Genomic DNA, 55,087 nt, shown 5'->3' with positions numbered 1-55,087 from the left:
TTCAATCACCACCGCGGTCACACAGCACTCGGAGGACAACCACCAGCCAGCCGCGTACCCAACCTCTCGGGTCAGTACAGCTAGGTACGTCCGATGTGATGCAGTTCACATATCAGACGAAGCTGAGCGGAATGTACTCAACTTTGTTGGTGTTGCACCCTCCGTATGGCTCATACTTGAGCCTGTTGGACTAAAGAGAAAGGTGCACGCGAGTGGACAGCTTCACCCCCACCACGAAGACACAGCAGGCATTGAGCGCTGCTGTGCAGGCGGCGGCCAGTGCTGGCAACCCCGATGTGCGACCGGCCCACATCCTGGTGGCGTTGCTCGATCAGTCCGACGGCATCGCGTCGCCACTGCTCAAAGCAGTGGGCGTGGACCCGTCGAGCGTTCGTGCGCAGGCCCAAGGACTGGTCGATCGCATGCCGACGGTGGCCCAGGCCAGTGCGACGCCCCAGCTTTCCCGCGAATCGATCGCGGCCATCAGCGCAGCTCAGCAGCTCGCTGGTGAACTCGACGACGAGTACGTCTCGACCGAGCACGTCGTCGTCGGTCTGGCGACCGGTGACTCCGACGTAGCCAAGTTGCTGCACAACGCCGGCGCGACCCCGCAGGAGTTGCGGGACGCGTTCGTCGCCGTACGCGGCAGCGCCCGGGTCACCTCCGAGGACCCGGAGTCGACCTACCAGGCACTCGAGAAGTACTCGACCGACCTGACCGCGGCGGCCCGCGAGGGCAACCTCGACCCGGTCATCGGGCGCGACACCGAGATCCGTCGTGTCGTGCAGGTGCTCAGCCGCCGGACCAAGAACAACCCGGTCCTCATCGGTGAGCCCGGCGTCGGCAAGACGGCGATCGTCGAGGGTCTGGCCCAGCGCATCGTCGCCGGCGACGTGCCGGAATCGCTGCGCGGCAAGACCGTCATCTCCCTCGACATGGGTTCGATGGTCGCCGGTGCCAAGTACCGCGGCGAATTCGAGGAGCGGCTGAAGGCCGTGCTCGACGAGATCAAGGGATCGGCCGGACAGGTCATCACCTTCATCGACGAGCTGCACACCATCGTCGGTGCCGGCGCGACCGGCGATTCCGCGATGGACGCGGGCAACATGATCAAGCCGATGCTCGCCCGTGGCGAGCTGCGGCTGGTCGGTGCCACGACCCTCGAGGAGTACCGCAAGTACATCGAGAAGGACGCCGCACTCGAGCGTCGCTTCCAGCAGGTGTACGTCGGCGAACCGTCGGTCGAGGACGCCATCGGCATCCTCCGCGGCCTCAAGGACCGGTACGAGGTGCACCACGGCGTGCGCATCACCGACTCCGCATTGGTCGCTGCGGCAACACTTTCCGACCGCTACATCACCTCGCGATTCCTCCCCGACAAGGCCATCGACCTCGTCGACGAGGCGGCGTCGCGGCTGCGGATGGAGATCGACTCGCGCCCCGTCGAGATCGACGAGGTCGAGCGCATCGTCCGTCGGCTGGAGGTTGAAGAGGTTGCGCTGCAGAAGGAAACCGACGCGGCGTCGAAGGAGCGGCTCGAGAAGCTACGCGCCGAACTGGCCGACCAGAAGGAGAAGCTCAACGAGCTCTCCGCGCGGTGGCAGTCGGAGAAGACCGCGATCGACGCGGTACGCGACCTCAAGGAGGAGCTGGACCGTCTTCGCGGCGAGGCCGATCGCGCCGAGCGCGACGGTGACCTCGGGCGCGCGGCCGAGCTGCGGTACGGCCGAATCCCGGGCCTGGAGAAGGAACTCGAGGCCGCACTGGAGAAGACCGGCACCGATCCCGGCCAGGACGTGATGCTGCAGGAGGAGGTCGGACCCGACGACGTGGCGCAGGTCGTGTCGTCGTGGACCGGAATCCCGGCCGGACGCATGCTCGAAGGTGAGACCGCCAAGCTGCTGCGCATGGAAGACGAACTGGGGCATCGAGTCATCGGTCAGAAGGCCGCTGTCGAGGCCGTTTCCGACGCGGTGCGTCGTGCACGCGCCGGTGTCGCCGACCCGAACCGGCCGCTCGGCTCGTTCATGTTCCTCGGCCCCACCGGTGTCGGCAAGACCGAGCTGGCCAAGGCGCTCGCGGAGTTCCTGTTCGACGACGAGCGCGCGATGGTCCGCATCGACATGAGCGAGTACGGCGAGAAGCACAGCGTCGCAAGGCTCGTCGGTGCTCCTCCCGGCTATGTCGGGTACGAGGCCGGTGGTCAGCTGACCGAGGCCGTGCGTCGTCGCCCGTACACGGTGGTCCTGTTCGACGAGATCGAGAAGGCCCACCCGGACGTGTTCGACGTGCTGCTGCAGGTGCTCGACGAAGGCCGACTCACCGACGGCCAGGGACGGACGGTGGACTTCCGCAACACCATCCTGATCCTGACCTCGAACCTCGGCGCCGGTGGCGACAAGGACCAGGTCATGGCGGCGGTGCGCTCGGCGTTCAAGCCCGAGTTCATCAACCGGCTCGACGACGTGGTGATCTTCGATGCGCTCAGCCCCGAGGAGCTGGTGGCGATCGTCGACATCCAGCTCGGACAGCTCAAGAAGCGGCTGGCCCAGCGTCGCCTCGACCTCGAGGTGTCGCCGAAGGCCAAGGAATGGCTGGGCGCACGTGGATTCGATCCGCTGTACGGTGCTCGTCCGCTGCGCCGGCTGGTGCAGCAGGCCATCGGTGACCAGCTCGCCAAGCAGTTGCTGAAGGGAGACATCCGCGACGGCGACATCGTTCCGGTGAACGTCAGTGCCGACGGGGAGTCGTTGGTGCTCGGCTGAGAGGCCTGACAGCAAGTGACAGGGGCCCATCCCTCCGGGGTGGGCCCTTGTCGTCGTTCCGGGCGAGGGGCGGGCTTCGACGCGGCGCCTCCCTGCGCTCGGTGCCGGCTCAGCCGGCGGTGGGGGGCTTTGACGCGGCGCCTCGCTGCGCTCGGTGCCGGCTCAGCCGGCGGTGGGGCGCACGACCTCTCGATGCCCGGCGTCGAGGCGGCGGGTCCAACCGCGGGCGTCGAGGTGCTCGAGCAGTGGGATCGCCACGCGTCTCGTCGTGGCGAGCGCCTGGCGGGCCTCGCTGGTCGTGAACGGCTGGTCGAGCGCGGCGAGGGTCCGCATGGCCAGCGCCGGCGCGGTCGGCAACAACACCACGCCGTCGCGCAATCGCAGGATGCGGCCGGTGCGCTCGGCAGCCGCGAGCTCCCTGGTCCCCAAGCCGAGCGCGGAGAGATCGTCCGCCTCGGGAGCGCGGAACGGTTGCTCGGCCAGACGGCGCTCCAGAGCGCTCATCGCTTCGTCGGCGTCACCGAGATCCGGGACATGGCCCGGGATCGAGAGATGGCCGTCGGACGACGTGAGTCCGGCGTCGGCGATCACCGTCGGTAACAGTGCTCCGTCAGGGAGATTCAGCAACGAAGGAACCCCTGACGTCGACAGGCCGGCGGACATGGGCTCACGCTCATGAACTCCGAGGACCGCGTCATGCAGGCGCCGGGCCCATGCCGCGCAGGTGGATTCGTCGACCCACCACTCGTCGATGACACGAACCCCCGGCGGTGGCATCTCACCGTCGTGGACGAGGCCGAGCCGATGCAGATCCGGAACGCGCACTGCGCCACGTCGGGCGACCTCTTCCGCGGCGCCGCCGTCTTCGCTCATCCCGGCCAGGACGGCCGTCCGGCGTGCTGAGTCGCCGCGGCGACGGAGCCGGGGCGGATCGGGGTGCAGGACGATCCCGCCACCGACGATGCGCTGACCGGGATTTCGCAACACGAGACGATCACCCCGGGACAGTGGCACGGCACGTGCGAATGTCAGGCGTGCGTGGTCGGAGTCGAAGCGGCGCAGGCGGGCTGTCAGTGCAGCGGTTCCGATGTGGACGACGAGGTGCTCGGGAGCATCGTCGAACGGGACGCCACCGACGCGGCGGATGTCTGCCTCGACCGACGAATGCCAGACTCCCGGAGTGACGAGAGCGTCTCCGCGCGCGAGGGTGTCGACGCCGACACCACGGAGATTGACGGCGACCCGGCTGACCGGCGCCGCGGTCGTGAGAGATGTTCCCTCGCTCTGCAATCCGCGGATGTCGACCGGCCGGTGCCCGTCGGGGCCCATCAGCTCCATGATGTCACCGACCCCGATCGTGCCCGAGGGCAGCGTGCCGGTGACCACCGTGCCTGCTCCGGTGCGGGTGAAAACCCGGTCGATCCAGAGGCGGACGCGCCCCGACGTCGAAGGGGATGGCGTCTGCGCGAGGACCGTGTCGAGGGTGCGGCGCAGTTCATCGAGGCCACGGCCGGTGGGAGCGGAGGTCACGACCGCCGGTGCCTCCGCCAGTCCGGTCCGGGCCAATTCGACACGAGCGGTGGCGATCACGTCATCGATGTGATTCTCCGCCGCGCGATCCGCACGCGAGATCACCAACAGCCCGTGCTCGACACCAAGCGCGGCGAGCGCGTCCCGGTGATCGTCGGACTGGGCACTCCAGCCCTCGTCGGCGGCGACGACGAACAGTACGACCGGCGCGGGACCGAGTCCGGCCAGCATGTTGGGGATGAACCGCTCGTGGCCGGGGACATCGACGAAGGCGACATCTGCGCCCGATGGCAGTGTCGTCCAGGCGAATCCGAGGTCGATCGTCAGACCGCGGCGTCGTTCCTCCTCCCAGCGGTCCGGCTCGATACCGGTGAGTGCACGCACCAGCGTCGACTTGCCGTGGTCGACGTGCCCCGCGGTGGCCACCACGTACTTCGCGCGAGACCTCACTGATCGGCGAGCGCCTGCTTGATCGCGGCGAGGACCCTCGCGTCGTCGGCCTCGGGGATGCAACGCAGGTCGACGAGGCAGGCGGAGTCGTGTACGCGCGGCAGGACGGCGGGGTCGCCGAGCCGCAGCCGCTGCGCGGCGCCCACCGGAAGACGCACCGCCCACCCGCGTAGGGGTACACCTGGCGCGCCCCCGCCGCCGACCCGTCCGTCGTGTTCGACGACAGGGAAACCGGTTGCGGCGCCCAGACTCTCAGCACGCGCGCGGAGGCGGTCGGCGTCGGCATGGAGATACTCGTGGACCGGCGGCCGCGGACCGCCGACCGTCGCCTCCATCGCCGCAAGTGCCAGCTTGTCGGCGCGCACAGCGCGAGCCAGCGGATGTCTGGCCAACCGCTGCACGAGTGCGGCGTCGCCGAGCAGGAGACCGGCCTGCGGTCCGCCGAGGAGCTTGTCGCCGCTGGCGATGACCAGGTCGGCGCCGGCGGTGAGCGCGGTGGTGGCATCCGGCTCGTCGGGGAGGAGGGGATCGGGCTGCAGGAGTCCGCTACCGATGTCGGCGATCACCGGCACGCCGTGAGTCCGGCCCAGGTCGCGCAGTTCGGTCAGCGAGGTCTCGCTGGTGAAACCCTCGACGCGGAAGTTGCTCGGATGCACCTTGAGGATGGCGCCGACGTCGTCCCCGGCAACCGCCTCGGCATAGTCGCGGACATGGGTGCGGTTGGTGGTGCCGACCTCGTGCAGGCGCGCGCCGGTGGATGCGATGAGCTCCGTGAGCCGGAATCCCGCGCCGATCTCGATCATCTCGCCACGGCTGATCACGACCGCCCGACCGGCGGCGAGTGCGGTGGTAGCGAGGACCAGGGCCGCCGCCCCGTTGTTCACCATCAGGGCATCGCCCGCCGCGGGACAGGCCTGCAGCAGCGCGGCTCGGGTGGTCGCACCGCGTTTGGATCGCTGACCGGTCTGCAGGTCGAGTTCCACGTCGACGTAGCCCGATGCGGCGACGACCGCTTCGAGTGCCGCCGCCGACAACGGGGCACGGCCGAGGTTGGTGTGAACCACCACGCCGGTGGCGTTGAGGACCGGCCGAGCCGACGAGACAGGTCGGGCGGTCAATTCTCCGACGACTCGTGGTTCGACGTCTTCCGGTGGGATCTCGCCACGACGAGCCGACTCCTGGGCATCGCGGATGATCGCCCGAACAGCCATGTCACCCAGTCGATCTCGCGCATCCGCCACCGCCGGTAGGGCCAGCAGGCCATCCGTGCGCGGAATGTGTCGGCGCGGGTCGGCGGGGACGGCGGCTTCGGGGGGCTTCGACACGGCTCCTCGCTTTCGCTCGTCACCGGCTCAGCCGGCGGTGGGTGGCTCTCGCTACGCTCGGTGCCGGCTCAGCCGGCGTTTTCCTGGCGGAGGCGGACGGGAATCGAACCCGCCAGGCCGAGATACTCGACCTCCTCGGTTTTGAAGACCGGGGAGCCCACCAGGACCCGTACGCCTCCGTGTGTCCTACAACCTATCGTGTCGCCTCTCGGACGCGACCCGGCTCATCCGCGCCAGGCACACCGGCGATCAGTCGGCGCTAGGGTCGGCAGGGTGACTGTCAGCAACGATGCCCCTGTCCGACTGACCGGTTACGCCCACGGTGGCGGTTGTGCGTGCAAGATCCCGCCGGGTGAACTCGAGGAGGCGGTCGCCGGGCTGACCGGCCAGGTCGGTGACGACATCATCGTCGGGCTCGACGACGGTGACGACGCCGCGGCGGTCCGCATCCGCGACGACCTCGCCGTGCTGTCCACCGCCGACTTCTTCACCCCGGTCGTCGACGACCCGTTCGAATGGGGCCGTATCGCCGCGGCCAACGCCCTCTCGGACATCTACGCGATGGGCGGGACGCCGGTGGTCGCGATCAACCTCGTCGGCTGGCCACGCGGTGTGCTGCCGATGGACCTGATGACCGAGGTGCTGAGGGGTGGTCTCGCCGTCGGCGCCGAGGCCGGGTGCCCGGTCATCGGCGGGCACACCATCGACGACCCCGAACCCAAGTACGGCATGGCCGTCACCGGCGTCGCGGCACCCGAGAAGCTGCTGCGCAACGACGCCGCCGAAGCCGGGCTGCCCATCACGCTCACCAAACCGATCGGCGTCGGGCTCCTCAACAACCGGCACAAGCAGACCGGAGAGGTGTTCGACGAGGCGATTGCGCTCATGACCACGCTGAACCGGAAGGCATCGGCAGCTGCCGTCGACGCCGGGGCCCGCGCGGCCACCGACGTCACCGGCTTCGGTTTGCTCGGTCATCTGCACAAGATGTGCCGTGCGTCGGGTGTCGGCGCGGTGCTCGACCGCAGCGCGGTCCCGGCGGTGAGCGGTGCCCGTGAGGCGCTCCGCGACGGCTACGTCTCGGGCGGCACCCGCCGGAACCTCGACTGGGTGCAGCCGCATCTGAGCGCCGACGACGGCATCTCCGAGGACGACCTGCTGTTCCTCGCCGACGCGCAGACCTCCGGTGGGCTGCTGGTCGTCGGGGAGGTGCCGGGATATCCCGTGATCGGGGAGACCGTCGCCGGGTCGGGGATCAGGATTCGGTGACGGGTGGACCGGTGGTGATCGAGTCGCCGGTGATGCCGGCCGCGCGTCGTGCGGCAAGCCGACGCTTCTGGGGTTCGATGGTGTAGCGCGGGTTCTTCGCGGACTCGATGCCCGCGTCGAAGATGCCGAACCGCGTACACGCCGATGCGGCGAGCAACGCGAGGCCCGATGCGACGGCGACCGGTCGGGAACGTCCGCCGGCCAGGGCGCCGATGCCGCCCGCGAGGGCGAGACGTTCACTCCACCGCAGGAGCTTGCCCGCTGTCCCGTCGTGCAGGGGTTCGGCGGTCACCGGGTCCATGCGGCGCTCCATCAGGCGCATCGCGGTGAGATCCCCGGCGACGCCGAGCGTGGCGAGCGTGCGCGCCGGGCCGGCCTGGGCGGTCGGGGTGGTGACGAGTGCCAGACCGCTCGCCGCCAGGCTCGCGGAGCTGACGAAGACGAACGGCAGGTCGCGGTGCATGGCGTTCCACGTGGGTACTGCGGTGTCGGACAGCAGCACCGCGGTGTACACGGCGAGTGGGGGGCCGGCGACGGCGGCGGCGAGACCGGCCGGTGCCTCCACGGCCCGCAGAACCGGCCGCAGCACGCCGAGCGGCAGCCGCGAACCGGTCATCCGGTCGATCTCACCGACCGCGGCCACGCCGAGTGCGCCGCTGAACGCCGAGAGAATCCACGATCCCACGCTCATCGGCGAGGTCACCTTGAAGGTGCGCAGCATGTTGTAGAAGCGGTCGGGACGACCGAGATCGGCCACGAGAGCGATCGCACCCAGCCCCACGGCTCCGAGTCCGCCGAGCCGGGCGTTTCGGCGCAGGGCGTCGCGACCGGTCAACTGGGCGCCTGCTGCGAGCACCCCCGACCCGCCGGCGACGCCGCCGAGAAACAGGTAGGCGGCGACCTTCTCGTCCCACGGCGGTGGTTTGACCACCGGATGCCCGTAGTAGGAGGAGAATTCGGCGTCGGGCACCATCGACATCTCGCGGTTGCCGTCGCCCTGACCGAAGTCCCGGCGCTGCTTGCGTTTACCGCCGCGCCCCAGCCCACGTCCGTGACGACGTGGCGGCTCCGGCGGGCGAAAGGAATCGAATTCCGACGACGTCATCGGCCACCCCGCACGAACGACAGCGCGGCCGCCACGAGCATCCCGGCAGCGGCGACACCGGCCCGCTTGTACATCGACGGGAGATCGGCGGTGCACACGCGCGGGTCCGGTGGAAGGCCGTAGACCTCGGGTTCGTCCAGCAGCAGGAACACCGAACCGGTCCCGCCGACGCCGTCGTCGGGGTTGGCGCCGTAGAGACGCGCTTCGGTCATGCCCTGCTCATGGAGTTGAGCGACGCGGCGGTGAGCGTCGGCGACGAGGTCGTCGTGGTCGCCGTATCTGATCGAGGTGGTCGGGCAGGTCTGCGCGCAGGCGGGTGTCTCGTCGTCGAGGAGCCGGTCGTAACAGAGCGTGCACTTCTGCGCGACACCACGTTTCGGCACCTCGGGTTGCTCACCCTTGCGTTCGCCGGAACGGGTCGTCGGCGCGGCGGTGCCGTCGGCGCGACGCTCGACGACCCCGAAAGGGCAACCGGCGACACATGTTCCGCACCCGTTGCAGACGTCGTCCTGGATGACCACGGTCCCGAACTCGGTGCGGAACAGTGCCCCGGTGGGGCACACGTCGAGGCAGCCGGCGTGGGTGCAGTGTTTGCAGACGTCCGAGGACATGAGCCAGCGGAACTCGGGGGTGTCCGGTGGCGTGGCTTCGACGCGGCGCCTCGCTGCGCTCGGTGCCGGCTCAGCCGGCAGAGGTGGCGGTGGGGTGGCTTCGACGCGGCGCCTCGCTGCGCTCGGTGCCGGCTCAGCCAGCGGTGGTGGCGGCATGGACGGCATGCCGAGTCCGACCAGAGCACGCCCAGACTCACGGGCTTCGGCGATGCGATCGGCGCTCTGTTCGATGAACGCGACGTGGCGCCATGTGCTGGCACCCAGTGCGACGGTGTTGTCATACGACATGCCGGTCAGTTCGAGGTCGCCGTCGCGGGGATTGGAATTCCATTCCTTGCACGCGACCTCACAGGCCTTGCAGCCGATGCAGATCGAGGTGTCGGTGAAGAACCCTTTGCGGGTCTCGTGCGTGTGCCACCCCACGTCGGAGGTTGGATCGGTCGGTCCGGACAGCTGCCCCATCTACTCCTCCGCCTTCCCGGTGATGTGCTGGTTGTCGGTCTCGGTGGTCACCCCGGCACGCTCCTGGTACGCACGTACCAGGTCGATCAGGGCGGCACCCTGGGGCCGGCGGCCGGCGATCACGTCGCACGAACCGACCTTCGACTCCTGGATCTGCACGTTGGGATCCAGTGTGACCCCGATGAGGTCGTTGGCGGCGTCGCCGCTGACCACGGCGTCGGAGCCGACGCCCCAGTGGTACGGAAGGCCCACCTGGTGCACCTGGCGGCCGTTGATGGTCAACGGCCTCATCCGGTCGGTCACCAGGACCCGGGCCTCGATGGCACCGCGCGGTGAGATGATCGTGGCCCATCCCTCGTTGCTCAGTCCGCGCTCGGCGGCGAGTTGCGGCGAGATCTCGCAGAACATCTCCGGCTGCAGCTCCGACAGATACGGCGTCCAGCGACTCATGCCGCCGGCGGTGTGGTGTTCGGTCAGCCGGTAGGTGGTGAACACGAACGGGTACACGTCGGCGCCGGGCATCTCTCCACTCGGGGCGTCGAGGTTGTCCTCACGCGGGAAGAGCACGCGCGCCGGCGACTGCTGCTGCGGATACAGCGCATTGACGACCGGGGATTCCTGCGGTTCGTAGTGGGTCGGCAGCGGGCCGTCGACGAGTCCGCGCGGCGCGAAGAGCCAGCCCTTGCCGTCGGCCTGCATGATGAACGGGTCGTCGCCGCACAGCGCGTCGACACCCCCGAGTGACGGGTCGGGATGTGCGTCGGGCGGGAGATCGACCGGGAAGTCCGGCACGTCGGGGCCCACCCAGCGGCCGGCGTCGGCGTCCCATTCCATGTACCGCTTGCGCTCGCTCCACGGTCTGCCGTCGGGATCGGCGGACGCGCGGTTGTAGAGGATTCGACGATCCGCCGGCCACACCCAGCCCCACTCGTGCTGGGTGATGCCGCCGCCGCCCTGAGGTACGCGTCGTGCCGCCATGTTGTGGGCATCCGCGTACACGCCGGTGTAGATCCAGCAGCCGCCGGCGGTCGAGCCGTCACGCGCCATCTCGGTGTACGACGTCAGGTTCTTGCCGACATCGGGTCCGGACACGTGGTACCCGTTGATCTCCGACAGGACCGCCTCGGGTTCGGGGTTGCCGTGTTCATCGAGCGGATAGTCCCAGGTGAGGTCGAGCAGTGGACGGTCGCGTTCGTCGGTCGAGCCGGCGAGGCGTTCCCGGATGCGTCTTCCGAGCTCGAAGAAGAAGTCCATCTCGCTCTGGCACTGACCGGGCGGCTCGACGGCCTGATGGCGCCACTGCACCATCCGCTGGGTCTGGGTGAACGAGCCGGCCTTCTCCACGTGGGTGGCAGCGGGCATGAAGAACACCTCGGTGGCGATGTCCTCGGTGCGCAACTCACCCGAGTCGATCTCCGGCCCCTCTTTCCACCACGTCGCCGACTCGATCATGTTGAGGTCGCGGACGACGAGCCACTTCAGGTGGGACATCGCCATCCGTGCCTGGCGGCCGTTGGCCGAGCCGACGGCTGGGTTCTGGCCCAGGACGAAGTAGCCGTCGACCTTGTCGGCGAGCATGTCGACCGTCGTCTGGTAGGTGCCGGCGGGACCCGTCAGGCGAGGCAGATGGTCGTAGCACCAGTCGTTCTCCGGGGTCGCGGCGTCGCCGAACCACGCTTTGAGGAGACTCACCATGTAGTCCTCGGCGTTGGCCCAGTAGCCCTTCTCGTTCTTCGACGTGATCGCCGCGATGTAGTCGTCGAAGGTGTCGTGTTTGCCCGCCGACGGCATCGGGAGATAGCCGGGCAGCAGGTTGAACAAGGTGGGGATGTCGGTCGAGCCCTGGATGCTGGCGTGACCGCGCAGTGCCATGATGCCGCCACCCGGACGCCCGACGTTGCCGAGCAGGAGCTGTAACACCGAGGCGGCGCGGATGAACTGGGCGCCGAAGGTGTGCTGGGTCCAGCCGGTCGCGTAGCCGAAGCACGTCGTGCGGTCGCGCCCGGAGTTGTCGGTGACCGACCGCGCGAGGTACTCGAAGTCGGCGAGGGAGATGCCGCACATGTCGCGCACCATCTCCGGGGTGTAGCGCGAGTAGTGCCGTTTGACGATCTGGAACACGCTACGCGGATGTTCCAGCGACTGGTCGCGAACAGTGGCGCCGTGTTCGAGGGGCGGCCCGCCGGAGCCGTGTTCGTGGCCGACCGCGCGGTCCTTGGTGCGCGGACCCTCGTCCGCTCCACCGGGCGAGTCCACCGTGCTGTCCTCGGAGCTCGGCTGCGGTTCCTCGTACGCCCACGAACTGGCGTCGTATTGCCCTGTCTCCGAGTCGAACCCGGAGAACAGGCCGGCGAGGTCCTCGGTGTCGCGGAAGTCCGCCGAGACCAGCGTCGCGGCGTTGGTGTAGGCGACGACGTACTCGCGGAAGTACTTCTCGTGGGTGATCGCGTAGTTGATCAGCGCACCGAGCAGGACGACGTCGGAGCCGGCGCGAATGGAGATGTGCCGGTCGGCCACCGCCGAGGTCCGCGTGAACCGGGGGTCGACATGGATGACCCGCGCACCCCTGGCCCTGGCCTCAGAGACCCACTGGAAACCCACCGGGTGTGCCTCGGCCATGTTGCCACCCATGAGGATGATGCAATCGGCGTTGGCCATGTCCTGCAGTGATTGCGTTGCGCCGCCGCGTCCGAACGAGGCCCCCAGACCGGGAACCGTTGCGGAGTGTCATATGCGTGCCTGGTTCTCGATCTGTATCGCACCCGCCGCGGTGAAGAGCTTCTTGATCAGGTAGTTCTCTTCGTTGTCGAGCGTGGCGCCACCGAGCGAGGCGATACCCATCGTGCGTCGCAGCGGACGACCCTCGTCGTCGTGATCCTGCCAGCCGCGACGCCTCGCCTCCAGGAAACGATCGGCGATCATGTCGATGGCCGTGTCGCGGTCGAGGTCCTGCCATTCGGTCGCGTACGGGGCCCGGTAACGAATCGTGGTCTGGCGCAGCGGGTTGTTGACGAGTTGTTCGCTCGACGCGCCCTTGGGGCACAGCCGTCCGCGCGAGATGGGGGAGTCCGGGTCGCCTTCGATCTGGACGACGCGCTCGTCCTTCACGTACACCTTCTGGCCGCACCCGACGGCGCAGAACGGGCACACACTCTGCACCACACGGTCGGCAGTGGCCGTACGCGGCTCGATGGCGCGTGTCTTCGCCGACGTGACGGCGGGCCCCCGTCCGAAGACGTCACCCGACCGCAGCTGGCGGAACACCGGCCATTCGAGGGGACTGAAGGCTGGCACGGAACCGAGTCTAACCACCCCACGGGTGAGCGTGCTGGCATCATCGCCACCATGAACCGAAAGCCACCCACTCTCCATGTCGTAGGCGGCGTGCGATGAGCAGGATGGACGCCGTCGAACTGCCGGCCGGCGCGCTCGGCGAGTTCCTGGAGTCGACGGCCTTCGCCGAGATGCTCGACCCGGAGGACGAGCTCTCCGCGTCACGCGACACGCGGGCGCGCAGGGCCGAGGTCGTCGACGTCGTGCGCGCGATCGACGCCAACGCTGGTCGACGTTTCGTCGACCGGGAGCGCGCCGGAGAAGTGATCATCGGTGGCCTGCGCGGCGGCGGACTCGGGGTGCGGCCCACGGTGGTCGACGCGGTCCTGAACCTCCTGCGGCCGGTCGGAGTGGCTGCGCCGGGCGCGCCGGAACCCGTTCCCCTCGAGGTGCAGTCGGTGCTCGGCGTGTACGTCTTCGCGCTGGTCGACCCCCGTGACGCATCGGTGTTCTATGTGGGGGCGGGACGAGGAAATCGGGTGCACCACCACGCTCGTGCGGCGCTCGCCGGCGTCACGCCGGACGTCGGGGAGGTGGTGGGGGACGCCGATTCACCGGCCGTCCGGTCCGCGACCGAGGAGCGTATCCGAGACATCGACGCCGACGGATTCGGTGTCGAGCACTGGATTCTCCGGCACGGCGACGACGTCGTCGACTCGCCCGAGGAGCTGGCGTCGTACGTGCAGCAGTTCACGGTCGAGTTCGCCGACCTGGCGCGACTCCCGCTGACGAACAGTGCGCCGAGCGGCGCGATCTCGCTGGAAGAGATGGTGTTACGCCATGCGGCGCCGCTCGCACCGCCGCTGCCCGAGCCGTGTGTGCTGGTGAAGGTCGACGACTCGGCTCGTCCCGGCGCGGGCGCCGAACAGATCTACGAGTGTGCACGGAGCGGATGGCGTGCCGGGCCCCATCGCACGGTGCCCGACCTCCCGGTGCTCGTCTTCGCCGACGACATCGTCCGCGCGGTGCATCGCGTCGACTACTGGGAGGCCTACCGGGACGCCGACGGCAATCTCGACCCGAAGCGGTGGGTGTACACCGGCGCACCGGACCCCGAGTTGGAAGAGCGGTATGTGGGTACGAGCCTGCGGGAAGTGCGGGAGCGCCGAGGCGGCAAGTGGAACCACAACGGCTGGCACCCCTACGGCCAGGTGTGAGCGTCAGCCGACGGCGGCCAGGCCCGGCACCGCCTGGCGCAGACGGATGAGACCGTCGCGGATGCGGGACTTGACCGTGGGCAGCGCGACCCCGAGATGCTCGGACACCTCGCGGTAGGTGAGTCCGTGGAAGTAGGCCAGCTCGATGGCCTGCCGCTGCAGAGGCGTGAGGTTCTCGAGACCGGTGTGGATCAGGCGAGCGATCTCCCGACGCTCCACCGACTCGCTGACCTCGTCGATCTCGCGGCCGGTGTCGGCGATGCCGTAGGCGACGGTGCGTCGGGTCGCGGCCGACTCCGACCGCACCCGGTCGACGGCCCGACGATGTGCCAGCGTCAGAATCCAGGACAGTGCCGAACCCGACCGGGGATCGTAGCTGTCGGCGTTGCGCCACACGGCCAGATACGTCTCCTGGGTCGCTTCCTCGCTGTAACCGGGATCGCGCAGTACCCGCAGTGTCATGCCGTACACACGGTCACACGTCGCGTCGTAGAACTGGGCGAAGGCCTCTGAGTCCCCGGTTGCCACGCGGGCAAGGAGGCTGTTCAGGTCGGATTCATGCATCACGAAACTCCTTGCCGCAGATGTATTTTCGCGCTTCCGGAGCGGGGATCTACGACGGTGTCGGAGCGCTCTCGGTGTGCGATGTGTACAACGCTAGGCGGGCGGCGGCGAGAAGTGACTATCGCGAGACAGAACGGGATGCTTTCGCAATCTTTGGTAACGGAATGATAACGGCGGCCATCTGTCGTGACCGTGCCGTAGCCTGCTCGCCACGAGAGGAGACTCATGTCCGAGGACACCATAGAGGGCCCAGACGGTCGGCGGCGCTGCTTGTGGGCGGGCCGGGAGCCGGAGACCACCTATCACGACACCGAGTGGGGATTCCCGACCACCGACGATACGTCGCTGTTCGAGCGCGTCTGTCTCGAGGGTTTCCAGTCCGGCCTCAGCTGGCGCACGATCCTCCTCAAACGCGAGAACTTCCGGGCCGCGTTCGCCGGCTTCGAGGTCGAGAAGGTGGCCCGCTACACCGATGCCGAAGTCACGCGACTGCTGGGCGACGCGGGCATCATCCGGCATCGCGGCAAGATCGAGGCGGCGATCAACAACGCGCAGCGGGCAGCCGACCTCATCGACGAACACGGTTCGCTGGAGTCGTACTTCTGGGGATACGCCCCGCCGGGCGAGCACGTCCCGGGATCGATGACGACCTCGCCGGAATCGATCGCGATGTCGAAGGACCTCAAGAAGCGGGGCTGGCGCTTCGTCGGTCCGACCACGATGTTCGCGCTCATGCAGGCCACCGGGATCGTCAACGACCACGCCTACGAATGCGTCATCCGGGACGAGGTGGATGCCGCCCTGCGGCAGCGATTGTAGACAATCCAACAATGTGCCATCATCCCTGCATGAACGCCCAGATCGGCATCGGGATGGTGTGCCCGTTCGACATGGCCCTCGACCGCGAGCTGTGGCGCTGGATGCCGGAATCGGTCTCGCTCTACTTCACGCGGACCGGCTACATCGACGCGCCCGTCGACGTCGAGCTGTGCCGCGATCTCAACAACCACGCGGAAATCTCGGCGGCGGTGAGAGCCGTCTCGTCGGTCGCGCCGCGGGCGTTCGGATACGCGTGCGCCTCCGGCAGCTTCGTCTACGGGATGGCGGGCGCGATGGAGATCTCCAACTGCATGCTCGCCGCCGGAGCCGAGCGGGCGGTCACGACCTCGGAGGCGCTGATCCGGGCGCTGAACACCATGAACGTCGGGACGCTGGCGGTCGCGACGCCGTATACCGCGGCGCTCACCGGACTGCTGTGCGACTTCCTCGCCGAATCCGGGAGAAACGTCGTCGCCCAGGCGGGTCTCGGCCGCGATCACGAGATCTGGGCCATCCCGTACCACGTGACTGCGGACCTCATCCGCGCCGCGAACCATCCCGACGCCGACGCCGTCTTCGTCTCCTGTACCAACCTGTGGACCTATGACATCCTCGCCGACCTGGAGTCCGAGCTCGGCAAGCCGGTCCTCTCCGCCAACCAGGTGACCGCCTGGGCGACGCTCTGCGACGCGGGTGTACTCGGCGGTGAGACCACCCCCGCCGACTGGCCGACAACCCATGCACAATCGCTGTTCGCCCGTAGCATTGCCGCATGACCTCTGACGCCGTGACGTTCGGCGAGGCGGGTACCGCCAAATACGTGAACCTGACGACCTACCGCAAGGACGGCACCCCGGTGACATCGCCACTGTGGGCGGCCCTCGACGGTGACCGCCTGGTCATGTGGACCGTGGCCGACTCGTGGAAGGTCAAGCGGTTGCGACGCAATCCGCGGGTGATCGTGCAGGCCTGCGATGTGCGGGGCCTCAAGTCGTTCGGCGAACCCGTCACCGGTACCGCCGTGTTGGACGAGGCGGGCAGCGATCGGGTCAAGCAGGCCATCGCCGACAAGTACGGTCTGTTGGGGCGCCTCAGCCTCATCGGCAGCAAGATCCGCCGCGGCCGGCACGGAAGTGTGGGGATCTCGATCACGGCGGGGGACCGGTAGCCATTCGCGTTCCGCCGGGTCTCGCGGCGCAGGCGGTGCTGGGGCCCGCCTGGGAGGACTGGCTTCGCCGGTTGCCCGCAACGGCATCGGCGCTTCTCGACGACTGGGAACTCTGTCGTGACGGCGCCGAGCTGTGGCACGGGTCCGAGTCGCTCGTGATCCCGGTGACCGACCGGGACGGCCGTCGATCCGTTCTGAAGATCGCCTTCGACGGCGACGACGAGGGTGCCCAGGAAGCACTGGGACTGCAGCACTGGGCGGGACGGGGTGCGGTGCGCATGCTGCGTGCCGACCCGCGGCTTCGGGCGCTGCTCCTCGAACGGCTCGAGCGGACGGACCTCACCTCGATCGGCGACGACGAGGCGTGTCGCGTGGTGGCAGGGCTGTACGGCGTCCTGCACATACCGGCACCCGGTCGGATGGCGCGTCTCACCACGCGCCTGGAGCGTTCGCTCGCCGGGTTGCAGTCCATGCCGCGTGACGCGCCGGTTCCGAGACGGTTTGTGGAACAGGCGCTTTCGCTCGGAAAGGACTTTCTCTCCGACGATTCCACGGTCGGTGTCGTCGTGCACGGCGACCTTCACCACGAGAACGTGCTGGCGGCTCCGTCCGGCGCGCGCCGCTGGCTGGTGATCGATCCCAAGCCGATGTCGGGGGATCCGCACTACGAACCCGCCCCGATGCTGTGGAATCGTCTCGACCTCCGAAAAGGCGATCCGCGGTACGTGATCCGGTCGCGCTTCTACACGGTCGTCGACGTCGCCGGCCTCGACCCGGACCGGGCGCGCGACTGGGTGATCATCCGGATGATCCTGAACGCGCACTGGGCGATCGAGGACGCGGAGAAGGCGGCGCGTGCCCTCACCGCCGACGACCGCGAGTGGATCACCACCTGCATCACGGTGGCCAAGGCCGTCCTCGACTGACCCTCACCGAGCGAACAGTGTTCCCAGATCCGGTATGGCGGCGGTCATCCCGGCGAGCCGGAGGCCTTGCCAGGCGGTGACCTGGTTGGCCGTCAGGACCGGCTTCCCGAATTTCTCCTCGAGTCCGGTGATCCACATCGCGGTGTGCAGTGCGGTATCCGGGATCAGGATCGCCTCGGCGTCCGGGTGATCCGCGGCCGCGATCATGTCGAAGAGGCCGTCGCCGTCGAGGATGCCGGCCTCGGCGGCGGTCTCGATGTCGTTGGCGCGCAGGCAGACGACCTCGATGCCGCCGTCGGCGAGGAATCCGATGAAGCGTGACGCCAGGGGATCGGGATAGGTGGCGGCGATCGCAACCCGCGACAGTCCGAGGTGACGGCACGCATCGACGAAGGCCAGGGAGGTCGACGACGCGGGCCGGTCGGCAAGCGCGGCGATGTCGGCGACCTGGCGTCGGGCGCCGTCGAGACCGAAGACGAAGCTTCCGGACGTGCACGCCCACATCACCGACGCCGGCTGATCCGCCTGGGCCCGACGCACGCCCTCGGCGAGACGGTCCTGTTCGCCGACGGCGGCCATCGCGTCGACGGTGTGGTCGTCGGATTCGATCTCGGTGATGGTCACCGGCAGTCGGACCGCCACACCCGCGGCCACGAGCACCGATTCGATCAACTCGTAGTCGTCCTCGGCGGCGTGGCCGGGATACAGCATCGCGACGGTGGTTGTCACTCGCACACCTCCCAGGTAGATTGTCAACAATCTACCAATCGCGACCGACGAGGGGGCGCATGTCGGACACGGCACGCTGGCTCAGCGCGATCGAACTGGCCGAGGCCTACCGTACGGGTGAGCTGACGCCCGAGGCGGTGGCGGTCGAGTTGCTCGACGCCGTCGACGAGGTCGACCCGTCCGTCAACGCATTCTGCCTCGTCGATCGGGACTCGACCCTCGCCGCAGCTCGGGCGAGCACCGCCCGGTTTCGTGCGGGAACGCCTCTGGGGCCGCTCGACGGTGTGCCCGTCACCATCAAGGACCTGTTGCTCACCAGCGGCTGGCCGACGCTGCGCGGCTCGCTGATGATCGAGCCGGATCAGATGGTCTGGGACACCGATGCCCCCGCGGTGGCGCGACTTCGCGAGGCCGGCGCGGTGATGCTGGGCAAGGTCACCACGCCGGAGTTCGGCTGGAAGGGTGTCACCGACAGCCCACGCACCGGGATCACCCGTAACCCGTGGAACGCATCGCGGACATCCGGTGGGTCGAGCGGCGGTAGTGCCGCGGCGCTGGCGGCCGGACTGGGTCCGCTGTCGGTGGGCACCGACGGTGGGGGATCGATCCGCATACCGGCGGCCTACTGCGGGGTGGTCGGATTCAAGGCGACGCTCGGACGGGTGCCGATGTATCCGCCGAGCCCGTTCGCCCCGGTCGCACACGTCGGTCCGATGACGAGGACGGTCGGGGACTGTGCGCTGCTCCTCGACGTCCTGAGCGGGCACGATCCGCGGGACTGGTCGGCACTGGCGACCCCGACCGATAGCGCCGCCGCCGCGATCGCCGACGTCCGGGATCTCTCCGATGTGCGAATCGGTTACAGTGCCGATCTCGGCTTTGGATCGAATGACCCTGGCGTGCAGGCAAATACGGACCGCGTCGTATCGGTGCTCGAACAGCTCGGCGCGACGGTGGAGAAGGTCGATCTGGAGTGGGACGATCCCGCGTGGGCATATCACATCATCTGGTACGCGGGTGCCGAGGTGGTGGTGCGGGCACTCGGGCCGGCCGCGGAGGAGAAGGTCGATCCGCTGCTACTCGAGGCGCTCGAACGTCATCGGGACCTCACGGCCGGCGACCTCGTGAGCGCGAACGCCCTGCGCATGGAGATGGGGACCAGCATGGGCCTGTTCCACGAGGAGTTCGATGTCCTTGTCGCACCGTCGATGCCCGGGGTCGCCTTCGAGGCGGGACGAACCGTGCCCGAGGGGTCGGCGTCGCCGGACTGGACGTCGTGGACGCCGTACACCTATCCGTTCAACCTCACCGGGCAGCCGGCCGTCACCGTGCCCAGTGGATTCGTCGACGGTCTGCCGACCGGAGCGCAGTTCGTCGCTGCGCGACACCGTGATACGACCGTGCTGCGGGTCGCCGCCGCCTACGAGGCGGCCGCCGGCTTCACGATGTTGGGGGATCGTCCGTGACCGAACGCGCCGACCGATTCATCACCGTGACACTCGAGAAGCGCGGAGTGACGGCGGTGGCGCGGATGCTCGACGCCGAGGCGCCGCGGACGGCAGCTGCGGTGTGGAACGCGCTACCGCTGGGTGGCCAGGTCTTCCACGGCAAGTTCGCGCGCAATGAGATCTACACGCTGCTACCGGCATTCGCGCCGGTGGAACCGGGTGCCGAGAACACTACCATCACGCCGATTCCCGGTGACCTGTGCTACTTCACGTTCGACGGTGTGCTCGACAATCCGGCCTATGGCTACGACCTCGACACCGCTCCCTCCGAACACCGGTTGCTGATCGACCTGGCCGTGTTCTACGGCCGGAACAATCTGCTGGTCAACGGCGACGTCGGGTGGGTCCCCGGCAACGTCTTCGCCACGATCACCGAAGGGCTGAGAGAATTCGCGGCTGCGTGCAACGACGTCTGGATGGGCGGCGCGCGGGGTGAAACGCTGACCTATTCGCGCCTTTCGCGGTAAGAAAGAAGGAATGACGGTGACGATCAAGGTGGATGGGGACAACCCGGGCACGGACGGCCCGGGAGGTCGACGAACCGTGTCTCACCAGGGAAAACAGCCAGGTTCGACGCGCCGTCGTGTCCTCACCCCGTTGGTACAGGAGTCGACACCGGCGATCATCGCGCGTAAGTTGCACAATGCCATTGCGAACGGTGACTTCCCGCCCGGGTCGCAGTTGACGGAGTCGGGTCTCGCCGCAGACCTGGGCGTCAGCCGCGGCCCGTTGCGTGAGGCGATGCAACGTCTCACCGCGGAGGGTCTGCTGGTCAGCCATCGCAACCGAGGCCTGTTCGTCGTCTCGATGGAGGACGACGACATCCGCGACATGTACGTCGCGCGTACGGCGGTGGAACGTGCTGCCGTGCAACAGGTCATCGCGCACCGCGAATCGGAGGCGGTGGCCGGGTTGAACGAGGCGGTGGAGGCCATGCGCGCGTTCGTAGACGAACCGAACCGCGCCGGGATGGCAGAGGCGGACATGGGATTTCACCAAACACTGGTGGAACTTGCGGAAAGCCGGCGGCTTTCGCGTCTCCACGAGACGATTCTCGTGGAGACACGAATGTGTCTGCGAGCCATGCGAGGAACATATTCATCGGGAAAGGAACGGATCGACGAACATCAGGCGTTGGTGGACGCCATCGCTGCGGGGGATTCTGCGAAGGCAGATGCACTGATGATCGAGCACATGGCCGACGGGCTGTGCCGATTGATCGGTGACGGCGACCACGCCGACGATCTCACCGCGTCCGGGAGCTGAGCGCTCGCGGTTCGAATGTCCACGGGTGGTGAAAGAGCCGCCACCGTGCACAGGGTCCACCGACACGGAGATGGCCTATCGAGGGGCGGCAGTACGGTCCCGACGACATTCAGGAAGCGCAGATGAGCGACACGACACCAGCGGATACTTATGAGCGGCTCGCCCCGGACCCGGAGTCACCCGAGGGCCGGAAACTACTCCACAAGGCCATCGGTGCCTCGGCCATCGGAAACGCCACCGAGTGGTACGACTACGGCGTCTATGCCGCGGCCTCGGTGTATCTGACCCAGGCGTTCTTCCCCGGTGATTTCGGAACCATCGGCACCATGCTGGGTTTCGCGGTCTCGTTCGTGCTGCGCCCGCTGGGCGGCATGATCTGGGGACCGATCGGCGACCGTATCGGCCGCAAATCGGTCCTCGCCATGACGATCCTGCTCATCTCGGGCGCGACTGCGCTCATCGGCCTGTTACCCACGCATGCGTCGATCGGTGCGTGGGCGCCCATCCTGTTGATCCTGCTCCGCGTGATCCAGGGCTTCTCGACCGGTGGTGAATACGGCGGGGCCGCAACATTCATGGCCGAGTATGCGCCGGACAACAAGCGCGGCAAGTACGGCTCCTTCCTCGAGTTCGGCACCCTCGCCGGTTTCTGTGGCGGCACCGCATTCGTCCTGCTTCTGCAGCTGGGGCTCACCGAGTCGCAGATGGACCAATGGGGCTGGCGCATCCCGTTCCTGTTCGCCCTGCCGATGGGCCTGATCGGCCTGTACCTGCGGTCGCAGATGGACGACACCCCGGTGTTCCAGGAACTGGAGCAGGAGAACGAGATCACGGGTACGGCGTGGACGCGCTTCAAGGATCTGATCGTCAACTATCGGCGACCGATCCTGACGATGTTCGGCATGGTCATCGCGCTCAACGTCGCCAACTACACGCTGCTGGCGTATCAGCCGACCTACCTCCAGAACACGATCAACCTGTCCGAGACGTCGGCGAGCGTCGTCAACCTGATCGGGCAGCTCGTGATGATGTTGCTCATCCCGTTCTTCGGCTGGTGGTCGGATTCGACCGGACGCAAGCCCATGTGGTGGGGATCGCTCACCGGACTGTTCGTCCTCGCGATACCGCTGTACTGGCTCATGGGTCAGGGATTCGCCTGGGCGATAGTCGCATTCGTCATCCTGGGAGTGCTCTACATCCCACAGCTGGCCACCATCTCGGCGACCTTCCCGGCGATGTTCCCGACACAGGTCCGGTATGCGGGCTTCGCGATCTCCTACAACGTCGCGACCGCCGCCTTCGGTGGTACGGCACCGCTGGTCAACGACGCCGTCGTCGAGAACACCGACTGGAACCTCTTCCCGGCTGCGTACATGATGGGTGCCTGCGCCATCGGCATGATCGCTCTCCTGTTCCTGAAGGAGACCGCGGGGTGTTCGATCCGCGGAACCGAGATCCCCAGCAAGGAGAACGACTTCCACGAGTTGCCGAAGATGCCGGCGGAGTCGAAGGCCTAGCTGCCGAGCAACCTCAGCCCGGCGAGCGTGTACGCCTTTGCCGCAGTGACCAGATCTGCGATGGCGACCGACTCGTCGGGCTGATGTGCGTCGGTGTTGATGTTGCCCGGTCCCAGCACGATCGACGGGATGCCGAGGTCGCGGCTGACGAAGCCGCCGTCGCAGGCGGCGCTCCATCCGCCGACGGAGGCCGCGGCCCCGGCATCGGTGACCGAGCCGACGGCGGCGCTGACCAACGGATGGTCGACGGCAGTTGCGAAACCCGGCATCTCCATGGTGACGCGGACGTCAACGGTGATGCCGTCGGTGTCGATCTTTCTGTCGCGGATGGCCTTTCGGAGATTCTCGGCGATGGCGAGCGGGTCCTCGTCGGGCATCAGGCGACGGTCGATGCCGAGTGAGCAGGTCGGCGCGACGACCGAGATGCCCTGGCCGCCGTGGATCGTGCCGACATTCCAGGTGCCGCAGCCGAGGAGATCGTCGAGGGTTTCGGCGAGGTGGTCGTGATCGGTGCGGATGATCTCGACGATCGCCGCCGCGGCGTCGATGGCATTGCGGCCGTCGGCCGGCCGGCCGGAGTGTGCGGCGCGCCCGGTCACCTCGATCTCGATGTACGACGCCCCCCGGCACCCGCGGACGATCTGCATGTCCGTCGGCTCGGCGACGATGCAACCGAGGAAGTCGTGATCGGCGGGTCGGCCGACGAAGTCACGCACGCCGATACCGTGCTCCTCCTCGTCGACCGTGCAGACCAGGCGTACGGGACCGGAGAGTTCGATGCCGAATTCCCGTGCCCGCGAGAGCACGGTCATGGCCGCCACGACGGATGCGATCCCGCCCTTCATGTCGGTGGTGCCGCGTCCGACGAGGCGTCCGTCACGAGTCCGCACGGTATACGGGTCGGCGGTCCAGTTGGGGCCGGCGGGCACGACGTCGGAGTGGCCGAGGAACATCAGTCCCGGTCCGTCGCCGCCGGGGAGGGTGGCGACCAGGTTGGGCCGCCCGACCGCGACCTCGTGGGTGTCGACGGCGAGCCCGAGGGCACGACACGCCTTTTCCAGGACCTCGACGGCCAAAGCCTCGGTGCCGCCCGGATTCTCACTCGGCGCCTCCACCAGCGCGGTGGTGAGCGCGGTGATCGCGGCCTCGTCGATCAGATCGACGAGCGACTGCTCGGCCGGACTCAGCTCAGGTTCGTGTTCACCGCTCACCGGGCCATCTTCTCAAGACTCGACGTGAGGCGTCGAATGCCTTCGTCGATCCGTTCCGGCGTGCTCGACGCGAAGCACAGGCGCATCGAGTTCCGGAACCGGCCGCCCGGCGACAGTGCCGGGCCCGGGATGAACGCGACACCGTCGGCCAGGGCGATCTCGAACAGCTCGCGGGTGTCGATCTCGGCGAACTCCTCGCGCAGCGTGACCCACAGGAAGAAGCCACCCTCCGGGGCGGTGGTGACCACGCGGTCGCCGAGGTGACGCTCGATGGAGTCGAGCATGGCGTCCTTGCGTTCGCGATACAGCGAGCGAATGCCGGCGAGGTGGTCCTCGAGACCGCCGCGCGCGATGTATTCGGCGACGATGTGCTGGTTGGGCACGTTGGTGCAGGTGTCCATGGCCTGCTTGCCGTTGATGAGCAGCTGCCGCAGTGACGGGTCGGCGTCGACCCAGCCGACGCGCCACCCCGGCGCCAGGATCTTGGAGAAGGTCCGGACCGAGAAGATCAGGGGATCGCCGGGGCTCAGCGTCTGGAAGGTCGGGATGTCGGTGCCGGCGAAACGCAGCAGCCCGTACGGGTCGTCGTCGATGATCACCGCACCCCAGGTGTGCGCCAGGCGCAGCAGTTCGCGGCGTCGTTCCTCCGACATCGTGACGCCAGAGGGGTTCTGGAACGTGGGGATCGTGTAGATCGCCTTGGGGGTCTTGTGGGTGTGCGCGACCAGATCTGCGAGCTGATCGACCTGCATGCCGTCGTCGTCGACGGGCACCTCGAGGAGCTGGGCTCCGTAGGAGAGGGCAGTCGCGCTGCCGTTGGTGTAGGTCGGGGATTCGACGACGACCAGGTCGCCGGGATCGACGAAGAGCTTGCAGGCCAGGTCGAGGCCCTGCATGCCGCCGGTGGTGATCACCAGACGATCGTGTGTCGACGGGTCGGGTGTGGTCGCGAGGTAGTCGACGAGCAGCTGCAGCAGCCGAGGCTCGCCCTCGGTGGCGCCATAGGTGAACGACGTGTGATCCAGGATCTCGCCGGCGATCTGCCGGAACTCGTCGGCGGGAACGGCCTCATCGGCCGGGGACCCCATCGCGAAGCGCACGATGTCGTGGGACTGTGCGGCCAGCAGTGAGGTCGACGAGTCGATCATCGACCCGACCAGATCCTTCGTCCGCCCGGCAAGAGGGAGCGTGGGACCGGAATGACGCACGTCGTTCACGGTTTCGGTCGTTGTGGTCATGTCATGCACCTCGTCTCACCAGGCCTTCGTGGCTCGTCGCTTGCGCTTCTCGCACCTCAGGCAGCGGTTGGGTTGTCGTGTGTTCCTTGTTCGTCAGGTGGCGGTGGTCATTTCTGGATCAGTTCCCGCGGGAACGACGTGAAGCACTCGACGCCGGTGGGGCTGACCCGGACCGACTCGGAGAGCTCGAAACCGTAGTTGTCCATCCACATTCCGCAGACGATGTGGAAGGTCATGTTGGTCTCGAGGACGGTCTCGTCCTCGGTGCGGATGCTGATGGTGCGCTCACCCCAGTCCGGCGGATACCCGATGCCGATCGAATAGCCCAGACGTGAGGGCTTCTCGAGGCCGTACTTGGCGAGGGTCCAGTTCCAGGTGGAGGCGAGTTCGCGGGTCGCCACTCCCGGCCTGATCGCCTCGAGGACGTTGTTCAGGCCTTCGGCGGTCGCCTTTGCGACGTAGTCGAGTTCCTTGTGCGGCTTACCCAGCGACACGGTCCGCGCGAGCGGGCAGTGGTATCGGTTGTGCGCGCCGGTCAGTTCGATGACCACCGCTTCGTCCTCGACGAAGGTGCCCTGATGCCAGGTCAGATGGGGGGTGTCGGCTGCTGCACCGGTCGGCATCATCGGCACGATCGCCGGATAGTCACCACCATAATCCGGTGTCCCGGTGATCTGTGCCTGCGAGATCGCCGCGGCCGCATCGCATTGCCGCACACCGATCTCGATGGTGTCGATGGCCGCACGCATGGCCTCCGAACACACCATCCCGGCCTGTCGCATCAACTGGACCTCGGCTTCGGACTTCACCGATCGCACCCAGTTGACGAGTTCGAAGTTGTCGACGAGCTTCCACTCCGGGATCGCGTTGTGCAGCGCCCGATATGCCTTGGGGGAGAAGAAGTGCGAATCCATCTCCAGGCCGACCGAACCCCCGCGCGACGCAGGGGCGATGGCGTGGCGTTGCCGGAGCGACCACGCCACCCAGTCGAAGGGATGAACGTGCGGGCGGTGCACGTAGCTCTCCGGGTACCCGACGATCTGGTCGTCCGCCAACCACGTCGTGCGGTGTGCGCCACGGGCATCCATCTCCCGGGCGTAGAAGACCATCTCGCCCTCGATCGGGACGAACAGCATCTGCGGGGTGTAGAACGACCACGCGTTGTACCCGATCAGATAGAAGATATTGGCCGGATCGGTGACGATGATCGCCGACAACCCCTGACGGTCCATGAGTTCGCGGACCCGTGTCAGGCGCTGGTCGTACTCGCTGTCGGTGAACAGCTGAGTCCCGAGGTACATGGGCTTGCTGCTCCTTGCTCACACGTCGGTGGTCGGGTGCCGGACGGTCGTTCCGGGCAATGGATCTCCGGATCAGCGACGGATCGGGGTCGCCGTGTACTTCATGTCGAGGAACTCCTCGATGCCCACGCGGCCACCCTCACGGCCGAGGCCGGATTCCTTGACACCACCGAACGGAGCGGCCGGATTCGACACGATGCCGGTGTTCACCCCGACCATACCGGCTTCGAGCGCAGCCGACAGCCGAGCGCAGCGGTCGACGTCCTGGCTGAAGAAGTACGCGACGAGGCCCCACGCGGTATCGTTGGCGAGTGAGATCACCTCGTCGTCCGCGGCCGGGTCGAGGGGATTGTCGGCGTCGCCGAACGGGATGATCGCCGCGACCGGGCCGAAGATCTCGTTGCGCACCAGGTCGGCGTCGAGTCCGACCCCGGTCAGCACCGTGGGCGGGTAGAAGTAGCCGGGACCTTCGATGGCCTGCCCACCGCACGCGACCGTGGCGCCCTTGGACACCGCGTCGTCGACCAGCGAGGAGACCTTCGCAACGGCCTTCGGCTCGACGAGAGGCCCGACCTGCGTGCCCTCGGCTGCGCCGTCGCCGACCTTCAGGGCGGCCATCTTCGCCGTGAACGCCTCGGTGAACTCGTCGATCACGCTGCGATGCACGAAGACCCGGTTCGCCGCGGTGCACGCCTGACCGGTGTTGCGCATCTTGGCCAGCATGAGACCGTCGACGGCACGGGCGATGTCGGCGTCGGCGCACACGATGAACGGGGCATTGCCGCCGAGCTCCATCGAGGTGCGCATGACGGTCCCGGCGGCCTGCCGCAGCAACGTCTTCCCGACCTCGGTCGATCCGGTGAAGCTGACCTTGCGGGCGACTCCGCTGTCCATCCATTCGGTGACCACCGTCGACGGATTCGTGGTGGTCACGACGTTGAGCACGCCAGCGGGCAGACCCGCCTCGACGAGGATGTCCGCCAGCAGGAGGGTGGTCAGCGGGGTGAGCTCGGCGGGCTTGAGGACCATCGTGCAGCCGGCGGCGACGGCAGGCCCGATCTTGCGGGTCCCCATGGCCAGCGGGAAGTTCCACGGTGTGATCAGGATGCACGGACCGACGGGCTGCCTGCTCACCACGATGCGGTGGCCGCCGTCGCCGGTGGTGGTGTGGTCGCCGCCGATCCGGACGGCCTCCTCGGCGAACCACCGGAAGAACTCGGCGCCGTAGGCGACCTCGCCCTTGGCCTCCGCCAGCGGCTTGCCCATCTCGGCGGTCATCACGGAGGCGATCTCGTCTGCCCGGTCCATGATGAGTTGGTATGCACGGTAGAGGATCTCGCTGCGACGGCGCGGTGAGGTGGCCGCCCACTCGGCCTGATGCGCGGCTGCGGTCTCGAGTGCGCGGCGGGCGTCGGAGGCGTCGGCGTCGGCGACCCGGGCGAGCACCTCGCCGGTCGCCGGGTTGAGCACGTCGAACCGGTCGCCCGCGGCGGCCGGAATCCATTCACCGTCGATGAACAGGTCGGTGTGGATGGACGAGATGGCGTCGGGGACCTGGTGGGTGGCGATGGCCGTCATGGTCGGGCTCTCCTCGGTTCTCGGGTGGTCTGTCGGGGTTCTGATGCGGCGGTGAGAAGTTCGGCGAGGTGGACACCGCGGACCTCCCGTGCGCCGGCGAGTCCGTCGTCGACCGTGGCGAGGTGTTCCACCGCCATCGCGCAACTGAATCCGTCGGTGATGACGGGCCGGTGCGGGTCGTCGCGCAGCGCCGGGGCGAGCCCGTTCTCCGCGACGGCCATGCTGACCTCGTAGTGTCCCTTCTCGAAACCGAAGTTACCTGCCACACCACAGCATCCGTCGGCGGAGTGCACGGCGACACCGAGCGCTTCGAGAGCGGCGGTGCCGGTGCGGGCGCCGAAGACCGCGTACTCGTGGCAGTGCGTCTGGAGGGTGACCTCCTCGGGTAGCGCCGGCGGTCGCCATCCCGCGTCGAGCAGGGTCGGCAGGTATGCGGCGAAACTCCGGACCCGCGCCGCCACGCGACGAGCGCTGTCGGTGGGGACGAGTTCGGGCAGGTCCTTGGCCAGTGCGGCAGCACAACTCGGTTCCGGCACCACGATGGGACGGTCGGTGCCGTCGTCGAGAGTCGCAGCGGTGCGTCGAAGTGTCCGGCGGGCCTTGTCCAGCTGGCCGGTGGAGATCCAGGTGAGCCCGCAGCAGTTGTCGGCCGAACACCCCACCCGGTCACCCGTCGCGCCGAGAACCTCGGTGACCGCCGAAGCGACCTGGGGGCGGAAGGCGCGGGTGAAGGAGTCGACGAACAGGATGACCTGCGAGGTCGGGGACACCGGCGCGAGTGCGTCGAGATGGGTCCTGCGGGCGCGTCGGGTCGAGAACGACGGCATCGTCCGGCGCGGATCGATGCCGCCCGCGCGTGCGGCGAGACGGCTGATCTTGGACGACAGCGCGCGATTGACCAGTGGTGCCGCGATCCCCGCCGCCGACAGCCAGGCCGGCATCCAGCCCAGCGAGTAATGCGACAGCGGGCGGATGCGGCGACGGTAGTGATGGTGGAGGAACTCCGACTTGTAGGTCGCCATGTCGACGCCGGTCGGGCAGTCCGTCGAACATGCCTTGCAGGACAGGCACAATTCGAGGGCTTCGGCGACCTCGGGGGATCGCCATCCGTCGTCGACCGACGGCGCGGTGCGCACCATGTCCTGCAGGACACGGGCGCGACCCCGCGTGGAGTCCTTCTCGTCCCGGGTCGCGCGATAGCTCGGGCACATGACACCGGTGGTGTCGGCCCGGCACCGGCCGACGCCGATACAGCCCTGAACTGCATGGACGAAGGGGTCCAGTAGCGGCAGCTCGGTAGAACCACCCCGGAGATGCGCCCCTGAGGGAGTCGTCGAGGACGTGGTGTCGTCGACGCCGCTGCTGAGGGCGAATTTCGGGGGCGTATCTCGGGAACCGTGGCCGAGGTGGAACGCGGTGGGCCAGGCCCGGCGCGGGACATCGGCGAGAGCGAGGTCGGCGGTGATCGACGGTGGGTCGATGATGCTGCCCGGGTTGAGGGTCCCGGCCGGGTCCCAGATCGACTTGAATCGCGCGAAGGCCGCCATCATCGCGGGTGAGTACATGATCGGGAGCAGCGCCGAGCGGGCGCGTCCGTCGCCGTGCTCCCCGGACAACGAACCGCCATGACGGACAACCAGTTTGGCGGCATCGGTGCAGAAGTGCTCCATCACGGCGCGTCCCTCGGGCGTGCGCAGGTCGAACGTGATGCGGACGTGCATGCACCCGGCGCCGAAGTGGCCGTACATCACACCGGTCAGGCGGTGACGGTCGAGGAGTTCGGCGAAGTCGTCGAGGTAGTCGGCCAGGCGCTCGGGGGCGACCGCCGCGTCCTCCCAGCCGGGCCAGGATTCGTAGTTCCCGCCGATGCTCTCGTCGTCGGGGTCGGCCAGTCGGGACGACAGACCGGCGCCGTCCTCACGGACACGCCACAGGGCCTTGCGCCGCACCGGGTCGTCGACGACGGTGGCGCCGATCATCCGGCCCTGCCCACGCAGGTGGTCGAGGAGGCGCTTCGCGGTCGCGGGGACGTCGTCTTCCCCCAGCGCCGCAGCGCTTTCGGAGTCGACGTCGATGAACAACCAGGCCGACCCTTCGGGGAGTCCGGCGACGGTGTCCCGGCCGCGGCGCGCGGCCATCGTCGCGACGATCTTCCGGTCGATGCCCTCGATGGCCGATGGCGAGAACGGGAGGATCGCGGGTACGTCGCGAGCGGCGTCCGACGGGGAGTGATAGCCGACGCAGAGCAGGAGCTGGGAGGTCGCGACCGGAACGAGCCGCACCTTGGCCGACACCACGATCGCGCATGTCCCCTCGCTGCCGACAAGTGCACGCGCGACGTCGAAACCGTTCTCCGGCAACAGTCGTGCGAGGTGATAACCCGAGACCTGACGCGGGATGGTCTCGAGTTCCGTGCGCAGGATCGCCAGATTGACGGCGGCGAGATCCCCGAGGGCGGCACTGATCTCGGTTGCGCGGGCGGCCGCGGCGGCGTCGCCGGGATCGGTGGCGTACAACCCGTCCCGGGTCGCGGTGAGCAGGACACCGTCCGCGGTGACGAGGTGGAGCTCGATGACGTGGTCACTGGTACGTCCGTACCGGACCGAGTGGTTACCGCAGGCGTCGTTGCCGATCGCGCCGCCGAGTGTCGCCCGCGACGCCGACGAGGGGTCGGGTGCGAAGGTGAGCCGGCCGCCGGTCGCTGCACGGGCACGTGCCGCCAGCGTGGTCAGCACGATGCCCGAACCGGCCACCGCGCTGGAGGTCTCGGCGTCGATCGACAGCACCCGGTCGAGGTGACGGGACAGGTCGATGACGACGCCATCGCCGATGGCGTTGCCCGCCATCGATGTTCCGCCGCCGCGCACGACGACCGGGACTCCCAGGTCGTGACATCGGGCCACGATGGTGGCGACCTCACGCGCGGACCGCGGGAATGTCACGGCCAGCGGCGGGATGCGGTAATTCGAGGCGTCGTAGGAGTATTCGGCCAGACGCCGGGGCGACGCGTCGGCATTTATGCCGAGGTCGGTGAGTTCGACTGCGATGTCCACCGGCCTAACCCAGTGCGGCATGCAACGCTGCGCCGAACCGCGCGACGCCCAGGTCGATCTCGTCGGCGGTCACGACGAGTGCCGGGATGAGTCGGACGACGTTGGCCGAGGGTCCGCAGGTCAGCGTCAACAGACCCTGGGCCGTGGTGGCCTGCTGCACCGCGACGGCGGCAGCGGCGTCGGGCACGGTGTTGCCCGCGGCGTCGGTGGTGATGAACTCGATGCCCGCCATCAGACCGAGTCCGCGGACGTCGCCGACGCCCGGGAATCGCGCACACACCTCACGCAGGCCGGCGAGCATCTGCTCGCCGCGCACGCGGGCGTTCTCCACGAGTCCCTCGGCCTCGATGACCTCGAGGGTCGCGATGGCGGCCGCCGCGGCCACGGCATTGCCGCCGTATGTACCGCCCTGCGAGCCCGGCCACGCCTTGCTCATCAGTTCGGTCGACGCGGCGATCGCCGAGATCGGGAAACCGGAGGCCAGGCCCTTTGCGGTGATGATGATGTCGGGAGTCAATCCCTCGGCGTGCTGGTGGCCCCAGAACCTGCCCGTGCGACCGAAGCCGGCCTGCACCTCGTCGAGGATGAGCAGGATGCCGTGCCGGTCGGCGCGGTCGCGCAGCCCTTGGAGGAAGCGAGGCGGAGTCGGCAGGTAACCGCCGTCGCCGAGGACGGGTTCGATGAGGAACGCGGCGGTGTCGTTGGGGGCGACGCGCGACTGCAGGAGGTAGTCGAGCTCGCGCAGCGCGAAGTCGACGGCGGTGTCGGTGTCCCAGCCGTAGCGGAAGGCATAGGGGAACGGCGCCATGTGGACGCCGCTCATCAACGGGGAGAACCCGGCCGAGAATCGCGTCCCCGCCGTGGTGAGGCTCGCCGCGGCCACCGTGCGGCCGTGGAATCCGCCCTGGAAGACGACGATGTTCGGCTTGGCGGTCGCCATCCGGGCGAGACGGATCGCGGCCTCGACGGCCTCCGAACCGGAGTTGGCGTAGAACACAGAGTCCAGGCCTGCCGGGAGGACCGCACCGAGACGTTCGGTCAGCTCCAGCAGCGGCGGATGCAGAACGGTCGTGTACTGGGCGTGGATCACCTTGGCGCACTGGGCCTGTGCTGCCGCGACCACATGCGGGTGGCAGTGACCGGTGCTGGTGACGCCGATGCCCGTGGTGAAGTCGAGGTAGTCGCGACCGTCGGTGCCGTGAATCCAGGACCCCAGGGCATGGTCGACGACGACGGGCGTCGCCTGTTTGAGCGCAGGACTGAGCGAGGCCGTCTGATGGGTGCGGGTGGGGGAGTCAACGCCGGCAGTCATGGGTACACCGTGACGGGAGATCGTACGATTGTCAACAATGTGACAGTCGGTGGTGGTGCGGGTCCTTTCGATACGGCTCCTTTGTCGAGTGGTGGGGAGGTTTCGACGCGACGCCTCGCTTCGCTCGGTGTCGGCTCAACCGGCATCGGGGGTTGCTTAATGTGGAGGTTTCGACGCGACGCCTCGCTTCGCTCGGTGTCGGCTCAACCGGCATTGGGGTTACGGTGGCCGTATGAGCACCCGACGACCGGTCCTCGCGCTCCTCGGTGCCCCGGGTGTCGCGCCGCCGCCCAACCTCGACCAACTCGCCGACCTCGCCGAGATACGTCATTGCGTGGCAGGCGATCTCGCGCAAGTCCTACCCGGTGCGGATGTGTTGGTGTTGTGGGACTTCTTCTCTCGCGCGCTTGCCGACAACTGGGGTGACGCGACGTCGGCGCTGCGCTGGGTGCACGTCTGCGCGGCCGGGGTCGACTCGTTGCTCTTCGACGAGTTGACCGCCTCTGACGTGGTGGTGACCAATGCGCACGGGGTCTTCGACCGTCCCATCGCGGAATTCGTTCTCGCCTCGATCCTCGCGCGCGACAAGCGTTTACACGAGTCGATGGCCCTGCAGCGCGACCATGTCTGGAAGCATCGCGAGACCGTCGGCACGTCTCGGGGTTCGGTCCTCGTGATCGGCACCGGCGGGATCGGTCGTGCCACCGCGCAACTGCTCCGTGCGGTGGGGATGCGGGTCGTCGGTGGAGGGCGGACCGCGCGCGAGTCCGATCCCGACTTCGGTCGGGTCATCCCCACCGCCGAGCTCGCCGATCACGTCGGCGACTTCGACAACGTCGTCACCATCGCGCCGCTGACCTCGCAGACCGCCGGGATGCTCGACGCTCGGGTGCTCGCGGCGATGAAGCCGGGAGCGCACCTGATCAACGTCGGACGCGGGGAGCTCGTCGACGAGCCGGCGCTCGTCGAGGCATTGCGCGCGGGGCACCTCGGGGCGGCCTCGCTCGACGTGTTCGCCACCGAACCGTTGCCCGCCGACAGTGAGCTGTGGGATCTTCCCGGTGTCGCGATCTCGGCGCACATGAGCGGCGATGCGCTCGGCTGGCGCGAGGCGCTGGCCGAACAGATCCTCGACAACCTGCGCAGATATGTCGGCCTGGAGGCTCCTGCGGACGGGGTCGCGCTCGCCGAGACGCTGGTCAACGTCGTCGACAAGGAACGCGGCTACGTAACGGCCACACTTCGACAGGGCGGATGACGTCGCCGCGGCCCTGCCGATAGTAGGCTGTAGCGCGATGACCACCGTCTATTTCCTGATCGCCGCCGTGGCACTCGCGGGTGCGGGCGTCCTGTTGTGGCTCGACCGGCAGCGGTCGAGCGTCGCGCGACACCAGCGTGCGGTCTGGGGGGACGAGCACGAGTTCAAGTTCCGCGAGACGGACACCAAGCTGCGCAAGGTGTTTCGCCGGGCGACGATGAACGTCCCCGATCATGTCGAGGTCCGCGACGTCGCGTACGGCCGCTACGGCGGCGTGGAGACCGTCGTCTTCGATCTCGCCGAGACCGCGACCGTGATCGCCGTCCGCCGCTCCTCGCCCTCGCCCGTCGTTGTGGACCTGCGTCACGAGGATGTGCTGGCGCCCGCCGAGGAGGACGTCGAACTCCTCGGTGCAATGGGGCCGCGAGTCATGTTCTCCAACAACCTCGACGTCGCGCGCCGCGTCTGTGACCGGCGGATGGTCGCGCTGGCCAACAAAGCCCCGGCGTTCGTCGAGGTGCTGTGGAACGAGGGCAACTGGGCGCTCGGTTCGCTGCCGTTGACCAACGACCCCGCGACACTCAACACCGGCCTCGAGGTGGTTCGGCGTTTCGCCGACCTGCTGCGTGTTCTCCCGCCGATGCGCGAACCCGAGGACTCACCGGACCCTCGCGATCCACACGGACCCACGCGCGCCGAACTCGCCGACGAGAAGACCGAGTCGATGCGCGACAAGCGTCGTCGCCAGGCTGCGGCGGCTCCCGCTACGGAGGCTTCTGCGGCAGCCAGGCCGAGCGCGCCGCCGGTCCGCAAACCGCCGGCGACGGGTGCAGCTCAGACGACGACCGGCCGGGGCATGGCCCCGATGCCCGTCCGCGGTTCCGGCTCGCGGAAGCCGGAGGATTCGCGTCGCCCAGACGACACCGGCGATCGCTCCAACCGTCACCGCAGCTGATCCGACAGGGCTGATCTGACGGTGTCGCGGACACCGTAGGGTAATCGTCATCCAGTGCACACCGGCCCACGGCCGGCGAGTTCGAGAGTGAGTAGTCGCATGTCCTCGTCAATCCCGGTTTCCGACGACACGCCACCCCAGGTCGACTCGGCGGGCCGGGCACGACTCGCCGAACTGGTCCGCGAACTCGCCGTCGTGCACGGCAAGGTGACGCTCTCCTCGGGCAAGGAGGCCGACTACTACGTCGACCTGCGCCGCGCCACCCTGCATCACGAGGCCTCTCGGCTGATCGGCCGGCTGATGCGCGAGCTCACGGCCGACTGGGATTACGTCGCCGTGGGCGGACTGACGCTCGGCGCCGACCCGGTCGCGACCTCGATCATGCACGCCGACGGCCGCGACATCGACGCCTTCGTCGTGCGCAAGGCCGCCAAGGCCCACGGTATGCAGCGTCGGATCGAAGGACCCGACATCGTCGGCCGCAACGTCCTCGTCGTCGAAGACACCAGCACCACGGGTGCCTCGCCGTCGACCGCGGTGGAGGCCGTGCGCGAGATCGGCGGCAACGTCGTGGGTGTCGCCACCGTCGTCGACCGTGCGACCGGTGCGGACGCCGTCATCACCGGGCTGGGCGTGCCCTACCGCTCGCTGCTCGGGCTGAACGATCTCGGCCTTGCCTGACGCGCTCGACCCAGACGCCGGGGTCGTCGGTCCAACCGAGTGGATCACCGGACCGCCGGTGGGCGTGGGCGCGTGGTCCGTCGAACATCCCGACGAGCCGATCCCGGACGACGAGCGCCTCGACCCCGAACTGCTGGCGAACGGGGACACCCGCAATGTCGTCGACGCGTACCGGTACTGGAAGCGCGAGGCGATCGTCGCCGACATCGACTCGCGTCGCCACCCGCTACACGTCGCGATCGAGAACTTCGCCCATGACGCCAACATCGGCACTGTGGTGCGCACCGCGAACGCCTTCGCCGTCGCGGCGGTCCACATCGTCGGGCGTCGCCGCTGGAACCGTCGTGGTGCGATGGTCACCGACCGCTACCAGCACCTCATGCACCACGACACGGTCGGGGACCTGATCGACTGGGCTCGGGGCGAGGGTCTGGCCGTGGTGGCGGTGGACAACACCCCTGGGTCACAGCCGCTGGAGACCGTGGAACTCCCGCGCGAGTGTGTGCTGCTGTTCGGCCAGGAAGGTCCGGGCGTGAGCGACGACGCGCAGCGGCAGGCGGACATGACGGTGTCGATCGCCCAGTTCGGATCGACCCGCAGCATCAACGCGGGCGTCGCTGCCGGGATCGCGATGCACGCGTGGGTCCGGCAGCACGCCGACCTCGGTGACGCCTGGTAGCGGACCTCGATACCGGTTCGCGCCTCCGCGGTTCGGGGCCTACTCGGCCGGCGGGGTGGTGGCCGGATCCTTCGACGGGGCCAGCGGCTCCTCCTCGACGACACCCTTGCGCGACCGCAGGATGCGCTTGACGATCTCCGAGATGATCGGCAGCACCGACACCAGCACGATGATGATGAAGATGTAGTCGACGTTGTCGCGGATGAACTCGATCTGCCCGAGGAAGTATCCGAGCAGTGTCACACCCACGCCCCAGGCCACCGCGCCGACGATGTTGTAGGTCAGGAAGACGGCGTACCGCATGCGGGCCGCGCCGGCGACCAGCGGTGCATAGGTCCGGACGATCGGGACGAAGCGGGCCAGGATGATCGTGACCGGGCCGTGCTTCTCGAAGAACTCATGGGCCTCGTCGATGTAGGCCTGTTTGAGGACCTTCGCGTTCGGTGTGAACAAGGTGTAGCCGAGTTTCTTGCCGATCCAATACCCCACCTGGTCGCCCAGGAACGCAGCGATCGGGATGGTGACCAGCAGCACCCACAGCGGTGCGAAGGGCTCGATCTCCGCCGACTTCGCGGCGACGATCAGGCCTGCGGTGAAGAGCAGGGAGTCGCCCGGGAGCAGCGGGAACAGGAGCCCCGACTCGATGAACACCACCAGCAGCAGACCCGCCAGCATCCAGGTGCCGAACGAGTTGAGCAGGTTGACCGGATCCAGGAATCCCGGCAGAAGAGCCAGGTTGGTCGTGGTGGTGGCAAGTGCTGAGTCGATCACGGGAACCCAGAGTACCTGCGCGGGCGACGAGGGCGGAATCGCGCGGGAACGGCGTCGGGCACCGCCCGGGAACGGGATCAGCCCATCGTTGTGGCGGGCCGGCCGTTCGACGAGCCGAGTCTGCGTTGGACGAGCGCCACCGCCGCGACGATCACGACACCCAGGACGAACATGCCCAACGCGCCCGGCCAGTCGTCGCCGACGGGCATCGGTGCCCCGTTCGTCGGGTCCTGCCACGGCCACAGTGCCCGCAGCGACCCCAGCAGCAGGCCCGCGGCGCCGACCATCGCCAAGCTGTGGTGGTTACGCAGCAGCCACTCGAGAGCCTGAACGAACGAGGCGAGACCCACGACGGCGCCTGCGGCGAAAACCCCCAGATAGATGAGGTCGCGGTCGTCGACGGCGGCCAGCGTCGGTGCGTAGAGACCGATCACGAGCAAGAAGAACGAACCCGACACTCCGGGCAGCACGAGCGCGCACACCGCGACCGAGGCCGCGAAGAAGACCGCCACCAGCGGCGGATCAGACACCTCGGACCGCGGCAGCGACGTCAGCACGAACACGAGTACGGCCATCACCGCGAACGTCAGGACGGCCGACAGTTTCGACGAGGTGGTCGTGAAGGTTCCGCGCGGGATCTCCTGAAACGGGATGGCCACCGACGCCGCGATCATGCCGATGAACAGAGCCCGGGAATACACCGGCTGCTCCGTGACGAAACCCTCCATCACGCCGGCGATCGAGAACACCGCGATCGCCATACCCGCCAGAACCGGGACCACCAGCCACCAGTCGACCCGTGCGGCATCGTCGGTTCGGACGCCTCGCAGGCGGCGTGCCGGGAACGTCGTCGCCGCCTTCGCCGTCGCGATGAGCCGGTCGTATATGCCGGTGATCAGGGCAACAGTGCCGCCGGAGACCCCGGGGATGGTCTCGGCCACGCCGATGAGGGCACCGCGGCCCACATTCGACGCCACGGTGACCGCCGACGGCCGGGTGGATTGGTTGCCGACGGGAGGGGAGCCGTCGGACCGGACCGGAGAACGAGAGGCTGCCACACCGCGATCCTACGGATGTCTCTCGGTGCAGGTCCGGGCGCGAATGCGGGCGCACCCCCAACTGTGGCACCTGCCATACTGAGGGAAGTCCGGCCGCGGGAAGTCCGGCTGCTCGCCACGGCGCATCAACCGAGGGCGAGAGAACCCGAACACCAGAGCACATCAACACCCTGGAGGATTCGTCGATGCCCATTGCAACCCCGGAGCAGTATGCCGAGATGTTCGACAAGGCGAAGAAGGGCGGTTACGCGTTCCCCGCGATCAACTGCACCTCGTCGTCGACGATCAACGCCGCGATCAAGGGTTTCGCCGACGCCGGCAGTGACGGAATCATCCAGTTCTCGACCGGTGGTGCCGAGTTCGGTTCGGGCCAGGGCGTCAAGGACATGGTGACCGGCGCCGTCGCACTCGCCGAGTTCGCGCACGTCGTCGCCGCCAAGTACGACGTCCTCATCGGCCTGCACACCGACCACTGCCCCAAGGACAAGCTGGACACCTACGTGCGCCCGCTGCTCCAGATCTCGCAGGAGCGCGTCGACGCCGGCCGCAACCCGCTGTTCCAGTCGCACATGTGGGACGGCAGCGCCGTGCCGCTCGACGAGAACCTAGAGATCGCCAAGGAACTCCTCGCCAAGGCGGGCGCCGCCAACATCATCCTCGAGATCGAGATCGGCGTGGTCGGCGGTGAAGAGGACGGCGTCGAGAACGAGATCAACGACAAGCTGTTCACCACCCCCGAGGACTTCGAGAAGACCATCGAGGCCCTCGGTGCCAGCGACTCGGGCAACCGCTACCTGCTCGCCGCGACCTTCGGCAACGTTCACGGCGTCTACAAGCCGGGCAACGTCAAGCTGCGTCCCGACGTGCTGAACACCGGCCAGGAAGTCGCCGCCAAGAAGCTGGGTCTGGCCGACGGCGCGAAGCCCTTCGACTTCGTCTTCCACGGCGGCTCGGGCTCGCTGAAGAGTGAGATCGACGAGGCGCTGAGCTACGGCGTGGTCAAGATGAACGTCGACACCGACACCCAGTACGCCTACACCCGTCCGGTCGCCGGCCACATGTTCGGCAACTACGACGGCGTCCTCAAGGTCGACGGCGACGTGGGCAACAAGAAGGTCTACGATCCGCGCAGCTGGTCCAAGAAGGCCGAGGCCAGCATGAGCGAGCGCGTCGTCGAGGCGTGCAACGACCTCAAGTCGAACGGCAAGTCGCTGACTGCCTGATCACCCGACAGACGATTCTGCCCGCACCCGGAAAGGGTGCGGGCAGAACTGTTTTCAGGGCTGTTCGGTCACCGGCCGGTGCCGGTGCGGGATGTTCTCGTGGCGGGACGCTCGCCCCGAGTCAGCGGTGGGATGTGCTCGATCGCGCCCGCCGCGGCTGCGACGACGCCACTGGTCGAGCGCGCCGCCGCCGACCAGGGTCGGCCACTGCGCGCCGCCGCGTCGAGCAGGTCGCGGAAGCGATCGAGGGCGGTCAGCGGTGCGGCCGCGAGCGCATTGCCCGGGGGCCGACGGGCCACCACCGGGTGCGGTCGTGTGGGAGCGGTGGATCGGACGATCTGCCACCGGGTGCCCAGGCGGATCAGATCGTCACGATCGGTCGCCTCCTGCAGCCGCGGGAGCAGGACGTCCTCCTCGTCCCGGACGTCCTCCCGGAGCAGCCGGACGATCTCGGCGAACAGCCGATGGTGCTCGTCGGAGTCGACGTCGAGAGTCTCCAGTGACGTGAAGAGTTCGTTGATCGCCTGGTGTTCCTTCTCGATCTCGAGCGTCAGTTGCTCACCGTCTGCCAGTCGGCGCCGGATCGCGGGCCACAGGACGGCCTCCTCGGCGAATGCATGTGGAAAGACGAGCCGGCACAGATCGTTGAGCACCGCCTCGCGGTCGTGGCCGGACGCGTGCTCGGCCTTCCGGATGAGGCGGTCGAGTTCGACGTGGTCCCGCTTCTGCCGACTCAGGACAGAGCGGCGGCCGCCCAGTTGTTCTTCGGTCTGCTCGGCCAGGGATCGGGGCATGGCGTCACTCCCGGGATTCGCGATGTGTCACGCCGCGGGCTCTGCGTGCGGTCGGTGCAGCGGTACCCCACATCGGAGAGCCCAAACGGCCGCAACCGGCGTCAGGAGGTCAGCCACCCGACCATCACCGCAACCGCCAGTGCGATCATCACGAGCGCGGCGACGACGACCGCCGGGTCGGTGCGCGAACCTGACCCGGTGCGGGAACGCGCATCGGGGTCCCCGAGATGTGCCGGCCGGATGCGCCGCGACGGGCCGCCCGAAACCGGCGGCGGCGTGGGTCGTCGAGGAGTGAAGTAGGCCGGGACGTCCGAGGACTGCTCCCCGGACTCCGGCCGGCCTTCCTGCCGGTCCGATCGCCCGGCGTGGGGCGGCGGGGATGTGGTCGACGGGGGACCCCACCCCTGACCGCCGGTCACGTGGGGTTACACACCTTCCAGGCATCACCGTCGCGCTGCAGGTTCAGCGTCACCGTCTCGGGGCTGTCCGGCGCACTCGTGTGCACTGCGACGACTTCGACGACGGCCAGGTCGCCACCCTCGACCACCCGCACCGCGTTGATCGCCTGGGTCTGGACGAGCTCGTTGCGAGCCTTCTGCGCGTCGTAGGTCTTCTGATAGGCCGCGTCGTCGAAGTCCGTGTAGAAGGCGTGGAGCTCGCCACAGGTGACTGAACGCAGGGTCGCGAGGTCGCCCTCGTACAGCGCCGTCGTGTAGTCGAGCGCCACCTCGGCGGCTTCGTCGGCCGGCGGGGTCGCCGTCATGTTGTTGTACGCGAAGATGCCGCCGACGACCGCGGCGATCACCACGACGAGCGCGGCGACGGCGATCAGGAGACCCTTGCCGCCCTTCTTGGTGGTCTTCGCGGGCCTGCCGCCGGGGATGACCTGAGGCTGGTGTGCCGTGGTCGTCCACTCGCCGGTCGACGACGGGGCGACCGCGGGCTCCGGGACGGTGTCGGTGCGCTCATCCGTCGCCGGCGACTTCGCGCCTGCAGCGGTCGCACCGGCAGCGGTCGCACCTGCAGCCGCGGCCCCCGCGGCTGCAGCCGGGATGACCTTCGTGGCGACGTCCGAGTCGGGCTCGTCTTCGGGCATGTTCTCCGACGCGGCGCTCGACTCGTCGGTGTCCTCGGCCGTCGGCGACAGCACGATCGCCTCGGTGGGTGCCTCGCCGGACGGCGCCTCTTCGTCGGTCTCGGTGTCCTCGGCTCCGGTGTCCTCCCCTCCGGTGTCCTCGGTTCCGGTGGCCTCGACCTCGACGGGTTCATCCGACGCGGCCTCGTCCTGGACCTCCGCCTCGGTGGGTTCGGCGGTCTCGGTGGGCTCCGCGGTCTCGGCGGCGGCGTCTCCGGCGGGCTCGGTGGCGGCCTCGTCGGATTCGGTGTTCTCGTCTTCGATTGCCGCAGTGGAGGTTTCGGCTTCCCCGTCAGCGGCTGCATCCACCGCTTCGGGTTCGCCGGTCTCGTCCTCGACGGAGGTGTCCTCGTCGGACTCGTCGGTGCTCGCCACGGCAGCACCGGCGGCCGCTGAGCCCGCCGCGACGGCGGCGACGGTAGTGCCAGACTCACCGGTGTCGTCGGCGTCTTCTGCTTCCGGGGTCTCCGATCCGCCGGACTCAGCCGACTTCTCGGTGCCCGACACCTCTGCGCCGGACACCTCTGTGTCCGACACCTCTGCGCCCGACATGGCGGACTCGTCGTCGTCCGCTGTGGTGGCCTCCGCCTCCGCCGCAGACTCGCTCGCCGGGTCTTCGACGGCTTCGGTTTCGGCTTCGGTCTCGGGCGCCGCAGTCGCGTCGATGTCGTCGAGATCCTCGAGTTCGCTCGGGTCGGGAAGGTCCTCGCGGCGGATCACGGTGGTCTTCGAATCGCTCGGACCCAGACGGGCGGGCTTGCTCGCCGGCGCGGCCGGGGTCTCCTCACCGCTCGTGCCCGCATCATCGGCCCCGAGCGGATCGATCGTGTCCAGATCCTCGAGATCCTCGGGTGACGGGAGATTGTCCCGGCTGATCACCTGGGTGGCGCCGTCGATCCCGCGTCCGCCCTTCGGCTTCGGTGCCTTCGCAGGGCGGGGCGCGTCAGCAGCGTCGGTGCCGGTGGCCGCCGCCCCGTCGGCCTTGTTTCCGTCGGCCTGGTTCTCGGCGGTGTCGTTCTGGGTGGGATCGTCCACGGCTGGCTCGTGGCCCTCTCTGCTGGTGCTCCGGTTCCCGGCGTCCTCGCCGGTCGGAACATTATCCGGGGTGGTGTCTGCGATGTCCGTGTGAGACCCGGAATCCTGGCCGGACTCCCTCCTCGGCCCGGGAGGACTCAACGGGTCGGTGCCCGGTGTGTGGCCGGTCCGCCGCGCGCGACGTTCGTCCCGGACCTGGCGCAGCGTCGAGAGTGCTTTGGTGACAGCAGTTCTCGGCCCCTCTGATCGAGCCATCGACTGATCACCCCGCATTCTTGCCCATCGCATGGTTTCGGTCCGGCCGCCGAGTGACTCGGTGACAGGACCGATTGCGTCATTCACCCTAGCGAATCGCCGGCCGATCGAGCACTAGGGCGTTCGGTCGGTACGGTCGCCTTCGCGGTCACGATGCTTGAATGGGTACATGACGTCTTTCGGAGATCTCCTCGGCCCGCAACCGGTTCTGCTCACCGGCGACGACGACGCCGAGTCGGACCTGCTCAACGGGGCTGTCCCCGCCGAGGTCGCGGCTGCCCATCCCACGGCGTCCATCGCGTGGGCATACCTCGCCGAGGCGGCACTCGAGACCTCGACGGCTGCCGGTGAGGCGGGTGACACCAGCGCGGTGATCGCGGCCTACGCATACGCCCGGACCGGCTACCACCGCGGCCTCGACCAGCTGCGCCGTCACGGATGGAAGGGCTTCGGTCCCGTTCCGTGGAGCCACGAACCCAACCGCGGCTTCCTGCGGTGCGTCGGCGCCCTCGCGCGCGCCGCCGAATTGATCGGCGAGGAGGACGAGCATCTGCGTTGCCTCGACCTCCTCAACGACAGCGACCCCCGGGCGGCCGCCGAGCTCGGCCTGGTCTGAGCGACCCGCGACCCGTCGAATGCCGGCAGCCGCGAGCGGTTCGTATCCGCGCCGGGTCTACGACTCCCTGCCCGGGACCGTCAGACGACGCCTTCGGCGTCTGAAGATATCTCTCGTCCCGATCGTCCAGTGTGCGCTGGCCGCCGGGGTGGCGTGGTGGATCGCCATCCACGTCTTCGCGCATCCGGACCCGTTCTTCGCACCCATCGCGGCCGTCATCTCGCTGGGACTCGGTCTCGGACGCCGATGGCGACGATCGGTCGAGCTCGTCGGCGGTGTTGCGATCGGCATCCTCGTCGGCGACCTGTTCATCGGCTTCGTCGGTGAGGGGGCCTGGCAGATCATGGTCGTCGTCGTCCTGGCCATGTCGCTGGCTGTCGTGCTCGACGACGGTCTGCTGATCCCCATGCAGGCGGCGTCGTCGGCCGTCCTGGTCGCGACCCTGCTGCCGCCCGGCGGTGTCGCCGGGTTCCACCGCGCGATCGACGCGCTGATCGGCGGGGTTGTCGGGATAGTTGTGGCCGCGTTGTTCCCGGTCAACCCGGCCAATCGGGCGCGGGAGGACGCTGCGGGGGTATTGCTCACCATCCGAAACGCGGCGCGGTCGGTCGCCGCGGGTCTGCGCGAAGGGGATGCGGAGACGATAGCCGCGGCGCTCGAGGCCGCACGCGGGACGCAGGCGGCCATCAACAACATGCGCACCGACATGACTGGCGGCCGGGAGGTCACCCGGATCTCGCCGCTGTACTGGGGTTCGCGCGACCGTCTCGACCGACTGGTGCGAACCGCGGACCCGATCGACAACGCGGTCCGCAACTTCCGGATCATCGCCCGTCGGTCCCTGGCCGTCACCCAGCGCGGTGAGCGGGTCCAGCCGGCGATCATCGAGATCATCGAGGACGTGGGCGGAGCGTTCGAGGTTCTCCGAGAGATGATGCTGGCCGACCCCGGTGAGGACCCCGACCCCGTGGAGGCCGCGCGCGTCATCCGCTCGATCGTGCGCAAGGCGCCCACCGGCCTGGCCGTGAACAGTCATCTCTCCGAAGCCGCGCTGCTCGCGGAGATCCGCTCGTTGCTCGTCGACCTGCTGATGATCGCGGGGTTGCGCCGGTCGTCGGCGCTGGCGACCCTGCGGAGCTGAGGCCGCCCGCCGGACACGGCGGGCGGTTGCCACATATGCGAAGTTGTGCATATATTGACCGCCATCATGGGTCATTCACATTCGCATTCCCACACCCCCGGGACCGGTGCCGCGGGGGAGCGGCGTCTGTGGCCGATGGTGCTGGCGGTGGCTCTCATCGGCGGGTTCTTCGTGGTGGAACTCGTCACCGGCATCGTGGTGAACTCGCTCGCCCTGATCGCCGACGCCGGGCACATGCTCACCGACGTGGTCGCGCTGATCATGGGGCTGATCGCGTTGGTGCTGGGCCGGCACGGCCGTACCACGGACACCCGTAGCTTCGGCTGGCATCGCGCCGAGGTGTTCACAGCCGTCGCCAACGCGGTCCTGCTCATCGGGGTCGCGGCCTTCGTCCTGTTCGAGGCCATCGAGCGCATCGGCAACGATCCCCAGGTTCCCGGCCTCACGCTGATCGTCGTGGCACTGCTTGGCCTGGCGGTGAACCTCGTCGTCATGCTCCTGCTCCGCGCAGATGCGAAGGAGTCCATCGCCGTCCGCGGCGCCTACCTCGAGGTCCTGGCCGATGCGGTCGGCAGCGTCGGGGTCCTGATCGCCGGCATCGTCGCCCTGACGACCGGGTGGGGCTACGCCGACATCGTCGTCGCGGTCCTCATCGCCCTGTGGGTGGTGCCGCGGGCGCTCCGGCTCGCCATCGACGCGCTGCGCATCCTCAATCAGCAGGCGCCCGCACACGTCGACGTCGAGGCGCTGCGTGCCGACCTGGCCGGTCTCCCCATCGTCGACGACGTCCACGACCTGCATGTCTGGACCCTGACCACCGGGATGGATGTGGCCACGGTGCATCTCGGCAGCAGCCGCCCGAACGCCGAGGTGCTCCCGGCGGCGCAGGCCGTCCTGGCCCGTCACGGCCTCGAACACGCCACCGTCCAGGTGGATCCGAACGACGATCAGCGACGATGTCGTGACGAGATGACGTGGTGAGCCCGCGTCGCTGAACCCAAAATGTCGGTTATGCCTTAAATTCCCGGCATGGAACGACGCGACTTCCTCGCGGTCCTCGCGGCCGGCACGGTGGGGGCCCTGACCGCGAGCACCGTGACGGGGTGCGCCTCGCCGGTCCCGGCCGCCGAGATCACCCCGTCCGGCACTCCGCTTACGCTGCCCACCTCGACGACCGGCCCGCCCACGCCGGCCTTGTCCCGTGCCGGACTGCTCCCGCCGGCCGTGGGAACCCGTCGCCCGCTGCCCCCCCGAGCCGATCACGCGACTGCCGGGCACGGGCAGGCACATCGCCCTCACGGTCGACGACGGCGCCAGCTCCGAGGTCATCGGTGCCTACGTGGAGTTCGCCCGGGACACCGGTGCGCGGTTCACGTTCTTCGTGACCGGATCGTTCGACGGGTGGACCGATCACCGCGCCGAGCTGGCCCCGCTCGTCGAATCCGGACAGATCCAGCTCGGCAACCACACCTGGACCCATCCCGCTCTCACCGAACTCTCGGCCAAGGGGATCGCCGACGAACTCGGGCGGACGAAGCGGTTCCTGAAGAAGAACTTCGGCGTCGACGGCACGCCGTACTACCGGCCGCCCTTCGGCTACCACAACGCGGCGGTCGACGCGGTGGCCGCCGACCTCGGCTACACCATGCCGACGCTCTGGTACGGCTCTCTCTCGGACTCCGGCCTGATCACCGAGAGGTACCTCGTGCAGTGCGCGCGCAAGTACTTCCGGCCGCAGACCGTCGTGATCGGCCACGCGAACCACGACCCCGTCACCAAGGTCTATCCCGAGCTGGTCGAGATCATCCGCCACCGGAAGCTGCGCATGGTGACGCTCGACGACTATTTCGCGTCCTGACCGGCACGACACCGGGAAGGATGCCATCACCGAGTCCGCCGGGGATCCCACGCAGGCGCCGGTCCCGGTCCCGGTCGGCTGAGTCGGCCCGTCAGGGGCGTACGAGCAGCAGATCGGTGACGTGGCGGTAGAACGTCGACCGCTTCAGTACGCGCTCGTTCACGACGCCCTCGCGTTCCACCACGATGTTGGTGCCGCCCGTCTGCACCGCCCGGCCGGCGACCCACCGTCCCGGCAGCAGCCAACGCTCGACCTGGGCGCGCAGACCGGGAGCCTCGAGGGTGGGTTCGATGAGGACCGAACGCACCTCGCCGTCGAAGAGTCGTTCGCTGTCGACGTAGGACTCGCCGTGCAGTTTGGCGCCCTCGGCGCCGAGATGACGGGCACTGCCGAAGATGACCGTTGCGGCGTCGTCGCGGATGAGCGGCACCGGGCTCGCGGTGCCGTGCTCGGCCAGCTGGCGGGCGGCCGGCCCGTGTGGGAGGCGGTACCGGCGCGTCGCCGGGGTGCCTTCTGCCGAGACGTATGCGACTTCCACGTCGAGACGTTCGGTGGCCATGAGGGCGGCCACGACCTGCCCGAGGAAGGTGTCGTTCTCCTCGGCGACGGTAGGTGCGAACCGTTCGGCGACACGGGGTTCGACGATGAGCCGGGTGACGGCCGAATCAGACAGGGCGTCGGTCACGGCGGCACGGATCGTCTTCTTGTCGTCGGCGCGACCGGCTTGGGTGATCAGGGCGAAAGGCACGCGGATAGGGTATCGGGGGCCTCGACACAGTAGTGTTGGTGAGGTTTGTTCTGATCAGTTCAAGCGCGCCGCACGAAGGAGTACCTGAATCATGGCCGCGATCGTGCTTATCGGCGCCCAGTGGGGCGACGAGGGCAAAGGGAAGGCCACCGACCTGCTCGGCGGCCAGATCAACTGGGTTGTCCGGTATCAGGGCGGCAACAACGCCGGCCACACCGTCGTACTCCCCTCAGGTGAGACCTTCGCCTTGCACCTCATCCCGTCGGGCATCCTGACCCCCGGCGTGCAGAACGTGATCGGCAACGGCGTCGTCGTCGACCCCGGCGTGTTGCTCACCGAGCTGGGCGGACTCGAGGACCGCGATGTCGACACCTCCGGCTTGCTGATCTCGGCCGACGCGCACCTGCTGATGCCGTATCACGTGGCCATCGACAAGGTCACCGAGCGATTCCTCGGCAACAAGAAGATCGGCACCACCGGCCGCGGCATCGGCCCCTGCTACCAGGACAAGATCGCCCGCGTGGGTGTCCGGGTCGCCGACGTCCTCGACGAGAAGATCCTCGCCCAGAAGGTCGAGGCCGCGCTCGAACTGAAGAACCAGATCCTGGTCAAGATCTACAACCGCAAGGCCCTCGACCCGGCGCAGGTCGTCGACGAGGTCCTCGGTCAGGCCGAAGGATTCAAGCACCGGATCGCCGACACCCGGCTGCTGCTCAACCAGGCGCTCGAACGCAACGAGACGGTGCTCCTCGAAGGATCGCAAGGCACTCTGCTCGACGTCGATCACGGCACCTATCCGTATGTGACCTCGTCGAATCCGACTGCGGGCGGCGCTGCAGTCGGTGCGGGTATCGGCCCCAACAAGATCACCACCGTCCTGGGCATCCTGAAGGCGTACACCACGCGCGTCGGCTCGGGCCCGTTCCCGACCGAACTGTTCGACGAGCACGGTGCCTACCTGGCCAAGACCGGTGGCGAGGTGGGCGTGACCACCGGCCGCGCCCGACGCTGCGGCTGGTTCGATGCGGTGATCGCGCGATATGCGACCCGAGTCAACGGCATCACCGACTACTTCCTCACTAAGCTCGATGTGCTGTCGAGCCTGGACACCGTGCCGATCTGTGTGGCCTACGAGGTCGACGGCGAGCGCGTCGAGGACATGCCGATGACCCAGACCGGATTCCACCACGCCAAGCCGATCTACGAAGAGATGCCCGGCTGGTGGGAGGACATCTCCCAGTGCAAGACCTTCGAGGATCTGCCCCAGAACGCGCAGAACTACATCCTGCGGCTCGAAGAGCTGTCCGGTGCGCACGTGTCGTGCATCGGTGTCGGACCGGGCCGCGACCAGACGATCGTTCGTCGCGCCATCGTCTGACCCTTCGATACGTTGCTCGGTGTCGGCTCAACCGGCGTGGGGTTTCTGCTGGTTGAGCCGGTAGCGAGCGGAGCGAGCCACCGTGTTGAAATCTCGTGTCGTGGTGGTTGGGTTGGTCGGTGGGTGTGGCGACCGGGTTTCGACGCGACGCCTCGCGTTGCTCGGTGTCGGCTCAACCGGCGTGGGGTTGTGTGGCGCTCGGGTTTCGACGCGACGCCTCGCGTTGCTCGGTGTCGGCTCAACCGGCGTGGGGCGAAGGATCTGCCAGCCACGCGCCGTGAAGTCCGGCGGGAACGCGGATCGGTAAGTCCACAGTGGCGATCGGGCCTTCCTCGGGTGCGTCCACGGTGAGCAGGTAGAACCGAGACGTCATGTCGGTGGGGTCCGTGCCGATCGCACCCCAGTAGTCGCGTTCGGCACCCGGGATGTAGATCGGTTCGCCGATCGCGGCACCCGGCGTCCAGACCTTCTCGGTCCCGGCGACGAGGTCGTGGAACCACAGGCTGTCGAGGTCGCCGCTGTCCCTCGGTCCCTTGGCGACGCTGGCGATGCGGTGATGCTCCCGCGTCAGCATCCGGTCGTCCACGCGGGGGAACTCCATGTCCGGCTCGGTGCTGTTCAGGACGGTCTTGGTGATCCCGGCATCGGGTCGGATGACCGCGCGCGTCAGCGACGACGACGCTCGTGTCGGCTGGTCGGCGAAGCCGCCCGGATAGGTCCATTCCACATAGTCGACGGTCACCGATCCATCGGGATTGTCGAAGGCATTGGCGAAATGCCAGACCCAGAACGGGTCGGCGTCGACCCAGCGCACCGCGGTGCCGTCCCGCGGGATCAACGCGATGCGCGTGCCCCGCTGCGGTTGCCAGGACAACAACGATCCGCCGCTCATCACGGATTCGATGTCGAAGACGAGCGGGCACACGAACAAGACGATGTACCGGCTGGTCAACGCCATGTCGTGGATCATGATCGGCGCATCGAGGCCGTCGACCGGCGTCGGCTCGCGGGTTGCCCGCCCGTCCGGACCGACCACCGCCCAGGTCAGGTAGGGCGCCTCGAGGACGTAGTTGAACAACACCAGTTCACCGGTGGACGGATCGATCTTGGGGTGAGCGGTGCTGCCGACGAACATCGCGCCGTCGCAGTCGGTACGGGCCAGGGTGGCGAGATCCGCGGGTGCGAGCTGATACGGCCGGTCCGCCTCGGCCATCGCCAGCAACCGCCCACCGTGCCGCACGATGTTGATGTCGGGGAGTTCGCGCACGGTCCCGGCCAGCTTGTCCCCGACCTCGGCTGCCGACGGGGTGTAGCCGTCGGTGATACCCGACCAGATGGCATGTCCCGCAGCCTCTTCCGCCAGCACCATCGGGGTGCGGACGAACCGGTTGCGGTACGACGCCCGGCCGCCGTCGAAGCCGATGCGGTGCACCATCGCGTCGCCGTCGATCGGGTAGACGTACGAGCCGATCGGGTCGAAGCGCAGGTTTGGTCCGTTGCGCAGGTAGCTGCCCCGCAGGTCGGCGGGGATCTCACCGCTGACCGGCAGGTCGGTGGCGTCCACCTCGTCGCGCTGTGGGGCGAACACGCCGGTCAGGAACGGGTTGCGGGACATGTCGACCGGCGCGGGCCGGGTCGGGACATCGGATGCGGTCATGGCGCTGCTTTCGGCGAGCCGAGGGAGACGATGATGCGTCCAGGTTAGGGTGTTCACCCAGGTCGTGGCGCCCAGTTCCCCTGCTCGTCCCGAATCCGAGGGCCGCACACGGGCGATGACGGCGGTCGTCGTGATTAGCTTGGGCATGCTTGCGAGACGGGGGAGCCGCGACTACGGGTCGATCCTGCTCGGCTCTGCCGACGAGAGCGGTTTCGCGCAGCGGGTCCGGATCCAGACGTTGCTGACCACCTCGATCGTCGTGGCGAACCTGGTCGGCGCGATCGTTGCGGCCGCGCTCGCCGCGGTCGGCATCCCGGAACCGACCGTCTTCACCGCCGAACTGTGGTGGGTCAACTTCATCGTGGTCCCGGTGTACATCCTCGCCGCGTTCGTGATCGGCATCGGATGGGGAACGGTTCTCGGCGTTCATGTTCTGCGGTGGGTCATCCGCGACGAGGTTCCGACCAAACGAGACGCGCGCCGGACGATGCGACTGCCGTGGCGGCTGTCGCTCGTGCAGGGTCTCCTCTGGTCGGGTGCCGCGGTGATGCTGACGATCATGTACGGCATCGTCGATCCGCAGCTGATCCCCAAGACACTGTTCGTCGTCGGACTGAGCGGTGTCGTCGTGGTGGCGATCTCCTACCTGTTCATCGACTTCACCCTGCGTCCCGTTGTGGCCGACCTGATCTCGGCCGGATTCCATCGCCGGAAGCAAACGGGCGTGAAGTCCCGTGCGGTGGTGTCGTGGATGGTCGGCTCGGCGATCCCGATCATCGGCATCCTGCTGGTCGTGGCGTTCGGGGTCGCACGCGACGAGACGTCCAAACTCGATCTCTTCGTCGGGGTGACGGTCCTGGGACTCACCGCTCTGTTCACCGGTCTGCTGCTGACCCTGTTGTCGTCGATGAGCATCACCGGGCCGATCCGCAGCGTACGGGCGGGGATGAACCGCGTTCGCGCGGGCGATCTGGACAACGCGGACCTCGTGGTCTACGACGGCACCGAACTCGGTGACCTCCAGGTGGGCTTCAACTCGATGGTCACGGGTCTGCGGGAACGGGAGCGAATGCGCGACCTGTTCGGCCGGCACGTGGGCCACGAGGTCGCCGAGGCGGCGTTGTCGTCGGACCCCGAACTCGGCGGCACGGAGCGCGTGGCCGCCGCGCTGTTCGTCGACGTGATCGGGTCGACGACCCTTGCGGCGCAACGCCGTCCGACCGAGGTCGTGGAGATCCTCAACAAGTTCTTCGCGGTCATCGTCCGGGCTGTCGAGGACAAGCACGGCCTGGTCAACAAGTTCGAGGGGGACGCGGTCCTCGCGATCTTCGGCGCGCCCATCGAACTCGACGACCCGGCCGGTGCGGCGCTGGCGGCTGCGCGACGCATCGTCGCCGACCTCGCGGTCGAGGTCCCGGAACTGTCCGCGGGTGTGGGCGTGAGTTACGGGTCGGTCGTCGCCGGAAACGTCGGTGCCATCGAACGTTTCGAGTACACGGTGATCGGCGACCCGGTGAACGAGAGTGCCCGGCTGTCCGAACTCGCCAAGCGGGATCCGGCGAGTCCGCTCGCTGCGGGCCGTGCGGTCGACGCCGCGGACCCGGCGGAGGCCCGGCACTGGCGGCGACAGGAGACCCTGTCACTGCGTGGCCGGACCGCCGAGACGATCGTGTACGCGGCCGCCGTCGGGGAGGAGACGACGACCGCGCACACGACGCCGGGGGAGAAGGCGCCGGGGGAGACGGCGGCCGGGTGAGAACTCAGATGGCGTCTTCGGAACTGATCAGGATGCCGTCGGGCCCGACGATGCTGAGGCCGAGCCCCTCGAACACGGAGTACTTGTACCCGTTGTTGTAGGCGACGAAGTAGTGACGGCCGCTGCCGTTCTCCTGCTCGTGAACCTCCGCCACCGGAATGCACAGGGTGTTACCGGTGCTGCGTGCCACGCCCCGGTACTCGAGGCTGCCGTCGCCCCACTCGCAGATGGTTGCGGCCGACTTCGCGGTGACGACCGAGGTGACGGTGTGCTGGCCGGCGTCGCACGACGGCGCGATCGGGGCCGCGGCGGCCGACGAGGTGCCGGTGACCAGAGCGCCGGCGGCCAGGACGAAGGACGCGCCGGCGGTGGCCAGGCGGATGTGGGTGGTCTTCATGAGAACCGAAGTTAGAGCAGAACTGTCGTCTGCAACATGGGCAGAACTCCCCGCCATCGGTCGGATGGATGACCCTTCGATACGCCCGGGGTCACGCGTCGCGGTCGTCCTGTCCCTCGGCGAAATCCACGCGGCGGAGCGCGACCCGGAGGACCCCGTCGTCGATGCGTCCGGCGTTGCGTTCCTCGATGAAAACCTTGCGCTGCAGGTGCAGGAGTTCAGTGCGTATCCGGGAGCCAGCAGCGGTGGGGCTCTCGCCGATCGCCTCCGGGCCACGGCCGAGTTCCTCCCATGCCACGTTGCGCTGCGAGGTGATCCACTTGTGCATCAGGACCACCTGCATGCGTCGGGGGTCGTCGTCGGCCAGACCGGCCGCGATCTCCTCGAGTCGCTGCTCGGCCTCGCGCGCGGCACGGTCCTGAGCGGCGGCGTATGCGAGACGGTCCTGTGCGCGTTCGTCGCCGGTGACGCCGAGCGCCCGCGCCACCCAGGGCAGCGTGGTGCCCTGGATCAGGAGCGTGCCGACCACGACGACGAACGTCAGGAGCAGGATCTCGGCACGTGCCGGGAACGGCTCGTCGGCCTCGGTCATCAGCGGGATACCGAACGCGGCGGCGAGCGAGACGACCCCGCGCATACCGGCCCACGACACGATGAACACCGAGGACGGGGTGGGAACGGTTCGCGTTCGCGGATACGGCGGACGAACAGGCGCGGCAGGTACGCGGCCGGATAGATCCAGATGAACCGGATCAGGATCGTGGCGGTGAGGACCGCTGCGGCGTCGATGCCCACCTGGACCCAGGACTCGCCTTCGACGCCCTCGATGATGAACGGCATCTGCAGACCGATGAGGAAGAAGACGAAGGCCTCCAGGATGACGTCGATCGACTTGCGGACCGCCTCGTCCTGCAAGCGGGTCGCGTAGCCGACGCGCACCGAGCGCTGACCGAGGAACAACCCTGCCGTGACCACGCCGATGACGCCGGAACAGTGCAGTTGCTCGGCGACGAAGTACGTGGCGAACGGGACCAGTATCCCGAGCGCGGTCTCCATCGGCGGATCGGTCAGCCAGATACGCACCCACGACACCGCGATGCCGACGACGAGGCCGACCACGAGACCGCCGAGCGCCGCGACGGCGAACGTCAGAAGACCCTCACCCAGCGAGGTCGTGACACCTATCGCGGCGGCCAGCGCGATTCGGAACGCGGTGAGGGCCGTGGCGTCGTTGAGCAGACTCTCGCCGCCGAGGAGCGTCATGACGCGGCGGGGCAGGCCGAGGCGCCGGCCGATCGCCTGCGCGGACACCGCATCCGGCGGGGCGACGACGGCGCCGAGGACGAGCGCCGCGGAGAGCGGGAGGTTGGGCACGGTGAGGTGGGCGACGACCCCGACCACGAAGGTCGTGGCCAGCGGCAGACCGACCGCCAGCATCCCGATCGCACGCCAGTTGGCGCGGATCGCCTGATAGGAGCTCTCCTGCGCGGCCGAGTAGAGCAGGGGCGGCAGGATCAGGAAGAGCACGAGTTCCGGGTCGAGCTCGGGTGCCGGCATGTTCGGAATCCAGCCGGCCGCCAGGCCGAGGGTCACCAGGACCAGGGGCGAGGACAGCCCGTAGCGACGGCACAGTGCAGCAACCGCCACCGCGACGACCGCGACGAGCAGAAGCGATGCACTCATCCGAGCGACTGTAATCGCCGGATGCGCCGTTGATAATGGTGAACATGCAGATCTTTCGCCGGTCCTCGACCCGCGGCGGCCAGCGGTCGGGTCCGGCATCCGCCGCCGACGACTCGTCGAACCCGTCGGCGCGCTGCCCCGAGCTCGCCGCGGTCGCGGACGGGTCGATCCCGGTGCCGGAGCCTGCTACGGGTGAAAAGCTCTGCTGCGAGGGTTGTGTGGCGATCGGCGAGGATCACTGGGCGCATCTGCGAATGTGCCTGCGGTGCGGGTACATCGGCTGCTGCGACTCCAGTCCGCGGCGGCATGCGACCGCACACTTCCACGAGACCGCCCATCCGGTCATGCGGTCCGCCGAACCCGGCGAGAGCTGGCGGTGGTGTTACGTGCACGAGGTCATCGGCTGAGAGCCGGACCACGACACCGCCCTGACCGGGTGTCACCGTGGAAGAAGATGTACTGACGACAAGTAGGATTTGGGAATGACGTCGAACAGCGAGAGCGCGACCAGCGCGGATCAGCCGGCGCCGACGATCGGTCCGCCGGACGTTATCGGCACGCCGCTGAGTCCGACGGCGACCAAGGTGATGGTGCTCGGTGCGGGCGAACTCGGCAAAGAGGTCGTGATCGCGTTCCAGCGTCTCGGCGTCGAGGTCGTTGCCGTGGACCGGTACGCCAACGCGCCCGGCCAGCAGGTCGCCCATCATGCCGAGGTCATCGACATGACCGACCCGGACGCGCTGCTCGCCGTCATCGACAAGCACCGGCCCGCCTACGTGGTGCCGGAGATCGAGGCCATCGCCACCGCGGCGCTCGTCGACGTCGCCGAACGTGGCATCGCCGAGGTCATCCCGACCGCGAGTGCCGTGGTCGCGACGATGAACCGCGAAGGCATCCGCCGCCTCGCCGACGAGGAGCTGGGCCTGCCGACGTCGCCGTATCTCTTCGCCGACACCCTCGAGGAACTGACGGTCGCCGCCCGGCAGATCGGATTCCCGTGCGTCGTGAAGCCGGTGATGTCCTCCTCCGGCAAGGGACAGTCGGTGCTGCGCGGACCCGACGACGTGGCGTCGGCGTGGGAGACCGCGAACACCGCCGGCCGCGTGCAGGGCAGCCGGGTCATCGTCGAGGGATTCATCGAATTCGACTATGAGATCACACTTCTCACAGTTCGTGCCATCGATCCCCGGACCGGCGTTCTCACCTCGCACTTCTGCGCGCCGATCGGTCATCGCCAGATCAACGGCGACTACGTGGAGAGCTGGCAGCCGCATGAGATGAGTGCGGACGCGCACGCCTCGGCGACATCGATCGCGGCGCGCATCGCCACCGCTCTGGGCGACGGAAAGCTCGCCGGCCGTGGCGTTTTCGGAGTCGAGCTGTTCGTCAAGGGGGACGACGTCTACTTCTCCGAGGTCAGTCCACGTCCACACGACACCGGCCTGGTCACCATGGCGACCCAGCGGTTGTCGGAGTTCGAGATGCACGCCCGCGCGATCCTCGGCCTGCCCGTCGACGTCACGCTGGCGTCGCCCGGCGCTTCGGCGGTCATCTACGGGCAACTCGACGAGCCCGCCATCGGATTCGAGAACGTCGCGGCGGCACTCGCGGTGCCCGAGACCGACATCCGCCTGTTCGGCAAGCCCGAGAGCTTCCATCGCCGGCGTATGGGTGTGGTCACGGCGACCGCCGACGACGTCCCGGCCGCCCGTGAGCGCGCCGTGCGTGCGGCGTCGCTCGTCTCGCCGGTTCCCGGTCGGGCCGCCGTCCGGAAGGCGACGGTCCTGCCGCCGCCTCCGCCCGCGCCGCCTC

Annotated in this window: 43 protein-coding genes, 1 tRNA gene and 4 pseudogenes; 25 read left to right on the top strand and 23 right to left on the bottom strand. The window is 68.3% G+C overall.

From position 1 onward, the window contains the following. The first annotated feature begins 212 nt into the window (after positions 1-212). Positions 213-2,765, top strand: a complete 2,553-nt coding sequence (clpB, locus tag GOAMI_RS18635; RefSeq protein WP_006438139.1) for an ATP-dependent chaperone ClpB — start codon at positions 213-215, stop codon at positions 2,763-2,765. Between the two features lie 162 nt (positions 2,766-2,927). Here clpB and selB read toward each other — a convergent pair whose 3' ends face one another. The 3 genes from selB to GOAMI_RS18620 all read right to left on the bottom strand — a co-directional run bounded on the left by selB (position 2,928) and on the right by GOAMI_RS18620 (position 6,249). Next, positions 2,928-4,745, bottom strand: a complete 1,818-nt coding sequence (gene selB, locus GOAMI_RS18630; RefSeq protein WP_040004974.1) for a selenocysteine-specific translation elongation factor — start codon at positions 4,743-4,745, stop codon at positions 2,928-2,930. Then, positions 4,742-6,070 carry an L-seryl-tRNA(Sec) selenium transferase gene (gene selA / locus GOAMI_RS18625; RefSeq protein WP_006438137.1) on the bottom strand — a complete coding sequence of 443 codons (1,329 nt, stop codon included), beginning with the start codon at positions 6,068-6,070 and terminating at the stop codon, positions 4,742-4,744. The genes selB and selA overlap by 4 nt, the downstream gene beginning before the upstream one ends. An 84-nt stretch (positions 6,071-6,154) precedes the next feature. Then, a tRNA-Sec gene (locus tag GOAMI_RS18620) sits at positions 6,155-6,249 on the bottom strand. 94 nt (positions 6,250-6,343) lie between these two features. Here GOAMI_RS18620 and selD point away from each other — a divergent pair. After that, the gene (selD, locus tag GOAMI_RS18615; protein WP_006438136.1) at positions 6,344-7,339 is read left to right on the top strand and encodes a selenide, water dikinase SelD; all 996 of its coding nucleotides are present in this window, start codon (positions 6,344-6,346) and stop codon (positions 7,337-7,339) included. On the opposite strand, the gene nrfD is transcribed toward selD, so the two are convergent. The 3 genes from nrfD to fdh are packed head-to-tail and all read right to left on the bottom strand — an operon-like array spanning position 7,326 to position 12,811. Next, positions 7,326-8,444: an NrfD/PsrC family molybdoenzyme membrane anchor subunit gene (gene nrfD / locus GOAMI_RS18610; RefSeq protein ID WP_006438135.1), complete on the bottom strand. Its 1,119-nt coding sequence runs from the start codon at positions 8,442-8,444 to the stop codon at positions 7,326-7,328. The two genes, selD and nrfD, sit on opposite strands and share 14 nt — an antisense overlap. Beyond that, positions 8,441-9,517: a 4Fe-4S dicluster domain-containing protein gene (locus GOAMI_RS18605; protein ID WP_006438134.1), complete on the bottom strand. Its 1,077-nt coding sequence runs from the start codon at positions 9,515-9,517 to the stop codon at positions 8,441-8,443. The genes nrfD and GOAMI_RS18605 overlap by 4 nt, the downstream gene beginning before the upstream one ends. Beyond that, on the bottom strand, positions 9,518-12,811 hold the full coding sequence (gene fdh / locus GOAMI_RS18600; protein WP_006438133.1) for a formate dehydrogenase: 3,294 nt from the start codon (positions 12,809-12,811) through the stop codon (positions 9,518-9,520). A gap of 104 nt (positions 12,812-12,915) precedes the next feature. On the opposite strand from fdh, the gene GOAMI_RS18590 reads away from it, so the two are divergent. Beyond that, a complete protein-coding gene (locus GOAMI_RS18590) occupies positions 12,916-14,007 on the top strand; it encodes a hypothetical protein (protein WP_006438132.1) in 1,092 nt (363 codons plus the stop codon). A gap of 3 nt (positions 14,008-14,010) precedes the next feature. Here GOAMI_RS18590 and sigK read toward each other — a convergent pair whose 3' ends face one another. Next, positions 14,011-14,571: an ECF RNA polymerase sigma factor SigK gene (gene sigK / locus GOAMI_RS18585; RefSeq protein WP_006438131.1), complete on the bottom strand. Its 561-nt coding sequence runs from the start codon at positions 14,569-14,571 to the stop codon at positions 14,011-14,013. A 225-nt stretch (positions 14,572-14,796) separates the two neighbouring features. Here sigK and GOAMI_RS18580 point away from each other — a divergent pair, with 225 nt between their 5' ends. Genes GOAMI_RS18580 through GOAMI_RS18565 form a run of 4 tightly spaced genes read left to right on the top strand, consistent with a single transcriptional unit; the run spans position 14,797 to position 17,484 of the window. Further along, entirely contained in the window at positions 14,797-15,390 is a 594-nt protein-coding gene (locus GOAMI_RS18580; protein ID WP_006438130.1) for a DNA-3-methyladenine glycosylase I, read from the top strand. 29 nt (positions 15,391-15,419) lie between these two features. Then, positions 15,420-16,166 carry a maleate cis-trans isomerase family protein gene (locus GOAMI_RS18575; RefSeq protein WP_006438129.1) on the top strand — a complete coding sequence of 249 codons (747 nt, stop codon included), beginning with the start codon at positions 15,420-15,422 and terminating at the stop codon, positions 16,164-16,166. Next, positions 16,163-16,558 (top strand): PPOX class F420-dependent oxidoreductase, encoded by a 396-nt coding sequence (locus tag GOAMI_RS18570; RefSeq protein WP_006438128.1) that lies wholly within the window; start codon positions 16,163-16,165, stop codon positions 16,556-16,558. Before GOAMI_RS18575 ends, GOAMI_RS18570 begins: the two co-directional genes overlap by 4 nt. 35 nt (positions 16,559-16,593) lie before the next feature. Continuing rightward, complete coding sequence (locus GOAMI_RS18565) at positions 16,594-17,484, top strand: aminoglycoside phosphotransferase family protein (RefSeq protein WP_006438127.1); 891 nt, start codon at positions 16,594-16,596, stop codon at positions 17,482-17,484. Positions 17,485-17,487: 3 nt separating this feature from the next. Here GOAMI_RS18565 and GOAMI_RS18560 read toward each other — a convergent pair whose 3' ends face one another. Continuing rightward, the gene (locus GOAMI_RS18560) at positions 17,488-18,213 is read right to left on the bottom strand and encodes a maleate cis-trans isomerase family protein (RefSeq protein WP_006438126.1); all 726 of its coding nucleotides are present in this window, start codon (positions 18,211-18,213) and stop codon (positions 17,488-17,490) included. A gap of 59 nt (positions 18,214-18,272) precedes the next feature. Between GOAMI_RS18560 and GOAMI_RS18555 the strand changes: the two genes are divergently transcribed. The 5 genes and pseudogenes from GOAMI_RS18555 to GOAMI_RS23965 form a co-directional block, all read left to right on the top strand. Then, positions 18,273-19,679 carry an amidase gene (locus GOAMI_RS18555; RefSeq protein WP_006438125.1) on the top strand — a complete coding sequence of 469 codons (1,407 nt, stop codon included), beginning with the start codon at positions 18,273-18,275 and terminating at the stop codon, positions 19,677-19,679. Next, positions 19,676-20,188: a DUF3830 family protein gene (locus GOAMI_RS18550; RefSeq protein ID WP_006438124.1), complete on the top strand. Its 513-nt coding sequence runs from the start codon at positions 19,676-19,678 to the stop codon at positions 20,186-20,188. The genes GOAMI_RS18555 and GOAMI_RS18550 overlap by 4 nt, the downstream gene beginning before the upstream one ends. Before the next feature lie 10 nt (positions 20,189-20,198). Beyond that, positions 20,199-20,987, top strand: coding sequence for a GntR family transcriptional regulator (locus GOAMI_RS18545; protein WP_006438123.1), 789 nt, complete (start codon positions 20,199-20,201; stop codon positions 20,985-20,987). A 122-nt stretch (positions 20,988-21,109) separates the two neighbouring features. Next, positions 21,110-22,504, top strand: a complete 1,395-nt coding sequence (locus GOAMI_RS18540) for an MFS transporter (RefSeq protein WP_006438122.1) — start codon at positions 21,110-21,112, stop codon at positions 22,502-22,504. Further along, a pseudogene (locus GOAMI_RS23965) lies at positions 22,420-22,632 on the top strand (hypothetical protein); the annotation flags it as partial. The gene GOAMI_RS18540 and the pseudogene GOAMI_RS23965, both read left to right, overlap by 85 nt. Here GOAMI_RS23965 and GOAMI_RS18535 read toward each other — a convergent pair. From GOAMI_RS18535 to GOAMI_RS18510, 6 genes and pseudogenes are all read right to left on the bottom strand, one after another. Then, positions 22,543-23,715: pseudogene (locus tag GOAMI_RS18535) on the bottom strand (M20 family metallopeptidase); the annotation flags it as partial. The pseudogenes GOAMI_RS23965 and GOAMI_RS18535 sit on opposite strands and share 90 nt — an antisense overlap. Further along, positions 23,712-24,953 carry an aminotransferase-like domain-containing protein gene (locus GOAMI_RS18530; protein ID WP_006438120.1) on the bottom strand — a complete coding sequence of 414 codons (1,242 nt, stop codon included), beginning with the start codon at positions 24,951-24,953 and terminating at the stop codon, positions 23,712-23,714. The gene GOAMI_RS18530 and the pseudogene GOAMI_RS18535, both read right to left, overlap by 4 nt. Positions 24,954-25,060: 107 nt before the next feature. After that, on the bottom strand, positions 25,061-26,254 hold the full coding sequence (locus tag GOAMI_RS18525) for a M24 family metallopeptidase (RefSeq protein ID WP_006438119.1): 1,194 nt from the start codon (positions 26,252-26,254) through the stop codon (positions 25,061-25,063). 72 nt (positions 26,255-26,326) lie between these two features. After that, the gene (locus GOAMI_RS18520) at positions 26,327-27,832 is read right to left on the bottom strand and encodes an NAD-dependent succinate-semialdehyde dehydrogenase (protein WP_006438118.1); all 1,506 of its coding nucleotides are present in this window, start codon (positions 27,830-27,832) and stop codon (positions 26,327-26,329) included. Continuing rightward, the gene (locus tag GOAMI_RS18515; RefSeq protein ID WP_006438117.1) at positions 27,829-30,906 is read right to left on the bottom strand and encodes an FAD-binding and (Fe-S)-binding domain-containing protein; all 3,078 of its coding nucleotides are present in this window, start codon (positions 30,904-30,906) and stop codon (positions 27,829-27,831) included. The genes GOAMI_RS18520 and GOAMI_RS18515 overlap by 4 nt, the downstream gene beginning before the upstream one ends. Then, positions 30,890-32,197, bottom strand: coding sequence for an aspartate aminotransferase family protein (locus GOAMI_RS18510; protein WP_006438116.1), 1,308 nt, complete (start codon positions 32,195-32,197; stop codon positions 30,890-30,892). Before GOAMI_RS18510 ends, GOAMI_RS18515 begins: the two co-directional genes overlap by 17 nt. 232 nt (positions 32,198-32,429) lie before the next feature. Between GOAMI_RS18510 and GOAMI_RS18505 the strand changes: the two genes are divergently transcribed. From GOAMI_RS18505 to GOAMI_RS18490, 4 genes are all read left to right on the top strand, one after another. Then, the gene (locus GOAMI_RS18505; protein WP_006438115.1) at positions 32,430-33,455 is read left to right on the top strand and encodes a D-2-hydroxyacid dehydrogenase; all 1,026 of its coding nucleotides are present in this window, start codon (positions 32,430-32,432) and stop codon (positions 33,453-33,455) included. Between the two features lie 37 nt (positions 33,456-33,492). Next, complete coding sequence (locus GOAMI_RS18500; RefSeq protein WP_006438114.1) at positions 33,493-34,410, top strand: TtfA family protein; 918 nt, start codon at positions 33,493-33,495, stop codon at positions 34,408-34,410. A gap of 99 nt (positions 34,411-34,509) precedes the next feature. After that, positions 34,510-35,091: an orotate phosphoribosyltransferase gene (gene pyrE / locus GOAMI_RS18495; protein WP_006438113.1), complete on the top strand. Its 582-nt coding sequence runs from the start codon at positions 34,510-34,512 to the stop codon at positions 35,089-35,091. Next, the gene (locus tag GOAMI_RS18490; RefSeq protein WP_006438112.1) at positions 35,084-35,770 is read left to right on the top strand and encodes a TrmH family RNA methyltransferase; all 687 of its coding nucleotides are present in this window, start codon (positions 35,084-35,086) and stop codon (positions 35,768-35,770) included. The genes pyrE and GOAMI_RS18490 overlap by 8 nt, the downstream gene beginning before the upstream one ends. Before the next feature lie 39 nt (positions 35,771-35,809). Here GOAMI_RS18490 and GOAMI_RS18485 read toward each other — a convergent pair whose 3' ends face one another. Both GOAMI_RS18485 and GOAMI_RS18480 read right to left on the bottom strand, forming a co-directional pair. Next, a complete protein-coding gene (locus tag GOAMI_RS18485) occupies positions 35,810-36,541 on the bottom strand; it encodes a VTT domain-containing protein (protein ID WP_006438111.1) in 732 nt (243 codons plus the stop codon). Positions 36,542-36,618: 77 nt separating this feature from the next. Beyond that, the gene (locus GOAMI_RS18480) at positions 36,619-37,599 is read right to left on the bottom strand and encodes a DUF368 domain-containing protein (RefSeq protein WP_006438110.1); all 981 of its coding nucleotides are present in this window, start codon (positions 37,597-37,599) and stop codon (positions 36,619-36,621) included. A 185-nt stretch (positions 37,600-37,784) separates the two neighbouring features. Between GOAMI_RS18480 and fbaA the strand changes: the two genes are divergently transcribed. Then, positions 37,785-38,822, top strand: a complete 1,038-nt coding sequence (fbaA, locus tag GOAMI_RS18475) for a class II fructose-bisphosphate aldolase (protein WP_006360991.1) — start codon at positions 37,785-37,787, stop codon at positions 38,820-38,822. A gap of 68 nt (positions 38,823-38,890) precedes the next feature. Here fbaA and GOAMI_RS18470 read toward each other — a convergent pair whose 3' ends face one another. The 3 genes from GOAMI_RS18470 to GOAMI_RS18460 all read right to left on the bottom strand — a co-directional run bounded on the left by GOAMI_RS18470 (position 38,891) and on the right by GOAMI_RS18460 (position 42,041). After that, entirely contained in the window at positions 38,891-39,616 is a 726-nt protein-coding gene (locus tag GOAMI_RS18470; protein WP_006438109.1) for a hemerythrin domain-containing protein, read from the bottom strand. A 101-nt stretch (positions 39,617-39,717) separates the two neighbouring features. Then, positions 39,718-40,035 carry a hypothetical protein gene (locus GOAMI_RS18465; RefSeq protein WP_006438108.1) on the bottom strand — a complete coding sequence of 106 codons (318 nt, stop codon included), beginning with the start codon at positions 40,033-40,035 and terminating at the stop codon, positions 39,718-39,720. Next, on the bottom strand, positions 40,032-42,041 hold the full coding sequence (locus GOAMI_RS18460; RefSeq protein ID WP_006438107.1) for an Rv0361 family membrane protein: 2,010 nt from the start codon (positions 42,039-42,041) through the stop codon (positions 40,032-40,034). Before GOAMI_RS18460 ends, GOAMI_RS18465 begins: the two co-directional genes overlap by 4 nt. A gap of 169 nt (positions 42,042-42,210) precedes the next feature. Here GOAMI_RS18460 and GOAMI_RS18455 point away from each other — a divergent pair, with 169 nt between their 5' ends. From GOAMI_RS18455 to GOAMI_RS18440, 4 genes and pseudogenes are all read left to right on the top strand, one after another. Next, a complete protein-coding gene (locus GOAMI_RS18455; RefSeq protein ID WP_006438105.1) occupies positions 42,211-42,657 on the top strand; it encodes a DUF3151 domain-containing protein in 447 nt (148 codons plus the stop codon). A 19-nt stretch (positions 42,658-42,676) separates the two neighbouring features. Then, positions 42,677-43,798 (top strand): FUSC family protein, encoded by a 1,122-nt coding sequence (locus GOAMI_RS18450; protein ID WP_006438103.1) that lies wholly within the window; start codon positions 42,677-42,679, stop codon positions 43,796-43,798. A 66-nt stretch (positions 43,799-43,864) separates the two neighbouring features. Continuing rightward, positions 43,865-44,779, top strand: coding sequence for a cation diffusion facilitator family transporter (locus GOAMI_RS18445; RefSeq protein WP_006438102.1), 915 nt, complete (start codon positions 43,865-43,867; stop codon positions 44,777-44,779). 48 nt (positions 44,780-44,827) lie between these two features. After that, positions 44,828-45,656, top strand: a pseudogene (locus GOAMI_RS18440) (polysaccharide deacetylase family protein). Between the two features lie 91 nt (positions 45,657-45,747). Here GOAMI_RS18440 and GOAMI_RS18435 read toward each other — a convergent pair. Next, the gene (locus GOAMI_RS18435; protein ID WP_006438100.1) at positions 45,748-46,404 is read right to left on the bottom strand and encodes a hypothetical protein; all 657 of its coding nucleotides are present in this window, start codon (positions 46,402-46,404) and stop codon (positions 45,748-45,750) included. A gap of 91 nt (positions 46,405-46,495) precedes the next feature. Here GOAMI_RS18435 and GOAMI_RS18430 point away from each other — a divergent pair, with 91 nt between their 5' ends. Continuing rightward, complete coding sequence (locus tag GOAMI_RS18430) at positions 46,496-47,782, top strand: adenylosuccinate synthase (RefSeq protein WP_006438099.1); 1,287 nt, start codon at positions 46,496-46,498, stop codon at positions 47,780-47,782. Between the two features lie 238 nt (positions 47,783-48,020). Here the strand turns inward: GOAMI_RS18430 and GOAMI_RS18425 are convergent, their stop codons facing one another. Further along, positions 48,021-49,439 (bottom strand): carotenoid oxygenase family protein, encoded by a 1,419-nt coding sequence (locus GOAMI_RS18425; protein WP_006438098.1) that lies wholly within the window; start codon positions 49,437-49,439, stop codon positions 48,021-48,023. Between the two features lie 145 nt (positions 49,440-49,584). Here GOAMI_RS18425 and GOAMI_RS18420 point away from each other — a divergent pair, with 145 nt between their 5' ends. Then, positions 49,585-51,195 (top strand): adenylate/guanylate cyclase domain-containing protein, encoded by a 1,611-nt coding sequence (locus GOAMI_RS18420; RefSeq protein WP_006438097.1) that lies wholly within the window; start codon positions 49,585-49,587, stop codon positions 51,193-51,195. A 4-nt stretch (positions 51,196-51,199) separates the two neighbouring features. Here the strand turns inward: GOAMI_RS18420 and GOAMI_RS18415 are convergent, their stop codons facing one another. Both GOAMI_RS18415 and GOAMI_RS18410 read right to left on the bottom strand, forming a co-directional pair. Continuing rightward, positions 51,200-51,592 (bottom strand): hypothetical protein, encoded by a 393-nt coding sequence (locus tag GOAMI_RS18415; RefSeq protein ID WP_006438096.1) that lies wholly within the window; start codon positions 51,590-51,592, stop codon positions 51,200-51,202. A 91-nt stretch (positions 51,593-51,683) separates the two neighbouring features. Further along, positions 51,684-53,275 (bottom strand): annotated as a pseudogene (locus GOAMI_RS18410) (Na+/H+ antiporter). 44 nt (positions 53,276-53,319) lie between these two features. On the opposite strand from GOAMI_RS18410, the gene GOAMI_RS18405 reads away from it, so the two are divergent. After that, positions 53,320-53,682, top strand: a complete 363-nt coding sequence (locus GOAMI_RS18405; RefSeq protein ID WP_006438093.1) for a UBP-type zinc finger domain-containing protein — start codon at positions 53,320-53,322, stop codon at positions 53,680-53,682. Positions 53,683-53,757: 75 nt separating this feature from the next. Continuing rightward, on the top strand, positions 53,758-55,087 hold a 1,330-nt coding region (gene purT / locus GOAMI_RS18400; protein WP_006438092.1), incomplete at its 3' end, for a formate-dependent phosphoribosylglycinamide formyltransferase.

The organism is Gordonia amicalis NBRC 100051 = JCM 11271, from assembly GCF_000332995.1.
Lineage (GTDB): Bacteria > Actinomycetota > Actinomycetes > Mycobacteriales > Mycobacteriaceae > Gordonia > Gordonia amicalis.
Note: the sequence above shows the minus strand (reverse complement) of the source record. Positions and strands in the feature narration are given on the sequence as shown.

Excerpts from the sequence above, each read along its gene's own strand:
- GOAMI_RS18470 (WP_006438109.1), bottom strand. The coding sequence starts at position 39,616 with ATGCCCCGATCCCTGGCCGAGCAGACCGAAGAACAACTGGGCGGCCGC.
- GOAMI_RS18450 (WP_006438103.1), top strand. The coding sequence starts at position 42,677 with ATGCCGGCAGCCGCGAGCGGTTCGTATCCGCGCCGGGTCTACGACTCC.
- GOAMI_RS18415 (WP_006438096.1), bottom strand. The coding sequence starts at position 51,592 with ATGAAGACCACCCACATCCGCCTGGCCACCGCCGGCGCGTCCTTCGTC.
- GOAMI_RS18540 (WP_006438122.1), top strand. The coding sequence starts at position 21,110 with ATGAGCGACACGACACCAGCGGATACTTATGAGCGGCTCGCCCCGGAC.
- GOAMI_RS18575 (WP_006438129.1), top strand. The coding sequence starts at position 15,420 with ATGAACGCCCAGATCGGCATCGGGATGGTGTGCCCGTTCGACATGGCC.
- sigK (WP_006438131.1), bottom strand. The coding sequence starts at position 14,571 with ATGCATGAATCCGACCTGAACAGCCTCCTTGCCCGCGTGGCAACCGGG.
- GOAMI_RS18530 (WP_006438120.1), bottom strand. The coding sequence starts at position 24,953 with ATGACCACAACGACCGAAACCGTGAACGACGTGCGTCATTCCGGTCCC.
- GOAMI_RS18425 (WP_006438098.1), bottom strand. The coding sequence starts at position 49,439 with ATGACCGCATCCGATGTCCCGACCCGGCCCGCGCCGGTCGACATGTCC.
- GOAMI_RS18555 (WP_006438125.1), top strand. The coding sequence starts at position 18,273 with ATGTCGGACACGGCACGCTGGCTCAGCGCGATCGAACTGGCCGAGGCC.
- GOAMI_RS18405 (WP_006438093.1), top strand. The coding sequence starts at position 53,320 with ATGCAGATCTTTCGCCGGTCCTCGACCCGCGGCGGCCAGCGGTCGGGT.
- fbaA (WP_006360991.1), top strand. The coding sequence starts at position 37,785 with ATGCCCATTGCAACCCCGGAGCAGTATGCCGAGATGTTCGACAAGGCG.
- GOAMI_RS18445 (WP_006438102.1), top strand. The coding sequence starts at position 43,865 with ATGGGTCATTCACATTCGCATTCCCACACCCCCGGGACCGGTGCCGCG.
- GOAMI_RS18520 (WP_006438118.1), bottom strand. The coding sequence starts at position 27,832 with ATGACGGCCATCGCCACCCACCAGGTCCCCGACGCCATCTCGTCCATC.
- GOAMI_RS18505 (WP_006438115.1), top strand. The coding sequence starts at position 32,430 with ATGAGCACCCGACGACCGGTCCTCGCGCTCCTCGGTGCCCCGGGTGTC.
- GOAMI_RS18515 (WP_006438117.1), bottom strand. The coding sequence starts at position 30,906 with ATGCCGCACTGGGTTAGGCCGGTGGACATCGCAGTCGAACTCACCGAC.
- GOAMI_RS18590 (WP_006438132.1), top strand. The coding sequence starts at position 12,916 with ATGGACGCCGTCGAACTGCCGGCCGGCGCGCTCGGCGAGTTCCTGGAG.
- nrfD (WP_006438135.1), bottom strand. The coding sequence starts at position 8,444 with ATGACGTCGTCGGAATTCGATTCCTTTCGCCCGCCGGAGCCGCCACGT.
- GOAMI_RS18580 (WP_006438130.1), top strand. The coding sequence starts at position 14,797 with ATGTCCGAGGACACCATAGAGGGCCCAGACGGTCGGCGGCGCTGCTTG.
- GOAMI_RS18420 (WP_006438097.1), top strand. The coding sequence starts at position 49,585 with ATGCTTGCGAGACGGGGGAGCCGCGACTACGGGTCGATCCTGCTCGGC.
- GOAMI_RS18460 (WP_006438107.1), bottom strand. The coding sequence starts at position 42,041 with ATGGCTCGATCAGAGGGGCCGAGAACTGCTGTCACCAAAGCACTCTCG.
- GOAMI_RS18525 (WP_006438119.1), bottom strand. The coding sequence starts at position 26,254 with ATGTACCTCGGGACTCAGCTGTTCACCGACAGCGAGTACGACCAGCGC.
- GOAMI_RS18430 (WP_006438099.1), top strand. The coding sequence starts at position 46,496 with ATGGCCGCGATCGTGCTTATCGGCGCCCAGTGGGGCGACGAGGGCAAA.
- GOAMI_RS18510 (WP_006438116.1), bottom strand. The coding sequence starts at position 32,197 with ATGACTGCCGGCGTTGACTCCCCCACCCGCACCCATCAGACGGCCTCG.
- GOAMI_RS18545 (WP_006438123.1), top strand. The coding sequence starts at position 20,199 with ATGACGGTGACGATCAAGGTGGATGGGGACAACCCGGGCACGGACGGC.
- pyrE (WP_006438113.1), top strand. The coding sequence starts at position 34,510 with ATGTCCTCGTCAATCCCGGTTTCCGACGACACGCCACCCCAGGTCGAC.
- GOAMI_RS18500 (WP_006438114.1), top strand. The coding sequence starts at position 33,493 with ATGACCACCGTCTATTTCCTGATCGCCGCCGTGGCACTCGCGGGTGCG.
- GOAMI_RS18455 (WP_006438105.1), top strand. The coding sequence starts at position 42,211 with ATGACGTCTTTCGGAGATCTCCTCGGCCCGCAACCGGTTCTGCTCACC.
- GOAMI_RS18605 (WP_006438134.1), bottom strand. The coding sequence starts at position 9,517 with ATGGGGCAGCTGTCCGGACCGACCGATCCAACCTCCGACGTGGGGTGG.
- GOAMI_RS18570 (WP_006438128.1), top strand. The coding sequence starts at position 16,163 with ATGACCTCTGACGCCGTGACGTTCGGCGAGGCGGGTACCGCCAAATAC.